We start from the raw sequence: 57,039 nt of genomic DNA, 5'->3' as shown, positions 1-57,039 counted from the left end.
CTCGTGCAGCGAAGGCTTGAGCAGGGCGTGCTCCTGGGCTATACCCGTGTCCAGAATGCACACCGCAGGAGCCTGCGGGTCGGCTGGTTTGATGCGCTGGGCGAGGTCTTCGACGAGGTCCACGCGGAAAGCGCGGTCGACGGCGTAGAGGCCCTCGGCGAAGGTCGGCCTGCGGATCTCGGCGGGGCAGGCGTTCGTGGCCAGCAGGAGCGTCAGCTCGTCTCCGGTCGTTGCGACGTGGGCGACCAGGCGTTCTCCCACGTGGATCGCCCGGTCGCTGACCTGCCATTGCCGCTCACCGGCCAGGGCACGCAGGGTGAGGACCGGATCTGTCGGCGAGATCCGCGGATCGAACCACAACTCCCACCACCGTTCCTCATCCAGCGGCGGCAGTTCCTGCCGCTCCTGCCAGAGGTTCTCCAACAGCGCGCGGTGGATCTTCTCCATGTTGGCCACCAGCGTGGCCTGCTGGGGATTGCCGCCGTCGGTGTCTTCGGTGAAGGCGGTGATCCGCTGCGCGAAGGAGGAGACCTTGTCGAAGGGGATCCATACCAGTGCGTCCTGCTGGCGATCGTCTGTCTGCGGATGGCCGCTCATGAGGGTCAGCCCTGCGCTGTCCAGACGCTCCAGCATCAGTGGATGGTCACGAGCTGCCTCGATACGCACCGCGAAACCGTCAGGGTGGAGGGTTTCGGGCATCTCCTGGGCGAGCTGGACGGACTCACGTTCGGCCGTTTCCAGTCCGTCCACCAGCGCGGCGGCGTGGCTATGCCGGTCTTCCCGTTGAACCAGATCCGGTCCGCTTCCGCCGGGCGGCTCGGGGCGCGGCGTCAAGGTGGCGGCATGCCAGGGCACCACCAGGTGCGGAGTAGGTCTGGCCGAGGCGGAGGGCTCAGGCATGGCGAGAAGAGTGCCGTTCGGTCAGCGCTTCCAGCAGCAGCTGCTCGTCCACCACGTCCTGGCCGGCGAGGATGGCCCGCTTGGCTGCTGCTTCCGCCGCTTTGACCAATTCGGCATGGCTCAGGCCGGATGCACTGTCTGTCACGGCGTCCCACCGTACTGTGCTCGTGTCCATCCCGGCTAGCCTTCGGCGCATGACCTGCATGGCCTGATCAGGGGTGGGCGGGCCGTAGGTGGCGATCATGTCGAAGCGGCGGAACAGGGCCCTGTCCAACAACTGATGGTGGTTGGTGCCAGCCACCACGAGGCTTTCGGACGGCGCCTCGTCCAGGAACAGGAGGAATGAGTTCAGGATCCTTCGGGCTTCGCCGACGTCATTGCCCGCCCGCTCGGCGCCCAGGGCGTCGAACTCGTCGAACAGGTACACCGCTCTCGTCTCGGCCACCGCGTCGAAGACCAGACGCAGCTTCGCCGCGGTCTCGCCCATGAAGCGGCTGATCAGACCGTCCAGGCGGATGGTGAACAACGGCAGCTTCAGCTCTCCTGCCAGTGCTGCGGCGGTCATGCTCTTCCCGGTGCCCGGAGGACCTGACAGCAAGATCCGGTGCACCGGAGTGAAGCCGAAACGCTCCAGCCGGGCGCGCTGGCGCTGCTCGTGCAGCACCCGATCCAGGGACGAACGCAGTCCTGCGTCCAGAGTCATGTCATCCAGCTGGATATCGGGGTAGCCCGCCGTCAGCAGATTGGACAGCTCACCTCGGGGCTGCACCACCGGAGTCGCAGCACGCCGGCCGCCGTCTCCGCCCTGCTTCTGCCGCGCGGCCTCGACCAGCTCCCGCAACTCCACAGCGAACTTCCCCTGCCCCTGACGGGCCGACTTCGCCGCGACTTGCAAGGCGACGCTGTAGAAGAGATCGTCATCGGCCTCGGCGTGCGCTCGCACGAGAGCTTTCAGGTGTTCGGCGTTCGCTGCCATACGCCTGCCACCCTTCCGCGATACCCGATGCCTGTGAGAGATCTACCCAGGAGCCGGAGGGCACCTGCGCCTGCATCGTACGGCCCCAAGAGGCTGGCTGGCGTCGAGACGGGACGTGCTGAAGGCGTTGCTTGGCAACGCGTTGGGGTTTTCTCGATACCCCGGGCAGCGGCCCACTCACCAAGCAGGGCAGCGTCTTGCCGCCCTGGTGACCGTGGATGGGCAGCATCCGGAACGGCCTGGCAACAAGGCCCGCGCTCCGCCGCTGCCGCCCGCGCTGGCAGCTACTCCGCCTGCGAAGCTGCCCTACCACTTGCCGTATTTGGCGCTGTCCACTTGGTCGCGGTGGCCGGGTCGCTGGTGTCCCTCCCGTCCCCGGGGGCTCCGCCCCCGAGATCGCGCCAGGGGCTGCCCCTGGGCCCGGCTTCGGCCTGGACGGCCTCGTCCTCAAGCGCTGGACGGGCTCGGATTGCCTCGGCTGGGCGAAGAGTGCGAGGGCGGACTGGGCGCCGAGGCGGACCGTGAGGCGCTGCCTCGGCGCTGTGGTGGTGGGACGTGTTCACGCCGGGCGGTGGCCGTGATTGGCGTGGCCCTTCTTCGTGCGCCATTTGCGCTTGCGTGTCCTCTTCGACATGTTTCCGTACTAGTCGAGGACGGACCGTTCGTCGAGAGGGCAGGCGCGGTGATCGGGGCCAGGGGCGCTCCCGTGCAAAGCCAGTACGCCCTATCTACAAGTCGGCGCGTAGTTGTGCGACGACTGCAGCGAGCTCCGGTTCAGTGGCGAGATCAAGCGGCAGCACGTCGCCGGCCTGTCCTCGTCGATGCAGCATCGCACCGGGTGCGAGGAGGAGTTCGGCGACAGGATCCACCTGGTTCCACTTGAGGGTGGCCAGCCGCTGTCGTTGGAACCGGCCGACGTAGATCGCGGCGAGGTAGTCCTCCGGTTTGTGGGTATCGGGATCCTGTCGGACGACCAGGATGGTCACTTCCTTGACGCTGGGCGCCGCTGCGAGGGTCTCCTTGGCGGTTGCCAGGGTGGTGGAGGCCAGCGCGCGTACATAGAAGTTGTTCCGCTCGGCTTTCGTGCGCTTGTGCAGGGTCGGCTTACCGGTTGGGGTGGTCGCCTGCTTGCGCTCCGGCACCGCGGTTGGTGGTGGGAAACTGACGACCACCGTTGCCGCCGAGCCGGTGCTGTCGATGGGTGCCGCTGGGGAGATGTTGTCCTCAAAGGCGGCTTCCAAGGCCGCGATGACGGTGGCCGGGTCGCCGCTGGCCAGTTGGGCCCATTCAGCCTCGGCGGCGGCTTCGGCCGCCGCGTGCTCCCCGGCTCGACGTGCCGTCTCCTCTTGGAGCGCTGCGGGGAACCGCTCGTCGGCCTGCTTACGCGCAGTGGCTCGGTCCCGCGGCCTCCACCGCGGCATGTGCTCGAGTGCCTGCCTGCGCAGCTGGCGGCGCAGGGCTTTCGGATCGACTGGCGTTGGTGCCGGCAGTACTGGGGCAGTAGCCGGGGTGAATTCCTCCAGGTGCGCGGAGAGCAGTGCCTGCTCCACCCGCCCGACCGCTTCGTATGCGGCGGCCTTCTCCGCGGCCCGTGCCTGGCGCTCCAGCGCGGTCAGTGATGTGCGGGGTGCGTGGCTACGTGCGCGTCCCCCGAGGCTGGTGCCATAGGTGATGGGGCCAGCGCCGGTGGAAAAGCCTGCGCCGACGTGCGGCCGGGCGGCCCGCGGCCCCATGCTGGTGCGGATTCCGCGGGAGGAAGCGCTCACCCGAAGTCCCGGCGCGATCTTGATGGAAAGGCTCATGGTTCAGCCTTCCTGGGGTCTAGTTGCTCTCGCAGCCGATCCCGTCACCGTCGCGGTCGAGACGGTGAGGATCGCCGGGGCCGACCGGGACAGGTCCATCAAGGTCGGAGCAGTCCAGATCGGGCGGAGGCGCTGGGAGATAGGAGTCCTGCGGGGCGCTCGGCTCCGGAGTGGCAGGGGGCGCCGGAGGCTCTGTCTCCTTACCGCAGGCGGCCCAGAGTCCCGCCCCAGTGTCCTTGGCGTCGCTGCCGGCCTGGGAGATCGTCTGCCAGTACTTGTCGTTGGGCTGGTAGAGAACGGCCTCGGCGTGCCCGGTGCTCACCAGGGAGCGGTTCACGAACGCCTCTTGGTCGTTCCAGATGTACAGCAGGTAGCGGTCGTACGGGTCTTTGAGGTCCTTGTCGCGTTCGACGCGCACGTTGGACCCGACGGGCAGCAGTTCCGCAATACGGGCGGTCGCTTCGTCGCTGTAGCAGGCCCCTACCTCAGGAGCATCGATTTCCAGGAGGCGGACTGTGGAGATCTGGCCCCTGGGGAGGATTGCGCCGTCGCCGCGGACTTCGATGGTGTCACCGTCGACGATGCGCTCGACCACATTGCCCGAGACGCTCGGACTCTCGGCGGCTGGAGGAGTGTTGCCTGGGGGCCCTGTCTCGGTCTCTTCCCTTTCTTCCGCTCCTCCCCCCTGAGGGGCTGGTTCGTTCGGCGGAGAGGTCTCCTCGGAGGCCCTGCTGGCCGGAGGCGTCTTGGCGTCTCCACCGCCTCCGCCGCCTCCACCGGAGGACCCGATTGCTGCGGCAATGATGATGAGGATGAGCGTCGCGCCAATCCCCATGAGGATCTTGGTGAGGCGACGCGACCTCTTCGGAGGAGAGGAGGTGGCCTCGCCCCACTGAGGCGCGTTCGGGTCCTGCGGCATGGCAGTGTCCTAATTGATCCTCGCAAGTATTGCTAAAGATAGATTTTAATAAACCAGGACACAAGGTGCATTTGTGCTAGGAGTGACCGACCAGGCGAAGTTGTCCACCTCACCTGGAAGCCGTCGACGGTCCGCGCCCGTTTCTCTTCGCGGGTCGGTATGCGAATGGCGTTGGGGGTACGGCCTGTCCTTGATTCAATCGTCGGCGTTTCCGGGGGCCCGGCATCCAGGGATGGCGGTCAGGAAGAGGCGAGGCCGATGAGACTGGTGGCGGTGACCAGGAGAGTGGCGGAGGTCCAGCTGGTGTGGGTGATCCGAAGCAGAAGGCGGGCGGGCGGAGCAGGGTGCCAATGCTGCCCGCCTGGTTGAGTAGCCCGTAGCCGCGGTGCAGGGCCCGCGGATTGCGGGCGATGGTGGGCATGCTCAGCCTCTCGCACCGCCCGGACGGGTACCACCAGGCGCGGCGGTCCCACCGGCTGGACCGTTGGCGCGGCTGTCCTCAGTCTGCCGGGGGTGCGCCTGCGGCGCGGGCCGCGCGGAGGAGAGCCGCGCCGGCCAGGAAGCTGGCCAGGGCCGCGGTCGGCAGTCCGAACGGACCGTGGTTGGCGGGACCGGCGTGGGCCATCCCGAGCAGGCCGAGCGCGCATGCGACGTAGCCGACGGTGGTCGCGGTGGCGCGCAGCCTGAGCCGACTGAGCGTCGTCGGCGTCCACCAACTGCGCGAGGTGACCTCGCCGCGCCGCACACCGCGCCTCTCGATCCGGCCGAAGACTGCGACCAGCGCGCCGAGCACGACCAGGAGCACGGCCAGCCACGGTAGCTTCCACAGCAGCCACGCTGCCGTGTCCCCGGGGGGCTGGGGCAGCGGGAACAGACCGGACGCGTAGACGGCCACGGCGACGAGTACGAATGCGCTCATGTGCCACAGCAGCACGGTGAGGATCACCGAGTTCACAGCGATCACGGCCCTCCACGGCCGGAGCTGCCGCATCCGCCGGTTCCCCGCGTCCCGCAGCAGCAGCACCAGCCCGAGCTGAGCCGTGGCCAACGCCAGCAGCGCGAGTGTCGGCGGCGAGAGGTTGCCGAGCGGCGCGCCGGGAACGTCGACCATGCTGACCGGGTAGGGGCCGGTCACCGTGAGCAGTACCGCCACGGCGGCACCGCCCATCAGCAGCGGCACGGCCACTTCGGGCCGGACCGGTAGCGTCCCGTCCTGCCAGGCGAAGCCGATCTGGTGCACCGCCAGCCAGGCGAACAGGTAGTTGTCCAGCTGCAGTGTCGGTGCGTCGAAGGCCAGCCGCGCCACGTCCCCCGCGGCGACCAGCCCCACCAGCAGCAGCGGCACGGCCAGCCCCGCCCGCCGGTGCAGGTGGTGCATCAGCGGCGTCAGGAAGACCACCACGAGGTAGACGAGCAGGAACCACAGCGGGATCGAGGCCAGCCACACCGCCCGGCCCGCCTGAGCGGGATCGACGCCCGCCAGCCGGGCGATCAGCGCGGCGGCGGCGAGCGTCACCAGCAGCGCGGTCGTCGGCCGTACGAGCCGCGCACTGCGATCGAGCAGCCAGTCCTGGACGCCGCTGCGGCCATGGGTGCGTGAGGTCAGCGAGGCGGCGTTGGCGAACCCGCCCACCATGAAGAACACCGGCATCACCTGCATCAGCCAGGTGATCGGACGGCCCCACGGCAGCACTTCCAGGGCGCTGAAGCCGTCAGGCCGTCCGCCCCGACGGTGACCACGACGACCATCCAGTGACCGAGCACCACGAGGACGATGGCGAGCGCCCGCAACAGGTCGACATAGCGTTCCCGCCGTGGCGGTGTGCGCTCCGCGAGCTCGCGCAGGCCGGGCATGGGGCCATCATAGGAACGGGTGACCGACGAAGATCGCAACCACAACCGCAACCACCCGCCGGGCGGCGCGCGTGCCGCACACCCTGTGCCGCTGGCGCTGCGGTTCGTCGTCGGGTGGGAGCCTGATGCTGCTGTACTGCCTGCCGGTACTACGTCGAGCAGGATGCCAGGCACCCTGCTGCCGGCTTTTGCCCGGCGGCGGCGTCGGTCAAAGGCGACGGCCGCAGCAGGACACAGAAGGGAGGACGAGTGCTGGACATCAACGTACTGACCTGGGCCGTCACCATCGGCCTGATCCTCGCCCTGCTTGCCGTCGACCTGATCCTGGCTGCCGCGCGCCCGCACCGGGTCGGTTTCTGCGAGGCCACCGTGTGGTCGGTGTTCTACATCCTCGTCGCGGTCGGCTTCGGCCTCTGGTTCGCCGCGCGATACGGCGGCGAGTCCGGCACCGAGTACTTCGCCGGCTACATCGTCGAGAAGAGCCTGTCGGTCGACAACCTGTTCGTCTTCGTCATCATCATGACCACCTTCGCCGTGCCGGCGGAACACCAGCACAAAGTGCTCACCTTCGGCATCGTGCTCGCACTGGTCATGCGCGCGATCTTCATCGCGCTCGGCGCCACCCTGCTGGCGCTGTTCTCGTTCATGTTCTTGCTGTTCGGCCTGCTGCTGATCTACACGGCCGTGCAGTTGTACCGGCACCGCGACGAGGACCCCGACGTCGAGGACAACGTCATGGTCAAAGCCGCCCGTCGGCTCCTGCCCGTCACCGGCGACTACGTCGGCGGCAGACTCACCACCCGCGTCGACGGGCGCCGGATGGTCACGCCGCTGTTCATCGTCCTGCTCGCCATCGGCAGCATCGACCTGCTTTTCGCGCTTGATTCCATCCCCGCGGTGTTCGGGGTCACCCAGGAGCCCTTCATCGTCTTCACCGCCAACGCCTTCGCCCTGCTCGGCCTGCGCGCCCTGTTCTTCCTCGTCAAGGGGCTGCTGGACCGGCTGGTGTATCTGTCCGCCGGGCTCGCGCTGATCCTCGCGTTCATCGGCGTCAAGCTGATCCTGCACTGGGCGCATGTCGACGTGCACGAGGCAGTCCCCGAGATTCCCACCCCGATCAGCCTCGCCGTGATCGCCCTCGTGCTCGCGGTCGTCACCGTGGCAAGCCTGATCAGAACCAGACGCGACCCGACCGCCAAAGCCCACCCCGGCTCACTGCGCGCACATCCCCCCAAGTCCGCCGACTCCGACCAGGCACCCGGCGGCCGCTGAACCGCGCTGGTCGGAGATGCAGCGCCTCTGGGCTTGAAACCACCAAGCAACCTCTGCCGCGCCAGTGTCCGGCTTCACCCCGGTGCGGCCGGACTTCGAATGGCACAGGCACACACCAGTCGTGCTCCGCGAAGCGGACGACATCAGCCAGGAGGGGACCCGGCTGGTGTCGGAGGAGGTGACGATGCCGACCAGCCGGCTTCACTCCAGCACGAGGGGCCCATGGATGGAGCTGGCTTCCAGCATGGGAACGGGCCGCGCCAGCGGCCGTCGGTACGGGGGCCGACAGGTGCCCGACCGGCGCCATCACGCGGGCGACGGCGGTGGACGCACGCTCCGCCCTCCGGGACCGCATCGGCGTCGTCCTTCTCCAAGTTCGAGAGACCGAGCACATCGCGCGCTTCCTGGAGAGGGCCGACAGTTCGCCCAATAGCCGGCACGTCACGGGTCCCCGAGGCTGTTTCCGCAAGGCGTGCAGGAGTGACCCCCTTCTGGCGCAACAGAAGCTGCCGCAGGCGGCGTGTGGTCCTAACGTGAGTTGTGGCTGGCGTCCCAGACAGTCCGGCCAAGGCCCGGCTGGCAGGATTCCGCGACCTCTCTGCATCGGCCGTGCCCCAGCCTCTGGCCTCTCCCTATCGGGATCGGCTTGCCAGCGACCGAAGCCACAGAGCCAGGGAGAGGACGGCGAGCACAACAAGCAGGCCGCCGGTGGCGATGTCGTTGACGCGTGCGGCGTCGGCCTTTGCCGTATCGCCGGCGGGAACGACGAGTCGGGTGCTGAGCGGCGCGAGTTGTCCGTACGGGACGTCTGTCGGGCACTGGAGGAGCAGGGGGCCGACGCGGAGGCCACGGGCGCGGTGCACGATGTCCTGGTCGACATGAGCCCCGCCGAGGGACCCGGCGGGCCGGGTGGTCTTCGCCACCGGTGGCGAGGTGGTGCTCAGTCATCGTCTTGCCCGGCCGCCGCAGCGACACATCGCGTCTTGGGCTCCGCTGCCCCGACTGACCCCGCTGTTGGAGCTGTCCGACCAGGACCCCGTCTGCCTCGTGGCGTACATCGACCGGACCGGCGCGGACTTCGAACTGCGCGGGGCGACCGGGCCGCGGGACGCCGGGCGGCTGGAAGGCCGGCAGCCGCCGGTGCACCGCACGGCCTCGGCGGACTGGTCTGAGCGGCACTTCCAGCTGAAGGTGGAGAACACCTGGGAGCACAACGCCGGCGAGATCGCCGAAGCGCTGAGCGCGGCGTACGACGAGTGCGGCGCCGAGCTGGTGGTGCTGGTCGGCGATACCCGCGAACGGCCTGCGGTGCACGAGAGGCTCCCCGACGCCGTCCGCGAGGTGACGGTGGAGACCGAGCACGGAGGCCGCGCCGCCGGCTCGCCCTAGACTGCTCGGGAAGGAGGCCGTCGAGCAGGCCCGGCACCAGCACACCCGCCGTCGCGTCGAGGAAGCGCTGTACCGCTTCCGCGCCGGACGCGTGGGCACCGACCGGCCGACGGACGCGGTCGAGGGCGTCCCGGCCGTGGTGGAGGCGGCACACGAGCACCGCATCGACACGCTGCTGGTCCGGCCCGACGGATCCGACCTGAGCCGTGAGACATGGGTGTGCAAGCAGCCCGACCAGGTCGCGGTGCGCCGGACCGACGCGCAGACCCTGGGCGAGAGCGATCCCGTCCCCGTACGCGCGGACGACGCGCTGCTGCGTTCGGCCGCCGTCACGGCCGCCGACGTCCTGGTCATCCCTGCTGCGGATCCTCTGGACACCTCGGATGGTTCCGACGGTTCCGAGGCGTCGGGGGAAGACGCCGACACCCCGGTCGGCGGTCTCGGCGCCCTGCTGCGCTGGACGTACGAGCCCACCGCGGGGGTGACGACAGCAGACGGACGGTGACGGTAACCGACGGCCCCCTCGGAAAACGGAGGCGTTGGAAAATGGAGCGAGGCAGCAGCCCGGTCAGCCCGCGCAAGGACGACGAGATGAAGCACGAGCTGGAGGGCCTCCTGCGGTCCGGTCAAAGACCACCCACGTGGAGGAGGGCAACGACCCCGAGCCGCCTGCCGACGACGACCTGCGCGTCGACCCGAGCGGACCTGTGCCGCCGCCGGGCGAGGAGCGCGACCGGGCTCGGGCGGAGACGGAAGCGGACTCCCTGCGACGGGAGTTGGCACGCCACCTGGACCGCACAGCCTTCCCGGCCGACCGGCGGACCGTACTGGACGTCCTGGCGGCACATCATGCGCCCGGCCCCGTGCTGGAGGCGGCGGAGCCTGCCGGACAGCGGCTCCTACGCGAACGTGACCGAGATCGTCGACGCGCTCGGCGACGCACTCGGCACGGGGCAGCAGACAGGCTGAGACACCGGGTGTCTACCGGGTGTCTCACGCCCCGAGTTTCGACACCATGGTGTTCAAAGTGGCGGCCAGGGCGTCGAGTTCCCGTTCCGATCGGGTGCCCGTCGTCGCCTGGCGGGTGAGTTCCTCGCCGGAGATGACCTCAAGGGCACCGGCGTAACGGTCGGACCCGAGGTCGCTGGCGGGCACCACCTGGGCCCGGCCCTCCAGAACGACGAGGGTCGGCCCGTCGCCACGGGCTTCGAGCAACTCCCGCACATGCTCCTGCGTGACCGGCCCGGGCCCTTCGTCACCCTGTGCGGCCTGCGCGGACTTCTCGACACCGGCAAGAGGGTCGCCCTGCGTCGTTCCCGTTCCGCTCTGCGACGGGTAGCCCTCGGCGGCACTCGCCGTGCCCGGCAGGACCCGCTGCCGTGCCTGGCTCTCCCCACCGGAATGAGCCCCCGGCTCCTCGTCACTCCGCGCCCGGGCGTACCTGTCCGGCTCTTCCGCAGAAGGCGTCTGCTCGCTCATCGGTTCATCTCCTCACATGCGTCGGAAGGCAGTGACAACGTCACCTCGCCACCTCGTCCATGTGCGCCTGCGGCCCTCTGGAAGACCCGTGCGCAAGGCTCCACGAGTACCCGGACCCCACGGCCCCATCCGTCGGCGGGTTCGGGCCGGCTTCCCTCGGAAGCCGGGATACGGGGTAGGAGACAAGAGGTGCATGCGCCGGCTGAGCACCGGACGGCAGGCCGTGCACCGTACGAGTCGGGACTTCCCTCGCGGCAGGTGCGTCCAAGGAGGTTGGAGTGCGTCTTCACCACAGCCATCCCACTGACCCCGGGTACCGCCGCCTGCGCCACGGACGCGGCTTCCGTTACCTCGACGCCCACGGCGAGCCGCTGCGCGATCCCGACGAGCTGGCCCGTATCCGGGAGCTGGTGTACCGCCGGCCTGGCGGGACGTGTGGATCTGCACCCGGCGCAACGGGCATCTGCAGGCCGTCGGTACCGACGCCGCCGGACGCCGCCAGTACCTGTACCACCCGCAGTTCCGTGTCGAGCAGGAGCAGGCCAAGCACGAGCACGGCTGGATGTCGCCGAGTCCCTGCCCGCGGTACGGGAGGCCGTCGAGGGGCATCTGCACGACCGCGGACTGACCCGGCAGAGGGTTTTCGCCACCGCAGTGCGCCTGCTGGACCTCGGCTTCTTCCGCATCGGCAGCGATCGCTACACCGAAGTGAACAACAGCTACGGCCTCACCACGCTGCTGCGAGAGCACTCCCGCTGCCAGGCCGGCGCGATCCTGTTCGCCTACACCGGCAAGCACGGCAAGGAGATCATCCAGACCATCGCGGACCCCGCCGCCTGCCGCAGCCTCACCGCGCTGCTGCGGCGCCGGGGCGGCGGTGAACGGCTCCTGGCCTACTGGGAGCGGCGCGCCTGGCACGACGTGAGCGGTCATGATGTCAACGCGTACCTCAAGGAACTGACCGGTCTCGACATCACCGCCAAGGACTTCCGAACCTGGCACGCCACCGTCCTGGCCGCCGTTGCACTGGCCGTCTCACAGCCCGTCGCACGCAGCGAGACCGCCCGGCGCCGTGCCATCGCCCGGGCGGTGCGCGAGGTGTCCGGCTATCTCGGCAACACACCGGCCGTCTGCCGGGCCTCCTACATCAACCCGCGGGTGATCGAGTTGTACGAGGAGGGCGTGACGGTCGCATCAGCGCTGCCCCATCTCGGCGACGAGGGCGCGTACGGCATCCCCGCGACCCAGGGACCCGGCGAACGGGCTGTGCTGCGCATGCTCCGGAACGGACACGCGCCCAAGGGGGCGTAGAGCTACGCGGCCGTTTCATCCTCGGGGGCGCGGCGCGATACGGTGCGCTGCCCCGGGGCCCCTGCGTTCATCGAGAGCCCCCGGCGCGGCCGGTCGGCACCCGAACGCCGACCGTCAGCCCGCCGCCCGTCCTGCGCCGTGGATCGGCGCGGGAACACGGGCGGATTTGATGACGAACCCGCTGCGTACACGGCTCGGCATGCGGTTCAGGGGGATCCGCAGGTCCTGTTCGGGCACGTCGTACTCCGGCCGTGCCAGCCGTGGCCCGAGGGCCCCCAGCAGAGCGATCGTGATGTCCTCACCGGAGCAGCGGTGGCCGGCGGTGCGGTCACCGCCGCCCTGCGGGACGAGTTCGTCGCGGTGGGGCGGCCGATCGAGGAAGCGGTCCGGGTGGAAGGCGTACGGCTCGTCCCACAGGCCGGGGTCGTGGTTCTGCCCGTACAGGTCGAGCAGGATCAGCGCGCCGGACGGGATCGGCCCTCCCCGCCACTCCAGGTCGGTGACGGCTCGGCCGCCGAGGAAGGGGGCGAAGAGGTAGAAGCGCCGCAGTTCGTGGGCGAACGCCACGGCGTACGCGGGATCGTCCTCGCGCAGCCGCTCCCGGACGTCGGGCCTGGCGCGCAGGGCATGACCGGCGTAGGCGACGAACCAGCACACCGCCGCAGTCGGACGGATGACATTGAGGAGCTCCACCGCGGCGGTGTGCGGGTCGAGGAACCCGCCGTTGGCGTCCCGGTGGCGGACCACCACGTCCAGCACCGACCCGGCCGGTGCGGTAACCGTCCCGTTCCGCACGTCCTCGACCAGGCGCCCCAGCCACGCCTTACACCGGGCCCGCGCGCGGCGAGCCCGCCAGTGGCGCGGTCCCGGCGTGGCGAAGCCGTCGACCATGGCGGCCAGGTCCCGGGCGATGGACCCCGCGTCATCCAGGGGCACCCCGGCCCACTGGCAGACACCTCGGGTGAGCACCCGGCTCGCCTCGTCGAACAGCACGACCGACGGATGGCCGGGCCACGACTCCACGGCCTCGTCCCACGCCGCGGCGACGCGTTCCACCAGGCCGGCGACCGCCTCAGGGCCGGTGAGCAGCGACAGGAACATCCCCGAACAGTGTGCTCAGCACCGGCCCGGGAAGCGCCGTCCCACGCTCCACATGCCGCTCGTCGTAGAAGAACCGCACCGCTTCGGGGCCGTGCAGGGCGACGGCGTGCTGCCCCATCAGCCGGGCCCGCACGAGACGGCCGGCGGTACGGCGCCGACGGTCCGGCAGCCACGCGTACCCCTTGGCGAGGACGGCGAGTGAGCTGTCGATGATCGGGGCACGAGGATTCCGATTCATGGATCCCTGGGTCCCCGCCACCGCCCACCGGAAACGCTGGCCCGCTCACGCTCACTCGAACCGGGAGTGCCCTGTCACACCGGGAGAAACCGAGCGACCGCCGGACGGCCGAGTCCGTGCCACCCGTAAGTTCAGGGCTGGTCAGAGCTGGTCAGTACGTTCGGTGGCGGACCCGCTGAGCGACGTCGCGCAGTTTGACGTTGTGGTGCTGGGAGAGCCGGCGCAGCACGTCGAAGGCGTCGCTCTCGCTGAGCCGGTGGCGTTCCATGAGGATGCCCATGGCCTCGCCGATGGCGTGCCGGCTCTCCATGGCGTGCTGCAGCTGGTCGATGGTGCGGGCGTCGGCGAGGGCCACCGCCGGCCTCCTCGACCATCTCCCCGCACGCGGACACCGTCACGGCTCGGCCCTTGCGCACCGCCAGGATCCCGGCCGCGTCGCAGCCGTCCACCAGCTTCACCGCCGACGCCGCGATCTCGTCCAGCGTCGCCTGGACCGAGTCCTGCGCCAGCAGATCCCGGGCGAGCACCGCCATCGCCTCGGCAAACCCACGCCACTCCATCGCCCACCACCCGCCCAGATCATCAGTGCGGTCACACTACCTCCAGCCGCCCTGCTCCGACTGCCGAGCGTCTCGACCGAGCGCCGCCGAAAACGCACCCTCCTCGACCGTCGGCAGAGGCCGAGATCGACGCGTCGCCACGGAGGCGTCCAGTCGCGGGCGGGGATCGCGTCGCACCGGGCACGTGAGGGGCCTGTCGCATGAGACGGTGCGCTGCCGCGTCAGGGGCGACCGCTGCGCTCCATGAAGGACGGTCGTAGCTGCACCGCGCCCTCATCCCTGTCGCCCCCGCTGCTCGTTCTCCCCGTCTGCCGGTGCCGGTGCCGGAACGGCATCGCGGCCGAGATGGCTGGGGATGGCCTGGTCGATGCAAGGTGATCTCCAGCATGTGCCGGACCGGTGGGCTGGGGGCGATCAGGAGAAAGTGGCCACCGGCGCTTCGGGCGGCTCGGCTGGCGATGAGGAGCCGTGTCAGGCCGGTGGAGTCGAGGAAGGACACTCCGGACAGTCGAGCAGGATGGTGGGGGCCTCGGCATGCAGGACCGGCCGGAGTGCCTCGGTGAGGCGGTCGGCGGTGTGGTGGTCGAGCGCGCCGGTCATGGTCAGCAGGGAGCTGCCGTCGTGCAGCGGACGGGGTGTACCTCCAGCAGGTCCGGGGTCTCATGCCCGACGTGGTGGTGGCCGGGCATCGCCTCTCCTCTCGGCAACCTCTTGGTCAAGGGCCGCGCCGCTGTCCACGGCGCTGTGCCAGGGCATCAGGTCGTCCTGGCCGGTGTCGCGCCATTCGGCCAGCAGAACAGTGGCGTCGTCTTCGAGTCGTCCGTCGTGGTGGTCCAGGACCGCGTGTGTGAGGCGGCACAGTGTCTCGTGGACGGTGAGGCGGTCGGCGTGATGGCGCACGACGAAGTCGACGAAGCGGTCGAGGCCGAACAGCTCACCTTTCCTGTTGCGGGCTTCGACGACCCCGTCGGTGTAAAGCAGCAGCCGGTCACCGGGCTGGAGCTGCTCGTGGCAGACGGTCACCGGCAGGCCCAGGGCGACACCCATGGGGCCGGCGGGAGGGCACTGCAACTCACTCGACCACCGCCCGTCGCGGATGAGTACCGGCAGGTGGTGGCCACGGTTGATCCACTCCAGTCGGCCGGTGGTCAGATCGAGGTCGGCCGGGATGCCGGTGACGTAGCGGCTGGTGCCGAACTGATCGATGAGGGCTTCCTCCACCGCCTGGCTGGTCTCCACCAGGCCGGCGCCCTGGCGGCGGGCGTTGCGGCAGGTGGCGACCGCCATGTTGGCGGTCAGCCCGGTGGTGGCGTCGTGTCCCATGGCGTCGAATATGGACAGGTGCAGGGAGTCGCTGGCGACGGCGTAGTCGAAGGCGTCCCCGCCGACCTCGTACGCCGGCTCCGACGCGGCGCCGACGGTGGAGGTACGGCCGGCGAAGGCCGGGCGGAGTAAGGTGCCACTGCATCTCCGCGGCCACGCTCATCGGCGCCGTACGGATCAGGCGGGCGTAGGAGTCACTGTGGGAGCGTTTGCTCAGCAGCAGCGCCACCATCGACGCCAGGGCACGCAGCGCTTGGGGGACCGTCTCGTCGTCGGCCGGCGGTGTCCGCGCGTAGCACGCCGAGGCGTTCGACACCGTCGGTGATCGGTACCCACCACCGGCGCAGGTTCCGCCTGCCCGTCCGGTCCGGTTCCGTGACCATGTCCACGCGCTGGAAGGCTAGGCCGGCCACGGTGCCGTGCACCGTGAACCGCAGGCCGCCTTCTCCGGAGTCGGGCCCCCTTCCGGTCACCTGGCGCAGGATCTTCCCCTGCAGGTCCACCCCGAAGAAGGCCACCTCGTGAAGGCCCACCGCGTCATGGTGTGCAGCCACCATCTCGGGCAGGTCCTCCGATGCCGGTTCGGCGCCGCCACAGCCCCCTCCGAGCACACCCGAGCCCCACGCACACAGCTTCGCCTCGTCCGTGGCGGGCCGCCTACCGGCTACCCTTGAACAGCCGGTCCAGTGAGCCGAAGCCCGCCGGTGTCAGGTCAGATCTCGTGATGTGGTGCCCAGCCCGACGGACACCGGCCTCTGCAGGCCCATTGGCCGGGAGGACGGCACCCGGACAGCTCGCCGCAGCACGCGCCCTGCGGTGACGACGAAGGAGCAGGACGCGGCTGCAGCTGACGTCAGTGCCCGACGTGCCAAGGCCGCCACACACCCCGAGTTGCAGCACGGCGGAGGTGCCCCCCTGCCCCTGTCGGCGGATCTACGAGGTGCGGGATCCGTCGGGTGTCCACGAGCGGCGCCCCGCGAGGAGGTTCGGTCACTCCGAGCGCGGCGGCCGGGACGTCGCTGCCCGGCCATGACGGCCGCGACGGACAGACAGTGGGCCGGCAGCCCAGGCTGGCAGGCATCACACGTCGCCCAAGGTCGTGCGACAGACGACACGCTCCGCTCGAACACCGGGCTGTGCCGGGCTGCGCCGGCTTCCAGGAGGACCTCCCTTTGCGGCATGTCGTGCGGCTCTACTTGCGGGGTGGCCGGTTCAGGAGGGCTGCGGTGATCTCGGCGAGTGTCTGTCCGGTGCGACAAGCCTCCGCGCGCATATGGGCGAGCGCGTCGGTGATGCTGATGCCGAGGCGTGCGGCGACGACCCCGATGGCCTGGTGGGTCGAGGACCAGTGGGACCGGATAACGTCCGCTGGTTCCCAGGCCGGGGTGCGCTGCTGGTCAGCAGTTCGGTGTGCGTCGAGAGCAGGGCTTCGACCACGGCGTCGGCGACCTGCTGGGCCTCGCGTACGGCCGGGGTGTCCAGGCCGCCTTTGTCGCGTCGGAGCAGGTTTATGGAGCCGAGCGTCTCCGCATCGAGCCGCGGAGGAAAGGCGTAGAGAGCTCTTACTTCCGGGAGTTGCTCGGTCGTGCTCGCGCTGAAGAAGGGCCAACGGGGGAGGTCTTCGTGCAGGTCCTCCACCAGACCGGTGTACCGCTTGCCGCGGCGGCGATGCAGGGGCCTTCCACGACAGTGAACTGGATCTGCTCCAGGCGCAGAGCCGTTGCGTCCGAGGCGCACAGCAGTTGCCGCGAGGGCGTGTCCGTCAGCAGCGACAACGTCACCCCGTCCACCGCCACGGCCTCACGCACCGCCTGGCACGGCCCGGGGCACTTCGGATGAGGGGCTGCAGCGGGCGACGCGCATGACCGTTTGCGCCGGCTGGGATCGCTGTGCCCTCACCGCAGTCCTCCCCGACATCGCCTGCTGGTGACTGTCTCGGAGTGCCCGGATGAGGGAGGTGGAAACCGCCCAGAACGGACGTGACACGACCGCGGTCCCAGCGCTTGGGGTGAGACCGGATCGGGGCGGGCCGACGGGCTGACGGCTCACCGAAGCAAGCCGAGTCGCTGCCCGCGTCCCCAGCACGGCACGCTTTCCGCGAGTGGGCGGACGCGTCAGGCGGGTCAACGCCGATGGGCAGGACGCGGGCCTGGGCTGTGCGCCTGCCGCAGGATCACATGCACCTGCTCACCGACGTACAGCAGCCTGCTGACACAGCATTCACCGTGGCCAGAGGACGGGACTGCAGCGCGACCGACTGTCATTCCTTGCTGTCGCTGTCCGTCGGCTCGTGGAATTCGGGCGCGAGCGGGCCGTGGTCATCGGCTTCGTCTTCGGTGAAGGCGGCGGCGCTCGTATCGTCGTCGATGGCCTGGCGGACGGGCGCCTCCTCCTCGATGGCGTCGGCGGTTCCTTCCGGCATCGCATCGCCTTCTGCCTCGGTGTGCTGCGGCCAGCCGGCGTCAGACCGAGTGCGGTGGTCGCCGTGATCTGCCCGCATGCCGGACGCGGGGGCGGGCTTGCGATCATCAGGGTCGGTCATGAAGTCCTCCTGTGTCGATGGGGGCTCGGCGTCCTGCGCGGCGGATCGTCTGCGGGCGGCGACGGACGTTCATCACAGCAGTGTGCGCGTCGGCTCAACGCCGCTTGCGTGGGAGTACGACGGCCGCAGCGGCGGCGGACATGAGGACGCCGGCCAGCGCGATCAGTAGCTTCTTCGCCCTGCTCGCGGAACTGCCGAGGCCGAGCGCGTCACGTATCCGGTCGTAGAGACTCAGTGGTACGCCCAGGACCGCGTTGCCGGGCGGACGCCGGGGGACGACCGGGTGGGGATGCGTGGGTGCGCTCTTGCGCACCGTCTCCCACGCCGTGCCGAGCCGTCGCAGCTGAGCGATGTCCATCGCATCCTGCAGCCGGGGCAGGAGAAGGTCCTCCTCGTCCCTGATGTCCTGCCGTATCAGTGCGAAGGCTCGCCGCACCTTCTCCTCGCGCTCCGGATCGCCCGGAGCGAGGCGCTCGATGTCGGCGACGAGATCGTTGATCTGCTGATGTTCCTGCTCGACGCGGGCGGTCAGCTCTTCCCCGTCCGGAACCGAGCGCCGCACAGCCGGCCACAGCACGGTTTCCTCGGCGAAGGCGTGGCTGAAGACGAGCTGGACGGTCTCCTTCAACACCCGTTCGCGCTCTTCACCGTCCCCCAGGCTCTGGTGCTGACTCATCAGCCGGTCCATCTCGGCATGGTCGCGACGCTGCCGCGCCAGAACGCTTCCTTGACCGCCCAACTGCTCGACAGTCTGTTCTGCGATGGTCCGGGGCATGAACGGCTCCTTTCCTGCGAACCAGTGGTTTTCCTGCGCACCGGCGCCAAGGTCAGCCTGGCGGCGGCCATCGACCTGATCATCAGCGAGTGCGGCACGCCATGACCCCACCACGGTGGATCGTGAGAGGAGGCCCTGGGTCCCGAGGGGCCACCGATCCGTCATCGGACCCGGCTCCCGCTCACTGCTGGCCTTCGGGCAGGTAGTAGGTCTGCCTCAAGAAGGCGGCCATGTCGGCGAGTGCTTGCACGTAGCCGGCCTTGTAGCGCGCATCGGTGTCAGTGCGTTGGCTTTCGGCCGTGGCCCATCGGTCCAGGTACTGAGCGATATGCAGGTGGTTGCGGTACAGGGCGCCGTCCTGACCGTTGAGTGCGGCTCGAGCGCGGGCCTGGTCCCAGTCTTCGAGGGTACTGGTGTCGAAGCTCAGCAGTTCCTCATCAGGCGGCTGCACGGTGTCCTCCTCGATCAGCTCTCCGGTTCCCGTACGGGCACCAGGCTGTCCTTTCAGTGCACATACCCATGGGCCTCCGGCACTCCCGGTCGGGTTGGAGTAAGTCCGGGAAGTGGCTGAAACACTTATGCGGGCGGTGTCGCCTTCTTCTTCCTGGCGCTGCATGCCGTGAGAGAGAAGGCGTGGCAGACGCTATGGCACCCGCCCCGCCCCCGGCGCATGGCTGTGAGCCAACCAGTACAGGGAGGCCATCGAGCGATGCAGTACGGCCGTCGGGCCACGTACGTTCGCCGTAGCTGGTTACGGTGATCAGGAAGCCGGGGGAATGTGTTCCCCCGGCCATCCCGTTGTGAGGTCAGCGGTCGGAAGGCGTGTGTGGCTCAGGCGACGCCCGCAGGGCCCAGCGGTGGTGGCATGGCAGCCGCCAGGGTCTTCGGGCGGCGGGACAGCGTCTGTGTTACGAGCTGCCCTTGCCGGTGATTGCCTCGATGAGCTCTTCCTTGCGCATGTCATGAACGCCGCTGAGACCCTTCTCGCGGGCCATCTCGCGCAGGTCGTCCACGTTCATCTCGCGGAGTTGCTCCTCGGAGGCGTCGGTTTTCTCCGACGCCTCCGTTGCGCCGCTCATGGACGCTGCGGCGGGGGTCGTCGCGCTGGGTGGTGAGGTGGGGTAGCCCTCTCCCGCCTCGCTCGAGTTCATCTGCTCGACCAGCTTGCCGAGCAGTCGTTCCGTCTCGCGACAGGCCCTCGCGGACAACTCGAAGTAGGTCGTGTCCTTGAACTCTTCGCCGGCGTCCGCGCTGGCGCGCAGGACCGTGCGTGTCGCCTCGATGACGGCCATCGTCGTGGGCGCGTCGTAGCCCGTCTGCCGGGCCAGGATCCGGGCGGCGACCGTGCACAGGTCGGCGCAGTCGTTGTCGAGCCGCACGCACTTGATGGACATCACGATCTTTTCCGGATCCTGCTCGGCGGCGGCCGCATCGGCGCAGGTAAGACAGACACCGGCGCACTCATACAGCTTGTCGACTGCCTCGCCCAGGAGCCTGGGCGGCATTCCCGTCTCGGCGGGGTAGGCGTCGAGCAGCTTCTCCACCAACGACATGGCGTCCTCCGTGCATATCGGATGAGGTCCGGATGTGTCCGGCCTGGGCGATCTCCTCCCGGAAACCACGCTCCCACCCGGATTCGACCCCCGCCACCGGAGCCGAACCGCCTCACCACAGCTCCCGACGGCGCATATTGCCAGGCTGTCTTGTCGCGGCGTGGACGGCGTCGGAGCAGGTGACCATCGCCGCTGCGGAACTCCCTCTTTGGGCGCGGGCGATGCGCACCGCCAGGCGCGCTCGCCGCTCATGACCGGCCGACCCGACTCCCGCGTGCCCGCCCGGCCTGCTCGAACGCCCCGGCACACAGCCCTGCTAGTCAACTGGACAATGTGCTACGGCCACGCCCTCTCCGCCCCGGCCACCGCACCGATGTGAGGCCCCTTTCGCTCAAGGACGTCTACGGCCAGTGAATCCGGCCGCCGAGCAGGCAAACGCCACAGAGGCCCCAGGGTGTACCCAGTTGAAGTCAGGCGCAGCATGCTCGCTGCCCGAGGAGGTCAGAAGGGCTGGCGGTATCGACGAACGCTTACTCGTCCGGCATCGGTGGTAGCGATGTTCCGACCGCCCGTGCTGCTTTCGGCAAGGACCAGCGGCGGTCTGTCGAGTCGTACCTCGGCCGCCTCCGCGCCCGAGAGCCCCGTCCGCTGCCCTGTGGCCCCAGGCCCCGCGCGGATGCCGGGGCCTGGGCGGCCTGTGTCGTGCGCGTTCAGTGGCGGACTAGCGGGCGAGGAGGCACAGCATTGTGCTTACTCCGCCAGTGCAGGCTAGGACGGCGCAGGCGCAGGCCCTGGGGCGCTTGAGCAGGTCGCGTCGGAGGACGGCGTAACGGCCCTGGTGCTCCTGCCGGAGCTGGGCGGCCCGCTCGGTCGTGCTCAGCAGCATCCGGCGGGTGAGGTCGATGCGCTGGTCGACGTACTCCGCGAGGTGGACCGGTACTTCGCTGGGCCGGGAAGCGGGCCCGTTCGACGGTCCCAGAGAAGATCAACAAGATCGACACGTACTTCGCGTTCCTTGAGCAGCGGTACGCCGACGAGATCGTTCCTGGCCTGGGGCCGGCACCCGGCAAACGGTCTCACAGGCGGGCGGGCGAACATCTGGTGTTGATGCCACGTCCCATCGATGCGGGCGGGTGAACCGCCGTGTGCTCACCGCTCCCTCCCGCTCCTTCTGAAGAGTCGCCGCGCATGCGCGCCATACGCGGCGCGCCTGCGGGACCAGGGTCGATGGGACCCTTCAAGGTGTCATACCAGGGGCTCCCGCGGTGGTTCACGGATCCGCCTCGAGAGGGAACCCCGATGCGGGACGCGTACTACGAGGAACCGGACTCGATCGGCGACGGTCTGGTGGAGATGGCCCGGCTGGTCGGGTCGGCGAGCGGGCGCGCCACGACCGCCATCCTCGACTATGACCTGAAGCTGGCCGAGCACGTCATCGAGGCCGACCTCGAACGCCGAGTGCCTGGCGCGGGAGCTAAAAGGAGCTGGGCAACAATCCGAGTTCGCTCGTGCGGGCGGTCGAGGTACTGCATGGTGCTCGACAGCTCTGGCCGCCGACGAGTGTGCCCCATTCGGCGGTGGCGTCTGAAGGGGCGCGGTCAGGCGGTCATCGGCAGCTGCGGCTCCGCGAGACCTGACGAGGCTGCCAACGCCGATGGGGAACCATCGCCGTTCGCTTCCGACCTACCCGTTCGTTCATCCCGACCGGGAGCTGTTCGCGGGTGGCCGAGCAGGTCACAGCTTTCTCGGTTCCGCGTTCCTGGCCGGGTCCGTGATCTCGATGCCCGCCGGAATGAAGCCGGTCTGCCCCTTGCCGGCCAGTTCCTTCAGGTGCTGCCGGTAGCGCTCCGGCGAGACGACCTTGACGTTGAAGAGCATGCGGGCGTGGTCGACGCCGCAGAGTTCGGCGCACTTGCCGCGGAAGGTGCCCTCCCGGCTCGGGGTCACTTCGAAGGCGTTGACGTTGTGGCCGGGGAAGACGTCCTGCTTCATCAGGAACGGCAGTACCCAGAAGGAGTGGATGACGTCACGCGAGGACAGGATGAAGCGGACCTTCTCGCCCTTGGGCAACCACAGCGTCGGGCCGGGGTTGCCGTTCTGCGGGTTGCGGGTGGCCGGGGTGCCGACGTCGAAGACGCCCTCGGCGCCTTTGGGGAAGACCCTGCTGTACCTGTCGGGAACGATTGCCAGGTCCGGGTCTGCTTTCGCGTCGCCCGTGTCGGTTCTGCCGTCCACGTTCTCGACATAGTTGAAGCCCCAGCTCCACTGGAAGCCGACCACGCTGATGGTGTGGGCGGGCTTTTCGGAGAGTTCGAGGAGCTCTGACTCGTCTCGGGCCGTGAAGTAGAACAGCACTGAGACGATGAGCAGCGGGACCATGGTGTACAGCGCCTCAATGGGCATGTTGTACCGGGTCTGCGGGGGAATCTCGACCTTGGTCCTGGTGCGCCGGTGGAAGATGACCGCCCAGAGGATCAGCCCCCACACCAGCGAGCCCACGGCGAGCGCGGCCGCCCACGATCCCTGCCACAGGGATAGGATCCGTGGCGCCTCTTCCGTGACCGGGGTGGGCATCCCGAGGCGGGGAAAGTCCTGCCAGGTGTATTCGCAACCGGAAGCGGTCGCCAGGACCAGGCCCGCAGTCAGCGCCTGCAGCAGCCTGCGCCGCATCGGACGCCGCGGCGAGCGGTCACAGCCGTTGGGACTCACGTAGCGCCTTTCCGAGAGTCTCGCCCGCCGGTCGGAGGTCGGCTGCGGCCATCTCACTGGTCCCTCGCCGGCCCTGACGCGGACGGAGGTTGGATCTTTATGCGGACAAAACACTACGGGGAGCTTGCGCCGGGAGGATGCTCAACGCGCCGCCGACGTCCCGGCGCGCGCCGAAGTCCGCTTTTCCGTCCGGCCGCTCCGACTCCGGGAACGCCCGTGTGCATCAGCCGGGCGGGCCCCGCGCCGCAGCCGCCACGGGCGTACGGACGTCTGCGAGCGGCCGGGCAGGTCCGCAGGACCCCTCGCCGTCTTCTGGAGAAGCTGCGCAGGGTTGCGGCACGTAGTGCTGGACTGCTGGACCAGTGCGCAGCTGCTTTCGCGTCCTTCGGTAGCCCGGCATCCGCAGCACCGTGCGCGAGTGGCTGTGTCCTCGCCGTTCACCGCTGACTTCGCAGCGCCCGCTGGTTGACGGTGACATTTCATGCCCGCACCGGGCGGGCATCGGCAGAGATAGCGAAACGGAGTCCCGGGTACTCGCCGCGCACAGGCGCTCACCGGGACGCGCCCCGAGCGAGAAGGCCACCACCATGATCACGCGCACTCACGCGACGAGAAGTGCCCGTACCCCTGTCCAGCAGGTGGCACTGCTGGTGGGAGCGGTGTTCCTGTTGGTGGGAATCCTGGGCTTCATACCGGGCCTCACCACGGACTACGACACGATGAAGTTCGCCTCGCACGATTCCGGGGCCGAACTTTTCGGGATCTTCCAGATCTCCATCCTGCACAACCTCGTCCACCTCGCCTTCGGCGTGGCAGGGCTTGCGATGGCCCGCACCGCCTCGGCGGCCCGCACCTACCTGCTGGCCGGCGGTGCCGTCTACCTCGTGCTGTGGCTGTACGGCCTGTTCGTCGGCCACGACAGCGGCGCCAACTTCGTGCCGCTGAACACGGCCGACGACTGGCTGCACTTCGTCCTCGGCATCGGCATGATCGCGCTGGGCGCGCTGCTCACCCGTCGTCGTACTCCCGTGTCCTCGAGGATGTGACCGCCCATGACTTCCGGAAAGACACTGTGGGCGGCCGCCGCGGGGCTCACCGCCGGGACCGTGGTCGTCATGCGACGCGCGAAGGCGCGTCCGGCAGACCCGGCCGCTGCGGACCGCTGGCTGACGGTGACGATCAACCGAGCACCGGGCGACATCCAGCCCGACAAGCTGCCGTCACCCCTGCAGGTGTACGGCGACCGGATCGAGACGCGGATCCGCCCCGCACCCGGTGACCGGGGCACGGAACTGGCGGTACGGCTCAAGGAAGCACAGCCGGATGCCTCACGCTCCGTGCCCGCACGGCTCGCGGGTCAGGATCCGCGCCAGCACCTGCGCCGGGCCCTGCGTGAGGCGAAGGCGCTGCTGGAGGCGGGCGAGGTCCTGCAACCTGACACGCCGCCCACCACGCACGAGACTCCCGGCGGGAAGCTCGTCGGGTTGCTGTCCAGGCGCGCGGGCGGGGAGGGAGTGCTGTGAAGGCGCTGTGCTGGGAAGGCGTCAACAAGCTCGCTGTCGAGGAGGTGCCCGATCCTGTCCTGCGCAACGAGCAGGACGTGATCGTACGGCTGATCGCGGGCACCACCTGCGGCTCGGATCTGCATCTCATCGGCGGCTACATCCCCTTCATGCGGGCCGGGGACGTCATCGGGCACGAGTTCCTCGGGGAGGTCGTCGAGGTCGGCGCGGGGGTACGCAAGCACAAGGTGGGCGACCGGGTGGTGGTCTGCTCGTTCGTCGGCTGCGGCCGCTGCTGGTACTGCGCCCATGATCTGTGGTCGCTGTGCGACAACACGAATACCAACCCGGGGATCGGGCAGGCCCTGTTCGGCGCCGACACCGGCGGCATCTTCGGCTACTCGCACGCCATGGGCGGGCTGCGGGGCAGTCACGCCGAGTACGTGCGCGTGCCCTTCGCGGACTACGGCGCCTTCCCCGTCCCGGAGGGCATCGACGACACCAGCGCCCTGTTCGTGTCCGACTCGGTGCCGACGGGCTGGATGGGCGCCGACCTGGCGGGCGTGAAGCCGGGTGACGTGGTCGCCGTGTGGGGCTGCGGGGCCGTCGGCCAGATGGCGGCGCGCGCCGCGATGCTGCTGGGTGCGGAGCGGGTGATCTCCATCGACCGGATTCCCGAGCGGCTGGAGATGACCGAGCGGCACATCGGCAGTGAGGTCATCGACTACACGGCCACCGACGTCGGCGCGGAACTGCGCGAACGCACCGGCGGCCGGGGCCCGGACGTGTGCATCGAGGCGGTCGGCATGGAGGCGCACAGCGACAGCCCGCTGCACCTGTACGACCAGGCCAAGCAGCAGTTGCGGCTCCAGACGGACCGTCCCACCGCCGTCCGGCAGGCCATCCACGCCTGCCGCAAGGCCGGCACGGTCTTCATCCTTGGCGTCTTCGCCGGCGCCGTCGACAAGTTCCCCCTGGGCGCGGTGATCAACAAAGGGCTGACCGTGCGCGGCGCCCAGATGCACGGCCAGCGCTATATCCCGATGCTGCTGGAGCGCATGGCGGCCGGCGAGCTGAGCACGTCCCATCTGGCGACCCACACCCTCTCCCTGGATGAGGCGCCGCGGGCGTACGACATGTTCAAGGAGAAGACGGACGGCTGCGTCCGCGCGGTCATCCGACCGGGCGGCTGAACCGTGGTGCACGGACGTTCGCCGCTCCGTTTGCCGTCCGGGCAGGTGGGGACCCGGCCGACCATGAGCGCAACGCCTCACCGCCGCCGGATGCGGCAGAGCCGGGTTCTGTGGCTGCTGGACCGCCTGGAGCGGGAGCCCCGGGCCGATCCGGTGATCGACGCGCTCCGCGAGGGGGTGCGGTCCCTGCCGTTGGGGCGCGGCCGGGATGTGCTGCACGGCAGGTGGCTGGGGCACCCGGTGCATCCGCTGATGGTGCAGGTGCCGATCGGGAGCTGGCTGTCCGCGGCCGTACTGGATCTGCGGCCCGGCCGCTCCCGCGAGGCGGGGCTGCTGGTCGGCGTCGGGCTGGCCGCCGCCGCGCCCGCGGCGCTGGCGGGCGCTGTCGACTGGGCGGAGCTGCACCGCCAGCAGCAGCGCGTCGGACTGGTGCACGCTCTGACCAACACGGCAGCCGTGGGCCTGTACGCCGCCTCGCTCGCCTGCCGCGTCAAGGGACGCGAGGCAGCGGGCCGGGCGTGCGGCTTTCTGGGCCTGACGGCGGTCGGGCTCGGCGGCATGCTGGGCGGCCACTTGGCCTACCGCCAGGCGTCCGGCGCCAACCACGCCGAAGAGGTTCCGCACGTCTTCACGGAGGGCTGGCACCGGATCGGGACGGTGGACGAGTTCCCGGCCGGTCAGCCGGTGCGGCGCAGCGTGGACGACGTGCCGGTCCTGGTGGTGCGCGAACTCGGCGGGACGATCCACGCCCTGGCCGAGCGGTGCAGCCACCTCGCGGGACCGCTGTCTGAGGGCACCGTCGCCGACGGATGTGTCCGGTGCCCCTGGCACGGCAGCGTCTTCCGGCTCTCGGACGGCTGGAACGTCCGCGGCCCCGCCACCGCGCCCCAGCCTGCCTTCGATACCCGGATCGTTGACGGCCGCGTCGAGGTGCGCTTGCGCGGGCAGGACCGAGGCGACCACCCGGGGAACGGTCGGAGAGCGGACCGGCAACGGAGCGCGGCAGAAACGGGTACGGCCCATGGACACAGCAGCTGACGGCCGCCTCGCACGACGCGTGCACAGCCTGCTCACGCGCGCCGAACGTGACTATTCGGCAGGGCACGAGCGGCCGTTGGGCGGCTATCTGGCGGCCATGGCGGGATTCGGGGCGTACACGGCGGCCTGGGCCACGGCGGTACGGCTGCGCGGGCGCCCGCTGCCCGAGCGGCCCGAGCCGTGGGACGTGGTGTTGACCTCGGTGGCCACGTTCCGGCTCAGCCGTCTGCTGAGCAAGGCATCGGTGACCAGTCCGCTGCGGGCCCCCTTCACGAGGTACGTCGGTCCGCAGGGTCCGGCCGAACTGCACGAGGAGGCGCAGCCCGAGGACGGCAAGGACACCCTGGGCGAGCTGGTGACCTGCCCGTTCTGCATGAGCGTGTGGGTGGCCTCGACCCTCACCGCCGGCCAGTTGCTCTGGCCGCGCGCGACGCGCACCGCCATGGGCGCGCTCACCGCCCTCGCCGGAGCGGACGCGCTGCAACTGGCGTACGGCGCGTTGCTGGGCAAGACCACTGGCGAGTGAGTGCTCTGCGGAAACCCGGGCAGGACGCCCGGGCCGCCGCTCTGCCCGGCGGCCGTCGCCGAGCCCTTGGTGAGCCCGTCGGAGTGTGTGCCTCAGTCGCCCCGCGCCCTCTCAAGAACGCCGTGCGCTTGGATGTCGAGCCCAGGAGCTAGCCGGGTCCGGGTGGGCGTGCGGAAGGTCGGGATGCCGATCCGGCCCGGTTGCGGCGAGCCGCGCGGACGGCGAGCGCCACTCCGATAAGCAGGAGGATCAGGCCGGCGATGTTCCACGCCCAGTCGTACGGAGTGACATCCACGCCGTAGCGGATCTGGTGCAGGCGCAGCAGCTTGTGGTTCACGATCCCGTCGAACAGCTGGAAGGACCCCAGGCCCAGGAAGAAGCCCGCCCACGCGTGGGCCCGGGCCAGGGCCTGGCGGCGGCGCAGATCGGCGTAGAGGAAGAACCCGGCGACCAGAGCCAGCACCTCGGCGCTGTGCAGCAGTCCGTCGGAAAGCAGGCCCACGCTGGTGGTGGAACGGTCGTAGAAATGGTGCCAGCCCAGGATCTGGTGGAAGATGATCGCGTCGACCGCGGCCGTCACCGCCGCTCCGATCAGCGCGCACGCAGCCAGCGACTTTCGGGGCTCGCGGTGCGGGCCCGACGTGGTGTCCGGCCGGAACGATTCACTCATGGGCACCCGCCTTCCTGCCGTGCGGGGCGCCGTCTGCTGCCCGCAGTGCGGCGACCCGGTGGAACCCGGCCTGACAGGGTGGGTGAAGCCGGTGGTGCTACCCACGAGGACATGCTCAAGCGCACACGGGGGCAGGGACTGGTCGCCGGTACCGCGGGAGGCGTCGTGATGACCCTCGGCGAGAAAATCGAACAGGCCGTCACCGGCCCCGACTCCCACGTGCCCGCCCGGGTCCTTCAGCGCCTGACCGGCCTGCCCGAACGCCCCGGCACACAGCCGCTCCCGGTCAACTGGGCCATGCATTACGGCCAGGCCGCCCTGCTCGGCGTGCTGCGCTCGGTCATGGCCCAGGCTGGACTGCGCGGACCGCTCGCCTCCGCCAAGTTCGCCGTCGTCCGCCTCACCAACGACCAGATCCTGGAGAACGCGACCGGCGTCGGCGCCCCACCGCCCACCTGGCCCCGCAAAGAACGCGTAGTGGACGTCCTGCACAAGGCCGTCTACGCCTTCACCACCGGCGCCGTCGCCGACACCCTCCCGCCCGCGGCGGCCCCGGCCCCGGGCAACGCCACGCCGCCGTCCGCCCCGGCCGGCGGGCCATACCGAACTGGTGACCATGTGCCGCGCTGGTGGTGCCGTTGCCGCCGCACCTGGTGATGTTGTGGAGGGACCACGTCGCCACGTTTGGCACGGCTGACGATGGCAGGCTGTTGTTCACCCGAGCAGGGCCGGATTTCATGTACACCACCTACAACCGGGTCTTGGTCGTCTGTCCGCCTCGATCTTGCGGGGCTTGGCCTGTTCGGCGACCGGGATCCGCAGCGTCAGTACACCCGCCTCGTATGCGGCCGATCCGCTCGGTGTCCAGCGACTCGCCCAGGAACAGCTGCCTGCTGAACGAACCGGTGGGCCGTTCTGTGATCACCCGTTCAACCTCGTCGCCGTACGCCGGCTTGCGTTCGGCCTGGATCGTCAGCACGTCGTGCTCGACGTTCAGGTCGATGGATTCAGCCGTCACACCGGGCAGGTCGACCTGGACGACGAAGGTGTCGCGCTCACGCACGCGTCCATGGGCATCGCCACTGGCCGGGCGGCGGTACCCCGCAGGCGCTCGGTGAGGCGGTCAAGCTCCTGGAAGGGATCGGTCCGCATAGCGCAGCTACGACCTCCTCCCACTCCGGATCTGTCCACTTCGTCTACGTCCTGGACTCAACTTTCTGAGCCGTTTGGGAGTGCTGGCGCAGCAGGGCTGCGAAGCCGTAGGGGTCAGCGACTGTCAGTGCCAGCCGGGCGTACGGGCTGCGCCAATGCTGCAGGTCGATCACCAGGGCTGGTTTGTCCGCGACCAGCGCCACGAAGTCCCGGCCTGTGGCGTGCATCAGCTCTCCCGTACACCACCGCGCCGGGCGGAATCGGTAGTGCAGGCCAGGTGTGCCGCACAGGGCCCGCCACCAGGAGGGTTCGACATGTACGTCCGTCACCGGGTCCAGCGGCACGCGCAGTGTCCGCCGCCGGGCGGCCAGGGCCAGACGCCAAGGCAGGCGGACCACGATGTGATTCCCGTCGATCCATGTCCGCACTATCACGGCAACCACCCCCAAGAACTTGAGCGTCGCATTATCAAGAATATTAGGCTGGAGTTGTCATACTCCTTGCCTCGGTGTATATGGGGTGGCAAACACCGCGCACGGTGCTCTCAGCGTCGCTGCTGGGCCATAGCCGGCGATCTCGCGCTGTCTGCTACGCGCCTTGGCTCTCGGGTGAACCAGGGAGGAGTCGGACATGGGTGCTCTGGGGTGGTTGCTGCTGCCGCTGCTGGTCGGCATCGGCAGCAGCGTCTGGGCCTGCCGTGCCGGACGGCACGCCGCGAACATGCCAGGAGTCCCCGCCTGGCGCGGGGGATCTCCACACGGTCTGTGAATGCAACGTGCCGGCCCGCGCCGACGCAGTGGCCTGACCCGACCCTGACACAGCGCACACGAGGAAGGACAAGCTGCGTTGATATCCGCCGTCGTCGTTCCCTCGATACTGCTTGCCGCAGTTCTCGTATCCAGCCTGTACGAGGACTGGAAGATCTACTCACGGCAGACGCGGTTGCCCCTGCCCCCGCCGAAGCGCGCGCTGCGGGCCAGACTGAACGCTGTGGCCGCAGCATGTCGGCGGCGCCGTGCGGGCGGGGCCGGCGAGCGCCGCGGCGCATCAGGCCACGGGAGTCGGGACCTGACAACAACCGGCCCCTCATCGGCAGCCGGACCGAACGTGTGCACCGAGCCGGCCGCGCGGTGGCGCGCAGGGGAATGCGCCGGTGCCGCAAACCGCCCGTCTCCACTCAGGGCGTGCGGGACATCTGGCCGGCTCCGGCCGAGCAGGCGCTCTCCGATACTGGAAGACACGGGTGACCTGCTGCGGGTTGGAGGGGAGCCCCGACGGCCCCGTCGCTTTCCCATAGCCGGTCCGCGCGACATGAATGAACGGGCGCCTTCGGGAGGAAGTAGGTGATCCAGATGACGTGGCCTGTTCGCCATGAGGGAGCTGCCCGGCGGGACCTGTTCCACGAGGTGCAGGACTTCTACCAGAGGCTGGGGCAGTTGTGGCAGTCCGCTGTCCCTGGAGGGGGTGGCCTGGTCCCCGACGAGCCGTGGGAGCCCCCGGCCGATGTGGAGGAACCGGCGACGCCTACGTCCTTGAACTGGACCTGCCTGGCCTGCGCAAGGATCAGGTCGTGGTCGAGGTTCTCGACACTGAGCTGACGGTGCGCGGTGAGGTCAAGGACAAGGAGCGCGGCGGCATCCTGCGTCGGCAGAAGCGCAGGGTCGGGCAGTTCGCTTTCCGCATGGGGCTGCCGGATGACGCCGACACCGAGAAGATCAGCGCGTCTCTGGCTTACGGCGTGCTGACGGTGCACGTGCCCCGGGCCCACCAGGCCAAGCGACATCGGATTCCGATCACAGGGTGAGGCGTCCGTCCCGGTACCAGGGGCCTTGGCTGGCTCTCCCACGCAGGTTGGTACTCGGTCCTGTCCTCGACGCGCCGTTCACCCGGCTGAGCCCAGCGCCGCACGGAGCAGAGCAGGAGGTATCCGACATGAGGGCGACATTCTGGATGGGACGCCTTGCGGGGATCCGCATCGGGGTGCACTGGAGCGTTCTGGTCATCTTCGTGCTGATCGCCGTCGGGGTGGCCGCCGGGCGGCTGCCCGATGCCCACCCGGGCCGTCCGGCCTGGCTGTACATGCTGGTGGGTCTGATCACCGCGGTGGTGTTCATGTTCTCGCTGCTGGCCCATGAGGTGAGCCATGCGGTCGTGGCACGGCGTAACGGCGTGGGCGGCGACGAGATCACCCTGTGGCTGCTCGGTGGAGCGGCCCGGCTGAAGGACGAGGCGCCCAGCCCGGCAGCCGAGCTGCGCATCGCCGGTGTCGGGCCTCTCGCCAGTCTCGTTCTGGGGGTGGTGTTCGCCCTGCTGGCCGCCCTGGTCGGGCAGGTGGACGGGCCGGGGCTGCTCGTGGAGGCCATGGCCTGGCTGGCGGGGATCAACGTGCTGCTGGCGGTCTTCAACGTGCTGCCCGCCGCGCCGCTGGACGGTGGGCGGCTGCTGCGGGCGGTGGTGTGGTGGCGTACCGGCAACCGCCTGCGCGCCACCGCGGTCGCCACCGGCGCGGGCCGTCTGCTGGGCTGGCTGCTCATCGCCGTCGGGCTGTACCTGGTCCTCGCCGGTGCCGCCGTCGACGGCGTCTGGCTGCTGCTCATCGGCTGGTTCATGGTCGCCATGGCGTCCGCCGAGGAGGGTCAGGCCAAGCTGCGTGAGTTGCTCGGCGCCGTGCCCGTGCGTCAGGCGATGACGGCGGACCCGGTGACCGTGCCGGCCGGCACGACCGTCCGGGAGTTCCTGAGTGATCCGCCCTGGCTCTACCGGCACTCGGCCTTCCCGGTCACCGATCCCGCAGGCCGGGCCGTGGGCGTGGTGAGCGTCAATCAGGCCGGACAGGTCCCCGTGGCCGAGCGCGACTCCACGACGGTCGCGGCCGTGATGGTGCCGATCGAGGACATCCCGACGGCCGCCCCCGACGATCCGCTGTTCCAGCTCTTGCCCGGCATCGAGGCCAGCCCCGTCCGCCGGGCCCTCGTGGTGGCGGAGGGCCGGCTCGCCGGAATCGTCACCCATTCCGACATCAGCCGCGTCACCACCTGGCTCGCCTCCGCCTCGCCGAGCGGCCCTGACCGTCCGCAGGCAGCGCGCTGAGCCGCCGGGGCGGCGCGGCAACGGCCGGGCATCACGACAGTTGCCGCGCTGCCCGACCGTCGCTACACCGAACTGCGCCAGGTCTGGGAGGACTTGCCGCGGGTCCCCGTCGGCGCCTGAGACGGCGGGAAGAGTCGAACCATGGCCTTGTTCATGCTCCAACTCGCCAGTGGCGAGGACGCCGTCATCGAGGCGGACGCCGCCGGGTGCACGGCTGCGGGAGAGATCGTGCTGGAACGCACCGACCAGTACGGTCCGGCGGTCCGGCTGAAGACGTACCCGGTCGAGACAGTGACCGCGGTCTTCAGGCAGACCCCGCTCGACGGCGGCGGTTACGGCTGGCTTCCCCAGCCGACGACCGGCACCTGGTGGTGCTACTGACGCCTTGTACGGCCGATGGGAGGACCCTGATGGGGATCTTTCTGCTGGAAATGACCGACGGCAGCGAGATGATCCTCACTGCGGGCCGCGCCACCCGCACGGAGACCGGTGACGTGGCCTTCGAGTACGTCGACGCCCGCGGAAACTGGTCGCGCTCATGCAGCGTTCACAGTGCCCAGGTGAAGACCGCCTACGCACGGCGCGTCGGCGAGGACGGCGTGGCCCGCTGGGTACCTCAGCTGTCCGCGGGCCGCTGGTGGGCGTACTGAACACTGTCCGCCGGCATTGGCCTCCCGGCCTCCTCGTGAGGTTCGAAGTGGAGACCGGCGGGGAACGGACGTCGTGCCGGTCTGTTGCTGAGACTTGGTCATGCTGTGGGACTCAAAGCGATAGGCGTTCGACTGGCGGGCCCCGTGCTTCGCCGGTCCCTCCAGTACGCGGTATATGCCCTCGTCGTCACCGCAGAAGTCGCAGCGCGGCCGGAATCCGCCGCCCGAACACCGACGGCCTCGCCACCGAGCCCGGACACCTCGCGACAGGCAGATGCGACGGATGGTCCTCGGTCCCGTGCCCTCACGGTGGTGCACGCCAACTGCCGCAGCCACGTCCCGGGCCGCATCGACATTGCCGTACCCGGAGACGGAAACGATCCCTGTGACCGAGCGACGAAACAGCGTGGACGGCAAACCCGCCACACAGCTCCCCCCGCAAGTGCGGGCCGTGCCCGAAGGAAGGCTGCTGCAGTACTGGAAGGAACGCGAACGCCAGCACCGATGTGTACGCCGGGTTGCGCATCAAGAAGTTTCCCGAGGACCTGCGGATACTCGAACACCTGCTGTGGCTCTCCCGCACTCAGGTGGTCATAGAGCTGGGGACGCACCTGGGCGGTTCCACCCTGTGGTTCCGCGACCGCCTGCGCACCCTGGCCGCATACGGCCGCGTGCCTGAGGACATCCGCGTCGTCACCGTCGACCTGGATCAAGCCCGGGCACAGGCGCTCCTGCAGGACGCAGACCCGTATTTCGCCAAAGACATCATCCTCGTCGAAGGAGACATCACCGGCCCCGGCATCACCGCAGCCGTCTCCCAGCGCATTCCTGCCGGCGCCCGGTGCCTGATCGTCGAGGACACCGCCCATACGTACACCACCACCTATGCCGCCCTGCAGCACTTCTCCTCATTCGTTGCCACCGACGGGTACTTCGTCGTCGAAGACGGCATCGTCGACATTCCTCAGCTGTCCCCGCCCGGCCTGTCCGGTGGGGTCGTGCCGGCCATCCGCGACTGGCTCACCACAGACCCGGGACGGCATTTCCAGGTACGTCGAGACCTTGAGCTGTACGGCATCACCTGCCACCCCCACGGCTGGCTCCAGCGCATCCACCCCTGACCCGCGCCGTCAACACGGTGAGGGGCATGTCCCCGACTCGGCGCAAACGGCGCGGCGGGGCGGCTTGGAGCTCTGGGCGCGGATGGCTCGTACCCTGAGCTCACCGGAGCGCCTGCTGAGGTAATCCCCTGCCCATCCCGTGGGATCGGGGGCCAGCGCGGCGCCGGGCACGCCGGTCACAGCAGGGGGAGCGGCAGCGAGCGGTGGACGCATGCGGCCGCATGCGGCGCACCAGCGCCGCACGGCGGCCAGGCCGCGGGGCGGGCGGGTGCAGTCCAGTGCGTGGGCTTCTGCGTCGGCGACGAGCTGCTGCCGGTCGGAGTCTGCGACGTACAGGCCGGGAGAGGATGCGGTGGTCAACGCGGTCTCTCTGGAGAGCGGGCGGCCGGATACCGCCGTTGACGGCGGAACGGGAGCGAGGGCAGGCAACTGCCTTACCGAGCTCCAGGGAACGCGCCGGAGACGCGGGCGCGAGGTCATCTCACATCACCACTTCGGACTCGGCGTAACGGCCGGCCGGAACGGTCTTGAGCGTCTCGACTGCCTCGGCCAGCGGCACCATGGCGATGCGGGTGCCGCGCAGCGCGGTCATCATCCCTAACTCTGCGCGGTGCACGGCCTCCACGGCGTGCCAGCCGAACCGCGTCGCCAGGACCCGGTCGTACGCTGTGGGCGTTCCGCCGCGCTGGACGTGTCCGAGGATCACCGGCCGGGCCTCCTTGCCGAGGCGCTCCTCCAGCTCGATGGCGAGCTGGCGGGCGATCCCGGCGAATCGTTGGTGACCGTAGATGTCCTTGCCGCCCTCGTCGAAGTCCATGGTGCCGGGCTTCGGCTTGGCCCCCTCGGCGGCCACGACGATCGCGAAGCGCTTGCCCGCCTCGAAGCGCTCGCCGACCTTCCGGGTCAGCTCCTCGATGTCGAAGGGCCGTTCGGGGACGACGATGGCGTGCGCGCCGGCCGCCATGCCGGAGTGCAGCGCGATCCAGCCGGTGTGGCGGCCCATGACCTCCACGATCAGCACGCGCTGGTGGGACTCGGCGGTCGTCTTCAGCCGGTCGAGAGCCTCGGTCGCCACGCCCACGGCGGTGTCGAAGCCGAAGGTGACGTCCGTGACCGCGATGTCGTTGTCGATGGTCTTCGGCACGCCGACGATCGGCAGGCCGCTGTCCGACAGCAGCCGGGCCGCCTTCAGCGTGCCCTCGCCGCCGATCGGGATGATGGCGTCGAGCCCGAGCTCCTCAACGTGCCCCTTGGCCCGCTCCACACCGTCCCGCAGATGCTCCGGACGGGCTCGGGAGGAGCCGAGGATGGTGCCGCCGCGGGCGAGGATGCCGCCCACCGCGTCGAGGTCGAGCTTGAGGTAGTCGCATTCCAGAAGGCCCTGCCAGCCATCCCGGAACCCGATGACCTCGTCGCCGTGGTCGGCGACGGCGCGGTGCACGACGGACCGGATGACGGCGTTCAGGCCGGGGCAGTCGCCGCCGGACGTGAGGACACCCATGCGCATGGCGTTTGCGGACTCCTGATGCAGAGGCAGGCGGCAGACGACGCGGTCGGCCCTGCCCGTTGGCGGTCGTGGGGCGGCACCGGCCCTCGGGGGAAAGAGGGCGGCGCCGCTTGACGACGACGGCGGCCTGTCGGGGCCTCCCTCGTAGCAACGATTGCCAATCTACCCTAACGTCAGGGTAGCTTTGTAGTCCGCAAGGACGCCGGGCAGACGACGCGAGGCGGTGGGGCCGTGACCGGAAGGCTGATGCAGATCGGCGAGGTATCCGAACGGACGGGACTGTCCCTGCGCACGATCCGCCACTACGAGAACGTCGGCGTCGTCGCCCCGAGCGAGCGCAGCGCAGGCGGCTTCCGCCTCTACACCGAAGCCGAGGTGCGCCGGCTGACGCTGGTGCGCCGCATGCGGCCGCTGGGCTTTTGCCTGGAGGACGTAAGGGCCCTGCTGGAGCTACTGGAGAAGCTGCCCGAGGGCGGCGGACCCCTGCCGGAGAACGACGGGCGAGCACACGAGGAACTGGTGGCACAGTTGCGCAAGTACTGGGTCGAAGCGGATGCGCGGTGTGAGGACCTGCGCCGACAGCTGGGGCAGGCGGAGGAATTCGCCCATTCCCTGCACGGGCATCTGGCCCGGGTCGTGGATGCTGCCGCGACGGCCGATGCCGGGGCGGAGGCCGTGCGATGAGCGCGAGCGGAGAGTGGGCTGCTTCGGAGGCGGCCCGGCGGCGGACGTTCGCCGTGATCAGTCATCCGGACGCGGGCAAGTCCACGCTGACCGAGGCGCTGGCGCTGCACGCGCAGGCGATCACGGAGGCGGGTGCGGTGCATGGCAAGTCCGGGCGGAGGGGGGTTTCGTCGGACTGGATGGAGATGGAGAAGGCCCGTGGCATCTCCGTCACGTCCGCGGTGCTGCAGTTCGCCCATCGGGGTTGTGTCCTGAACCTGCTGGACACCCCCGGCCACGCGGACTTCTCCGAGGACACCTACCGGGTGCTGGCGGCGGTGGACTGTGCGGTGATGCTCATTGACGCGGCCAAGGGTCTGGAGGAGCAGACGCGTAAGCTCTTCGACGTCTGCCGGCATCGCGCTATCCCGGTGATCACGTTCGTGAACAAGTGGGACCGGCCCGGCCGTGAGGCGCTGGAGCTGCTGGACGAGATCGAGCGCGAGTTCCGCCTCAAGCCCACGCCGGTGACCTGGCCGGTCGGCGATGCCGGATACCTGCGGGGGCTGATCGACGTACGGCGGCCGGAGCGGATGCTGCGCTACACCCGCGCTCCCGGCGGCGCCCACGAGGCGATCGAGGAGACGGTGCCGGCCGGGCAGGCAGCTCACGACGAGCCGGAGGACTGGGGCCGGGCCGTCGAAGAACTCGACCTGCTGCACCTCGACGGCGCCGTGCACGACCAGGAGGCGTTCCTGGCGGGCCGGAGCACGCCGGTGTTCTTCGGTGCGGCGGTCTCGAACATCGGTGTACGGCTGCTGCTGGACGCCGTCGTGGACCTCGCGCCGCCGCCCGGGCCGCGCGAGCTCGAGGGTGGCGGCCGTCGGGCGGTCGAGGCCCCGTTCTCCGGGTTGGTGTTCAAGGTGCAGGCCAACATGGATCCAGCGCACCGCGACCGGATCGCCTTCATGCGGGTGTGTTCGGGGATCTTCGAGCGCGGGATGACGGCCATCCGGGCCGCGACGGGCAAGCCGTTCGCCACCAAGTACGCGCACAGCGTTTTCGGCCAGGACCGCTCCATGGTCGACATCGCCTACCCGGGCGACGTGGTCGGCCTGGTCAACGCCACCGCATTGCGCGTCGGTGACACCCTCTACGCCGAGCAGGCGGCCGTCTTCCCGCCGATGCCGACCTTCGCGCCGGAGCACTTCGCTGTGGCCCGCCCGGTCGACCTTGGCCGGTCCAAGCAGTTCCGGCGCGGCATTTCACAGCTGGACGAGGAGGGCGTGGTCCAGGTCCTCGTCTCCGACCTGCGGGGCGACCAGGCGCCGGTGCTGGCCGCGGTCGGGCCCATGCAGTTCGATGTCGTCGCTGCCCGCATGGCCGGAGAGTTCTCCTCCCCGGTGAAGCTGGAGCCGCTGCCCTACCACCTGGCCCGCGCGACCGACGCGGCCGGCGCGGAAGCGCTCAACCGCTCCCGGATCGTCAAGGGCGAGGCCCTCACCAGAGTCCGGGACAAGACCCAGCTCGCCCTGTTCCCCGACCGCTGGCAGGCGAACTCTTTCGAGCGGGAGTTCCCCGACGCCCGGCTCGCCCACCTCATCGCCGCCCACGACTGACGACGCACGGCGCACGCGAAGCCACCGAAGGCCGCGCCGCAGCCCTGCCGCTCTTGCGTCCGCGGCGTGCGGCCGCCGGAAGCTGCGGGCTGAGCTCGGCACCGACGATCAGTGTGGACCGTCAAGTGGACGCAACAGGTCGACAACGTGCGGCGCACGCAAAAGGGCGTCGTGCGTGGACACGCCCCGGGCCGAGCAGGAGGCGGTGCATGGGGCGGCGCTGGCTGCCGTCGCCGCACTGAGGGAGGGCTGCGGTAGAGGGGACGCCCCGGGCCGTCGACGGACGGCCGGAATCGGGACCCAGAACTTACCCTCACGTCACGGCAGGGACGGTGGCGTCCCGGGAGCCGGCGTCGAAGCGACCGGCTCGCCGACTGGTGTGGCGGGCACTTGGGTTACGACGGCGACCGCGCGCAGCGGGCCCTGACGGCGCTCTGTCGCGTCATCGACTTCTGGGACGACCGTGGCCGGCTGGCCTCCGACCCGGCCGCAGACTCCGCTTTTGAAGCGGCTGACGGCTCGCTGGTCCTCGGCGGTCATCAACTGGACGGGCGAGATGCCGCCACCCGCGTCATCAGCCTCGCGGCAGAAGGCCAGGCACTCGCGCAGTCGCTCGGCGCCGGCTCGGAGAGTCCCGCTGCGCCCCCACTCTCGAACGTGCGCATCACTCTCACGCTCAGGTCCGAGGCTTGGGGGTCGCGAGCAAGGTTCACCTGCGGTTCACAAGCCGAAACTCATACTCTCTCCTCGCGTAAGGGTAGAGTCCTCGATGAGGGCGTCCGGGCTGTAAAGGCGCAGTCGGGCGGTACCTCCAGAGCGCGGGCCCGTCCGTCCGGGCCCCGTCAGCACCCCAGACTTCCGGGCGAAGATGCCCGACCGGCAGCCGTAGTGGCTGCTGTCGCATCCGGCAGGGCCGCGTCGAGGCCGGGCCGCCGGGGACTCCTCCTTTGTGTGGAGTCGAGTACGACGCGCGTGCGTCCAGACAGTGGACGTGTGCGCCCGAACAGAAACGGTTGCATGTCGTCACCGCTGTCCCAGACTTCCAAGCTTCGCGCCCGCTTTTCGAAGAACACGGTCAAGCCCGACTGGCTCGCCTCCCCGAAGGTCTTCCGCACCGAGGTGCTCGCCGGTCTGGTCGTTGCCCTGGCGCTGATCCCCGAGGCCATTTCCTTCTCGATCATCGCGGGCGTCGACCCGGCCGTGGGTCTCTTCGCGTCGTTCACGATGGCCGTGGTCATCTCCGTCGTCGGCGGCCGCAAGGCGATGATCTCCGCCGCGACAGGCGCCATGGCCCTGGTCATCGCGCCGCTCAACCATGAGTACGGCCTCGGTTATCTCATCGCCGCCGTCATCCTCGGCGGCCTCATCCAGATCGTCCTCGGCGCACTCGGCGTGGCCAAGCTCATGCGCTTCGTGCCCCGGTCGGTGATGGTCGGTTTCGTCAACGCACTCGCCATCTTGATCTTCATGGCACAGGTGCCGGAGATGCGCGACGTCCCGTGGGCTGTCTACCCGCTCACCATCGGCGGCCTGGCGCTCATGGTGTTCTTCCCGAAGATCACCAAGGCGGTCCCGGCGCCGCTGGTCTCCATCGTCATCCTGACCGTCATCACGATCGCGGCCGGTATCGCGGTGCCGACGGTGGGCGACAAGGGCGACCTGCCCTCCTCCCTGCCGGTGCCGGGCATGCCGGACGTTCCGTTCACGCTGGACACCCTCACCACCATCGCCCCGTACGCCTTCGCGTTCGCGCTGGTCGGTCTGATGGAGTCGCTGATGACGGCCAAGCTGGTCGACGACATCACCGACACGCACTCCAACAAGACCCGTGAGTCCGTCGGCCAGGGCGTCGCCAACGTCATCACCGGCTTCTTCGGCGGGATGGGCGGCTGCGCGATGATCGGCCAGACAATGATCAACGTGAAGACGTCCGGGGCCCGCACCCGGCTGTCGACCTTCCTCTCCGGTGTCTTCCTGTTGCTGCTCGTGGTGGTGTTCGGACTCGTCGTCTCCGACATCCCGATGGCGGCCCTGGTCGCCGTCATGCTCCTGGTGGCCTTCGCGACTTTCGACTGGCACTCCGTCCAGCCGAAGACCCTCAAGCGGATGCCGGTCGGGGAGACCACCGTCATGGCCGTCACCGTCGCCGCCGTGGTCGCCACCCACAACCTCGCCATCGGCGTCGTGCTCGGCTGCCTCGTGGCCATGGTGGTCTTCGCCAAGCGTGTCGCCCACCTCGCCGAGGTCTCCGGGGTCGTCGACCCCGACGGCACGCAGGTCGTCTACGCGGTCACCGGCGAGCTGTTCTTCGCCTCCTCCAACGACCTCGTCTACCAGTTCGACTACAAGGACGACCCGGACGACGTCGTCATCGACCTGACCGACGCCCACATCTGGGACGCCTCGTCCGTGGCGGCCCTGGACGCCATCGAGACCAAGTACGCCCAGCGGGGCAAGAAGGTCACCATCGTGGGCCTGAACAAGCCCAGCGCCGAGATGCACGACAAGCTGGCCGGCCAGCTCACCGTCAGTCACTGAGACCGGCCGCCCCCTCCCGCGGACCACGCAGTGCAGGAGGGGGCGGTCCTCTGCGCGCGGGCCGGACCCGGGACACATGCCCTGACCAGTTCCGGGCCCGGCCCGCGTGTATCCACCTGGCGCCGGGACCGCCTGTCCAGGCCCCGCGACACAGATCGCTCACGCGATCGCGGAGCGCTGCGGCGCCCGCGGCTCTCGCCCGGACGAGCGCTCGGCCGGTCCTCCGTACGTGGCGCACACCTGAACTCATTCGCTCGACTCGTTGCCTTCGGCGTTTCCAGGAACGCCTCGCTCGGGGCATCGTTGACCATCCAGGAGGTTCGGATCATGACTGACGCAGCCACGCGGCTGGCGGAACTGGTGAGGCAGGCGGTGGGAAGGCCGTTGCCGCTGCGGTTGCGCGCCTGGGACGGCAGCGAGGCCGGTCCGGCCGAGGGCCCCGTCGTCGTCGTCCGCGACCGCCGTGCCCTGCACCGCCTGGCCTGGAAGCCCGGCGAACTCGGCTGGGCCCGCGCCTGGGTGGCCGGCGAAGTCGACATCGACGGTGACCTCTACAAGGCGCTGGAGCGGATGTCCGGCCTGGTCTGGGACCGAGGAGAGAGTGGACCGAAGCGGCACGCCGTCCTCAGCGCGCTCGCCGCACTGCGCGACCCGAAGAATGTACGGCTGGCGGCCGAGGCCCTCGCGCTGGCCGGACCTGCCCTGCCCCGGCGCCGCCACGCGAGGAGGCCGACTCCCGCCGTGGCCCGCTGCACAGCCTGCGCCGCGACCGCGACGCCATCAGCCACCACTACGACGTCGGCAACGACTTCTACTCCCTGGTCCTGGGCTCTTCCCTGGTCTACTCATGTGCCTACTGGGAGAGCGCGGAGGCGACCCTGGAAGACGCCCAGCGCGCCAAGCTCGACCTGATCTGCCGCAAACTCGGCCTGCGGCCCGGCCAGCGGCTCCTCGACGTGGGCTGCGGCTGGGGCTCGATGGTGCTGCACGCCGTCGAGCACTTCGGGGTCGAAGCGGTCGGAGTCACCATCTCCGAGGAACAGGCCTGCCTCGCCCGCAAACGCCTCGTCGACGCGGGGTACACGGACCGGGCCGAGATCCGCGTCCAGGACTACCGCGAGATCGAGGACGGCCCCTACGACGCGATCTCCTCCATCGGGATGGCCGAGCACGTCGGAGCCCCGCAGTTCCGCCTCTACGCCGAGACGCTGCATCAACTTCTCAAGCCCGGCGGGCGACTCCTCAACCACCAGATCTCCCGCCGCCCGCTGAAGGACGAAAGTACCTACGAGATCGACGAGTTCATCGACCGCTACGTCTTCCCCGACGGCGAACTCGCGCCCGTCGGCACCACCACGACGCTCCTCGAAGACGCCGGATTCGAGGTACGCGACGTGGAAGCCCTGCGCGAGCACTACGCCCTCACCCTGCGCGCCTGGGTGGCCAACCTGGAGCAGCACTGGCAACAGGCCGTACACCTCACCACGGTCGGACGCGCCCGGGTCTGGCGCCTGTACATGGCCGCATCCGCCCTCGCTTTCGAGCGCAACGGCATCGGCGTCAACCAGATCCTCGCTGTACGCACCACCACGGCCGGGGACGCGAAGATGCCCCGCACCCGCGGCCACTGGCTGTACGACACCGCGACGGACTGACCACGGCCGGGCACCGGCTTGGGCGCACATTGGTACGCCGGTTTGTGCCCACGGCTGCGTGAGGTGCACTTCCCCCACGGCCCCCAATCAGCGCGCAGCGTGCCAACCGTCCGGCGGACGTGAGCCGCCTTCATAGCCAGGGGGCCGTCTGCATGTGCTGGGCGGCGCAGACGAAGGCAGCCCCGGGCCATGCATACATGGAGGACCGACCCGGGACTGCCACGTCGAGGGACCTGTCCAGTGGGCCCCTCGACAGCACCCAACTCTACCTGTACGTAAAGCCGTGATCTCGTTTACCCGCTATGGGGGCCACTGCTTGTCAAGCCGACTCTTACGTGAGGTGGGAGATGGACGATCGGGGTTCTGCCGTTCGTTCCGCTTCGGGCAACAGAGGCGGAGTCGCGGGGTCATCGTTCCGAGACGGCCACTGGCCGCGGCCCGCGAGATCGATCGCATGCCGGTCTCGCGGGTCCGCATGTCCGACGCGGACGTGGCCGCGTTCCCGGCGTCGGCTTCATGGTCCGCCACGAGCGCAGGGGGTCCATCTTGCCTCCCTGCCTGCCCGCAGGTTCCACGCTGGGCTTCCTTCGTGACAGCGAGTACATCGGCAGACCCCTGTGGAGCGGCGGACGTGACTACCTGACGCCTCAGGCGGAGGCGCCACCGTGTCGCCGGTCCACCACGCCGGCTGACCTGACGAACTCTCCATTACCGAGAGAATGTGTGGGCTCGTATCAAGGGGGCTTACTCGGCACTTTGGACTACAGGGGCCTCCGTTGCCGACCTCTTGTGTCATTCAACTCTCCCTTGGCGTGAGAGTGTGCCACTCGTCGACGGTACTGTCGGCCTGCTTCCAAAGACCGTTCCCGGGGCGCGGCCAGGGTTGCGCTGGCTGCTGCTCGGGAACGGCGCCAGAGCTGCCGAGTTGGGCTTCGGTCGGTACCGTTGCACGGCTGTTTCCCGCCGCGACGGCCGGCTGATGCCCTCGTCGCATTCTCTTCCTGGATCTGCCGCAGAGTGCGAGCGCCCACGCTGTGCACGTCATCGATCGAGGGCGGGCGTCAGCCGCAGACGGCTCCCGCCGCGAGGCACGTGGGCCGCGCCCCTCCTGGCGTGGCGCGCCGAAACCGAGTCTTCATGCGCCCGATCGGGTGTCCGCCTGCAGGCGGACACGGAGCGTGGCAGCGAAGTCCTGGGCCATCTCCAGGCGGGCCCGCAGGGTCTCGCAGCGGGCATCGGTCACTTTGCGGTAGGAGTCCAGCCGCTCCCGCAGGCGCTGAAGTTCCTCACCGACGGGCGGGTCGTCGGTGGCGGCGAGGCGGTCGGTGATGTCCAGCAGGTCGCGCATCTCCTCCAGGGAGAAGTCCAGTGGCTTCATCCGGCGGATCACCATCAGGCGCTCGACGTCGGCGTCCGTATACAGCCGGAAGCCGCCCTTGCTGCGGGCCGAGGGGATCACCAGGCCCACTTCCTCGTAGTGGCGGATGGTGCGCAGAGACAAACCGGTCCGCTCGGCCACCTCGCCGATCTGCATCTGCCGCTCGCTCATTGCCGAGCCTCTCCCTTTGTCATCCGCCCAGGTTTCAGAACTGTGAAGTGGCCCAGTCTACGTGAGATCAATCACAGGATCTGGGGCGGGGTTCACCTGTGTTTCGCAAGTCCCCGCTCGCACCCTCCCGTCGCGTCAGGGTAGAGTGTCGGCGTGTTCACCCCACCGTCCAATCAGCGGTAGAGGTGATCCTGCCGTAGCGCGGGCCCTGATCGGGCCCCGGACGGCCCTGAAGACTTCTGGGCAATGATGCCCTACCGGCAACCAGGAGGTTGCCGTTCTGTCCAGCACTCGGCCCCGCCTCGGCGTGGCGGCCGACTGCGGGAGATTCCCGCACTTTTGCGGAGTCAGTACGACGCTGTGCGTCCGGCGGCATGGATGCACACCTGAACAGAAACGGTTGCATGTCCTCACCGCTGTCCCAAGCCCCCAGGCTGCGCCTGTCCAAGCCTGACTGGCTCGCGTCCCCGAAGGTTCTGCGCACCGAGGTGCTGGCCGGTCTGGTCGTCGCCCTGGCTCTGATTCCCGAGGCGATCTCCTTCTCGATCATCGTCGGGGTCGACCCGGCGGTCGGCCTGTTCGCCTCGTTCACCATGGCGGTCGTCATCTCGGTCGTCGGCGGCCGCAAGGCGATGATCTCCGCGGCGACCGGGGCGATGGCTCTCGTCATCGCCCCGCTCTACCGCGAATACGGCCTCGGCTATCTGATCGGGGCCGTCATCCTCGGCGGCGTCTTCCAGGTGGTCCTCGGCGCGCTCGGCGTGGCCAAGCTGATGCGGTTCGTGCCGCGCAGTGTGATGGTCGGCTTCGTCAACGCCCTGGCCATCCTCATCTTCATGGCGCAGGTGCCGGAGATGCACGACGTGCCCTGGGCGGTCTACCCGCTGATCGCCGCCGGCCTGGCGCTGATGGTGTTCTTCCCGAAGGTCACCAAGGTGGTCCCGGCCCCGCTGGTCTCCATCATCGTCCTGACCGTGATCACCGTGACCGCGGGGATCGCCGTCCCCACCGTCGGCGACAAGGGCGCGCTGCCCTCCTCGCTGCCGGTGCCGGGCCTGCCGGACGTGCCCTTCACCATGGACACGCTGACCACCATCGCCCCGTACGCCTTCGCCTTCGCACTCGTGGGTCTGATGGAGTCGCTGATGACGGCCAAGTTGGTCGACGGCATCACCGACACCCACTCCAACAAAACCCGTGAGTCCATCGGCCAGGGCATCGCCAACATCGTCACCGGCTTCTTCGGCGGCATGGGCGGCTGCGCCATGATCGGCCAGACCATGATCAACGTACGGGTCTCCGGGGCCCGCACCCGCCTGTCCACGTTCCTGGCCGGGTCCTTCCTGATGGTGCTGTGCATCGCCTTCGGCCCGGTCGTCTCCGACATCCCCATGGCCGCCCTCGTCGCCGTCATGATCATGGTGTCGGTGGCCACCTTCGACTGGCACTCCATCGCCCCGAAGACGCTCAAGCGGATGCCGCTCGGCGAGCTGACCGTCATGGCCGTCACCGTCGTCTGCGTGGTCGCCACTCACAACCTCGCCATCGGTGTCGTGGTGGGCTGCATCACCGCGATGGTGATCTTCGCCAAGCGCGTCGCGCACCTGGTCAACGTCTCCGGCGTCGTCGACCCCGACGGCACGCAGGTCGTCTACGCGGTCACCGGCGAGCTGTTCTTCGCCTCCTCCAACGACCTCGTCTACCAGTTCGACTACAAGGACGACCCGGACGACGTCGTCATCGACCTGACCGACGCCCACATCTGGGACGCCTCGTCCGTGGCGGCCCTGGACGCCATCGAGACCAAGTACGCCCAGCGGGGCAAGAAGGTCACCATCGTGGGCCTGAACAAGCCCAGCGCCGACATGCACGGACGTCTCGCCGGGCAGCTCACCGGCAGCCACTGACCGGACCGGCCGCCCTCCCCGACCACGGACGCGGGGGGGGGTCTTTCCGCGTGCGGGCCGGGCCCGGGATACTGCCCTGACGCCCGGGGCCCGGCCCCCGCCACCTCAATGCCGCTCCTTGGGGACGAGGAAGCGGCCGGGAGGAGTAACCCTGAGCCGCACCGCCAAGCCCTTCCGCACCCCCTCGGGCCTCAGGGCGCCCGTCGGCTCCGCCTCCGGCGGGCGTTTCGATGGCTGGCGCATCGTCGCCTACAGCGCTCTCGCGATGGCGATGACCGCGCCTGGCCAGACCACGGGCGTCTCGGTCTTCATCGACCCTCTGATCGCCGATCTCGGCGTCACTCGCACCCAAATCTCCACCGCCTACCTGACCGGCACGCTCATCGGCGCCTGCGCCATGCCCCTGGTCGGGCGGATGATCGACCGCTACGGACCGCGCCGGGTGATCGCCTGCGTCGGGGCCGTCTTCGGCGCGATCCTCATCGGCTTGTCCTTCGTCACCGGGCTCGTCGGGCTCACGGCCGGGTTCGTCGGCATCCGCATGGCCGGGCAGGGCGCCCTGTCCCTGGTGGCCACGACCACAGTGGCGTACTGGTTCGACAAGCGCCGCGGTCTGGCCCTCGGCATCACCGGCGCCGTCGGCACCGCCGGGATCTCCCTCGCCCCCATGCTGATCGAGCGCCTGGTCTCCGTATACGGCTGGCGCCAGGCATGGGCGATCGAGGGCGTCGCTGTCTGGGCGGTGGTCCTCCCGCTGGCCCTGTTCGGCATCCGCAACCGGCCCTCCGACGTCGGTCAGCACGTCGATGGCATCGTCCCGGACACGGACACCGACCCCAACGCCCCGCTCACCGGCTGGCCGCTGCGCAAGGCCCTGCGCACCAGCATCTTCTGGGCGGTCGCCGCCTGTCTGGCCGCCAGCAGCATGCTCACCACCGGCCTGAACTTCCACCAAGTCGCCCTGCTCGGTGAACGCGGCCTGAGTCCGGCCGAGGCCGCCGCCAACTTCCTGCCCCAGACCGCCGCCGCCCTCCTCGCCACCCTCGCCGTCGGTGCCCTCATCGACCGCCTCCCGCCCAAGGCCGTGCTCACCGCCGCGATGGCCATTCTCGCCTGCGGCATCCTGTCCGCCCGTCTCGTGTCGCCCGGCTGGACGGCCATCGGGTACGGCATTCTGCTCGGCACCTCGGGCGGCCTGCTGCGCGTCGTCGAATCAGCCACGCTGCCCCGCTACTTCGGCACCGCCCACCTCGGCGCCATCCGAGGCACAGCCCACACCGTCACTATCGCCGCCAGCGCCTTCGGCCCCCTCGCCGTATCCCTCGGCCACGACCTGACCGGCCACTACGGCCCCGCGCTCGTCGCTCTCACTACTGTGCCGGTGCTGGCGGCCCTCGCCGTGCTCGTCGCCCGTAAACCTGTGGCCGACGGCTGACCCTCCCCCCCAGCTTCGGCCGGGGGAGGCCCATCTCGCTGCGCTCGCCGGGGACCGGCCTCCGCCACAACCGGTCGTCCAGGCCGTCAGGCCCGGTGCGGCAGGGGCGGCGACGAAGTCCCGGGGGCATCGGTGCCCTGCTGCGCCGTCCCGACGCGCCGGCATGGAGGCAACCCATCCGCCTACGCGCTGCGCGGCGGTGGACTGCTTCCCGATACGCGGAGGCGCGGCACCCAAAGGAACATTACCCTCACGAGAGGGTATGGATTGCTGCGGTCTGTCCGTACGCTTGCCTCGCCCGTCGGCGTCGGCGTCGGATCGGGAAGCGGTGACGCCGTCCGCCTGGGCGACGCGATGTCCCGTGTCCGCATGCTTCGCGCCGTAGGGGTGGACGGCTCGCGTCACTGGGGGATGGGCGCGGCGATGCCTGATCGGCGTGCCCATGACCGCTTCCCGGTCATGACGGTGCTCAGCCTCGGCGTCACTGCGGCGAAGGTTGTTGACCTCGGTGGTGGTCACCATCGGTGCCCATCCGGGTTGGACGTCTACTCTACTGTCACGTCACAGTAGATTCGATGCGAACGCCTGAACCGGAGATTGCCTTGACGGACCTGCAGACGCGAGACGAAGAACAAGAGCGGCAGTACCTGGCCGAGACGGTGCGTCTGCTGGGGCGCGAGCTAGGGCGGCTCAGCGACTCCATCGACCGGACCGCCAGGGCCATCCAGGAGCAGAAGGAGTTCATGTGGGAGAACTGGCGTGACATGGACTTCGCCGAGAAGGCCGCCATGCGCACCGAGGTCAACACCTCCGTCGGCGTGGGCGACAGCGCCGTGACGGTGCGCCGGCATATCGAGCGCTTGCTGGAAACGCCCTATTTCGGGCGCGTGGACTTCCGCAGGGCGGACGACGGGGAAGGGAAGGGCCACTACATCGGCGTCCATGACTTCTCGGACCCCGAGACCCAAAAAATCCTGATCCACGACTGGCGGGCCCCGGTCTCCAGCCTCTACTACGACTTCGAGTTGGGTGAGGCGCATTTCGAGGCGCCGACTGGGACCGTCCACGGCACGATCACGGGCAAGCGCCAGTACAAGATTGCGGGCGATCGCCTTGAGTACATGTTCGACAGCGCGCTGACCATCGGCGACGAGGTTTTGCAGCGGGAGCTGAGCCAGTCCGCCGACGACAGGATGAAGAACATCGTCGCGACGATTCAGCGCGAGCAGAACGAGGTGATCCGCAACGAGACGGCGAAGGTACTGATCCTGCAGGGCGTGGCGGGCTCTGGGAAGACGTCGATCGCCCTGCACCGGGTGGCGTTCCTGCTCTACCGCTTCAAGGACTCCCTGTCGTCCGACAACGTCATGATCCTTTCCCCCAACAAGGTCTTCGGCGACTACATCGCAGGCGTCCTTCCCGAGCTGGGTGAGGAGCAGATCGCGGAGACCGGCTTCGAGGAGATCGCCGAGCGGTTCCTCGCCAAGGTGACGGAGTTCGAAACCTTCAGCGAGCAGGTGGTCAAGCTGCTCGACGGGGCGGACGAGGCGGCGGCCGAGCGGATGCGTTTCAAGGCGACGCCGGAGTTCGTCACCCTGCTCGACGCGTGGCTGGCCGAGCGCGGTGACGCGGACTTCGCCCCCCGGCAGATCGAGCAGAGGAACAAGCGGTTGTCGGAGGGCTGGGTCGCGGACGCCTTCGCGGCCTCGCGGGGTCTGCCCGTCTTCACCCGGCTGGACCTGCTCGCCGAGAGCGCCTCGAACACCCTGCGCCAGGAGGTGCTGGACAAGGGCGGCAAGTGGTCGGCGGCGGACAGCCACGGTATCCGCAGGCAGGTGCGCGCCATGTTCCCGCACAAGGACGCGTTCGCCCTGTACAAGGCGTTCTACCAGGACCCTGAGCGCAAGGGCCTGTTCAAGCCGCTGGGCCGGAAGAAGATCGAGTACGCGGATGTCTTCCCGCTGGTCTACACCATGATCAGGACGTCCCGGCAGGAGGGCTACGGCCGCATCCGGCATCTCCTGGTGGACGAGATGCAGGACTACACGCCCGTGCAGTACTCGGTGCTGCGTGAGCTGTTCTCCTGCAAGATGACGATCCTCGGGGACGCCAACCAGTCGGTGAACCCGTTCAGTTCCTCGTCGCTGCCGGTGATCCGCGGTATCTTCCCCGAGGCGGACTGTCTGGAGCTGTGCAGGAGCTACCGCTCCACGGCCGAGATCACGGATTTCGCCCAGCATATCTCGCGCAACGACAAGCTCGTCCCGATCGAGCGGCACGGGCTGCCGCCCCAGGTCGTCGCCGCTGCGGACCGCGAGGCGCAGGAGGCGCAGATTTTGGCCCTGATCGAGCGGCACCGGCAGAGCGAGTACCGCTCCCTCGGCATCGTCTGTAAGACCGTCGCGCAGGCGCGGGAGCTGTACCGGACCCTGTCGGCGGCGGGCGTCGAGCTGGCCTTCCTCGACTACGACAGCACGGAGTTCAGCGCCGGTACCGTGATCACCTCGGCGCACATCGCCAAGGGGCTGGAGTTCGACACCGTGATCGTCCCCGGCGTGGACGACACGAACTACGCCAGCGAGATGGACAAGGGCATGCTCTACATCGCCTGTACCAGGGCCATGCACGAGCTTCATCTGACCCACGTCGGGCCGCTCTCGCGCTTCTTGGCGTTCACCAAGGACCGCAGAGGCCGTCTCGGTGTTGTCGACCCGGAGACGGCGGAAATCCTCCCGATCATGCGACCGCCGCACGAGTGGGCTGAGCCCGGCAAGGAGTGACCCCGCCAAGCAGGAGACCCGGCGCCTGCTGTTCCGCACGGCCCTAGATTGTTCGAGGAGCGTGGGTTCGACAGCGTCTCTGTCGCCGAGGTCGCGGCGGCCGCCAACGTGTCCAAGAAGACGGTGTTCAACTACTTCGCTGAACGAGAGTGCAAGGAAGACCTCGTCCTGGGCGCGGGCAAGCACCACATCGTCGAACCCGCCGCGGTGGTGCGGGAACGCAAGCCCGGCCAGACCCCGCACGGCGCCATGCGCGAGTACCTGCTGACCGCCCTGGCCGAGCGGCAGCCCATGACCGGCCTGAGTGACCTCCCGCACGTCCTGCGCATCCAGCGGCTGCTGAGCAGCACGCCCGCCCTGGTCGCCAGGAATCTGCAGTACCGCGAGGAGAGCCGGAGGCTGCTGGCCGAGGCGCTGGTGGAGGAGGGGCCTCGGAGGTCTCCGCCTTGTTGATCGCCACTCAGCTGCTCGCCGTCCAGGACATCCTCGCGGCCGACAACGGCCGCCGCGTCGCGGCCGGCGAGACCCCGGACGAGGTCTATCCCGACGCGGTGGCCGCGACCGAGCACGCCTTCCGCATGGTGGAGCGGGGGCTGGGCGACCTGCTGCGCCGGCCGGGCGACTCCACCTCGAGTACGTGAACGGACCGCAGGCGGCCTACAAGGTCATGGAATCTCGTCGGGCGCCTGCGTGAACTGGGCGTTGTACAGCCGTGCGTAAGCCCCGTCGGCCGCGACGAGCTGGTCGTGCGCGCCCTGTTCGACGATGCGCCCGGCGTCCATCACCAGGATGGTGTCAGCGTCGCGGATGGTGGACAGGCGGTGGGCGATGACGAAGCTGGTGCGGTCGGCGCGAAGGGAGGCCATGGCCTCTGGACGAGGAGTTCGGTGCGGGTGTCGACCGAGCTGGTGGCCTCGTCGAGGATGAGGAGGGCGGGTCTGGTGAGGAAAGCCCGGGCGATGGTGATGAGTTGTCTCTCGCCCGCGCTGAGTTCTGCTCCTTCGTCGTCGATGACGGTGTCGTAGCCGTCGGGCAGGGTCCGGATGAATCGGTCGGCGTGCGCCTCCTGGGCGGCCTGGACGATCTGGGCCCGGTCGGCGCTGCTGTCGCCGTAGGCGATGTTCTCGGCGATGGTCCCGGAGAACAGCCAGGTGTCCTGGAGCACCATCCCGATGCGGCCGCGCAGCTCACCGCGCGGCATACGGGAGATGTCCGTGCCGTCGAGGGTGATCCGCCCGGCCGTGGGCTCGTAGAACCGCATCAGCAACTGGACGAGGGTGGTCTTGCCGGCGCCGGTGGGCCCCACGACGGCGACGGTCTCACCCGGCTCCACCGTGAGGGAGAGCTTTTCGATGAGCGGCTTGTGCGGCTCGTAGCGAAAGGACACCTGCTCGAAGGTCACGCGGCCTCTGACCTGCGCGGGCCGTAGGGGCGACAGCGTGTCGGGGCGTTCCTCTTCGCTGTCGAGGAGGTCGAAGACCCGCTCGGCGGAGGCCACGCCGGACTGGAGGAGGTTGGCATACGCGGCGATCTGCGTGAGGGGGCTGTTGAGCTGGAGCGTGTAGCTGATGAATGCCTGGACGTCGCCGATGGTCATCGTTCCGGAGGCAACTCGCAGCCCGCCGAGGACAGCGATAAGGACGTAATTCAGGTGGCCGATGAAGGCCAGGGCGGGTTCGATGACGCCGGAGAGGAACTGCGCGGTGAGGCCGGCCCGGTAGACGTTCTCGTTGTGGTCGGCGAAGGTGCTGATCGCCTCGTGCTGCCGACCGTGGGCCTTGACCAGAGCGTGGCCGCTGTACATCTCCTCGGCGTGCGCGCTCAGCGTGCCGGTGGCGGCCCATTGGTGCACGAAGTGCGGCTGTGCGCGCTGCGCGATCCGCTTCGCGACCAGCCCGGCCGCCGGTACGGACACCAGGGCCACGAGGGTGAGGAACGGCGAGATCACCAGCATCATCGTCAGGGTGCCGAGGACCGGGAGAATGGCCGCCACCAGTCCGCCGAGGGACTGCTGAAGGGTCTGGGAGATGTTGTCGATGTCGTTGGTGATACGCGAGAGGACCTCGCCACGGGGCTGCCGGTCGAAATGGGCCAGCGGCAGTCGGGTCAGCTTGGCGGCGGACCGCTCCCGCAGGCGGTACGCCACGCGCTGGGATATCCGCACCGACAACTGCCCCCGGACAAAAGCGAAGAAGACGGAGCCGACGACGAGTCCGGCGGCGACCAGCAGACAACGCCCGACCCGTGCCAAGTCGACGCCACCCGCGCTCGCGCCGTCGACGATGAGGTCGGTGACCTGGCCGAGCAGCAGCGGAAGGACCATGGTCAGGGCGATCGTGGCGACGCCCGCGAGGACGGTGGCGATCACCAGGGCCCGGTCGGCTCGCATCTCCCGCAGCAGCCGCAGGCCGGTAGCCCGCAAGCGCAGCGCCTTGTCGGCGCTCTCGTCACTCACGCGGCCTCCTCCTCGGTGAGCTGGGACAGAGCGATCTCCCGGTAGCTGGCGTTGCCCGCCAGCAACTCGCTGTGGACGCCAGTGCCGACGATGTGGCCCTCGTCCAGCACGACGATGCGGTGCGCGTCGCGGATGGCGGCCACACGCTGCGCGACGAGGACGACGGCGGCGCCGGCCAGGGCGTCCTTGAGCGCCGCGCGCAGGGCGGTCTCGGTGCCGTGGTCAAGGGCGGAGAAGCAGTCGTCGAAGAGGTAGATCTCCGGCCGGGCGACCAGCGTCCGGGCGATGCACAACCGCTGCCGCTGGCCCCCGGAGACGTTGTGCCCGCCCTGACCGATCGGCGCACCCAGCCGCTCGGGCAGCGCTTCGACGAAGTCGCGCGCCTGGGCGATCTCCAGAGCGCGCCAGAGCTCCTCGTCGGTGGCCTGCGGGTTGCCGTAGTGGAGGTTGGAAGCGATGGTGCCGGAGAAGAGGTAGGGCTTCTGCGGCACATGGCCGACTGTGGCCGCGAGGACGGCCGGGTCCAAGTCGCGGACATCGACGCCGTTGACCTGGACGGAGCCCCGGTCGGGGTCGAACAGGCGCGGCACCAGGCTCAGGAGGGTTGACCTGCCCGCGCCGGTGGAACCGATGACGGCGGTCGTCTCGCCGGGACGGGCGATCAGATCGACACCGCGCAGCACAGATTCCTCGGCACCCGGGTAGCGGACCTCCACAGCCCATATCTCCAACAGCCCCCGGCCGCTTCGGAGCGGGACGGGCGTGGCAGGAGCGCGGACACCGGTCTCGGTGTCGAGCACCTCCGTGATGCGCCGGGCGCAGACAACGGCGCGCGGCGCCGCGAGGAAGCCAGCCGCAGCGATCAGCACGGCCTGCAGGATCTGCAACGGGTAGTGCAGGAAGGCGAGGAGCGAACCGACCGGCATGGCCCCGTCGTCGACCCGGTGCCCGGCGAACCACAGCACGAGAACAGCGGCCCCGTCCATGACCAGCATGACCGCCGGCTTCATCAGGGCCATCAGTCGTCCCAGCCGCAGCGAAGCTGCGGTGAGCTGCGCGTTGGCGTCGGCGAACCGGGCCCGCTCGTGGTCTTCCCGGACGTAGGCCCGGATGACGCGGATTCCCGAGAGCTGTTCCCGCACGATGCTGTTGACGCGGTCGATGCGTCCCTGAAGGACCCGGGAGACAGGCCCCGCCCGCCCGATGATCAGAGTCAGGACGCCGGCGAGTACGGGCAGGACGGCCAGCAACACCAGTGACATGAGGACGTCCTGACCGAGCGCCAGAACCAGACCGCCGATCCCCATGACCGGGGCGACCACCACCATGGTGAGCGCCATCAGCACCAGCATCTGGACCTGCTGGACGTCATTGGTGGTACGGGTGAGGAGCGACGACGGCCCGAACCGCCCTACCTCACGCACGGACAGGCCCTGGACCTTGCGGAACACCACGGCGCGCAGGTCACGGCCCACCCCCGCGGCGATACGCGCACTGAAGTACACCGCCAGGGCGGAGCACACGACCTGCACCACGGTGACCGCGAGCATCACGGCCCCGGTGCGCAGGACGTAGCCGCTGTCCCCTCGGCCACACCGTTGTCGATGACGTCGGCGTTCAGCGTCGGCAGCCAGAGTGTCGCGAGCGTCTGTGCCAGCTGCAGCGCCATCACCACCTTGCCTGCGTAGGGACGCGACGCGCGCGTAAGAGCCGGCAGAGCAAGGCAACCCCCAGGAATCCCTCGACGCGCGGACATAGCGCTACCAAGGCGACTATGCCACACGAGGCAAAGTAAACCCAGTGGCAAATTACCTTGGGGTGCGGACGGCTACACTCGGCCGCATGGTGCCGGACTCCTCCTCCCCTCCCTTTGCGCAACTCCCGCTCCGGGAGCGGAAGAAGCTGCGCACCCGTCGCGCGCTGGCGGAGACGGCGCTGGCACTCTTCACTGAGCGGGGCTTCGACGCGGTGTCACTCAACGAGATCGTCGACACCGTCGAAATCTCCAAGCGGACGTTCTTCCGCCACTACGCCTCGAAGGAAGACGTGGCGATCGCCGCCGAGGCGGAGCTGTGGGACGCCTACATCGAAGCCCTCACCCGCACCGAACTCGACGGCTCCGTGCTCACCGCCCTCCACACGACGCTGATCTCCACGATCCACGGCATGCGCGGCGACTGGGAGAAACGCTTCCTGCGCACCCGCAGGCTTATCGCCGGCTCCGCCGCCCTGCGCAAGCACAGCACCATGCTGTCCTTCCAGGCCCAGGAACGCCTGGTCGAGGAACTGGAGAAGCAACTCGGCACGGACAGCCGCTGGGACGTACGGCTGCGGCTGCTGGGCGAAGTCACCCTCGGCGTCTACCGGTGCGGCGCCAAGAACTGGTCCGCCGGCCGCGGCGAAGACGGCGACACCGGCTACGGCCGCCGCGCCACCCTCGCCCGCCGCGTACAAGAGGCATTCGCCGAGGTCCCCGCCGCCCTGGACCTGACCATCTCCCGATGACGGCCACCACGCCGAGCGGTGCGCCTGCGGCCAGCGCTGGACGATCGGTATTCGGAAGCTGTCCCGCGCGGATCAGTCGGGTCGGCGACGTGTTCTCCGGCGGACGCGGCGGCTTCGGTCCGGCTTCAACCTGACCGGTCATCCAGCACTCTCGTGCCCGGCCGCTGCACGGCGCTCCGCCGCCAGGAGCCTGGGCACTGAGAGGGCGGCGAGCCAGTTCCACACGGAGGCGGAGATGCTGGCGCGCTGTATGCGGCTTTTCCTGGACATACCGGAGCGATTGCCCAACACGGGTAGCCCCTCGCGAGAGGATGATGGACAGGTATACGAGGAGCTGGTGACGCGGCTGCGGAAGTGCTGGGTGCAAGTCGATGAGCGGTGCGAGGATCTTGCGCCGGGAACTGGGAGCAGCCGAGGAGTCCGCCCGTTACCTGCACGCGCATTTGGCCCGGTTGCTGGATGCGCCGGTACAGCATCGAAGGCGCTCCGGTGAACGCAGCTGCCCCCGCCGGCGCTTCCATCCACATCCGGAGCCGGAGTGGCGGCACCAGAGCCGAAACGGCAACGACCCACCAGACCGCTTACGTTTCCGTGTGGCGTCAGCCACATTCAGGCAGGTCAGAAGCGGTTCTCGGCGCGAAGGCCACGTTTCTCTCCAGATCCGTGCCAGGGTCCGAACTTTGTCGTCAGTATGGCTGCCGAGCACCTCGCGAAGTGGCTTTGACCTTCGGAAATCCGTCAACCGCGAGTGCTGGCCAGGTTGTTCGCGACGCTACGGGGCTGAAAAAGAGCAACGGTCAAAAGACCGTGTGCGTTTCGGCGTGTACGCAAAAACTCCCGACCTGTATTTCTGCAGGCCAGAAGCTTTTCCCGGAGTGCCCCCGGCAGGATTCGAACCTGCGCACACGGCTCCGGAGGCCGTTGCTCTATCCCCTGAGCTACGGGGGCGTGTCGCGGCGCTTGCGTTGCTCGCGGCGACGGGTAGAACACTACCAGCTCCTTCGGGGTGGTCATGAACTGGTTTCTCGCACGTCGGGACGTTCCCGGCTGCGGCCCTGGCCTCGTGGTCGGCTTCGTCCGGGCTTCGCCATCCGCGTCCGTGTGTCTCCGCCGTCCCGACCGGGAATGGCTCCGCCGTCTCCTCCGTGCCGCCTCAGTCATCCGCGTCCTCCTGGCTCTGCCGTCCCGTCCGTCGGCCGCGCATGCACCCGTCGCTCCGTCGTTCACGCCACCTTCTGCAGTTCCGTGGTTCCCGCGTGCCTCCCCGGCCCCGCGCGCCTCCCCCCGATCCCCCCCCCGGTCCCGCCGGCCTCCCCGTCCCGCGCTTCTCCCTCCCGCCCAAGTCACCCGCAAGCCCTCATCGCCGCCTCGGCCACCCCAGCCCCCGTCCTTCCGTCGGCCCTCCTCACGCCCCAGCCCTCCCGCCACCCCCCGCAACCCACCCCCCGCCGCGTCAGCATGAATGCCCGCATCCCCCGCACGGGGTGGAAGTGGGGAAAACCCGGACGCGCTGGCCGGTGTCGACCTACTCTCGAGTTGTGCCAGGCGCTTCGGGCCGGGTCCTCGTTGTGGACGACAACAAGGTCATCCGGCAGCTGATCAGGGTCAATCTCGAGCTCGAAGGGCTCGAGGTCGTGACCGCGGCCGATGGTGCCGAGTGTCTTGAAGTCGTCCATCAGGTGCGGCCCGACGTCGTCACCCTGGACGTCGTCATGCCCCGGCTCGACGGCATCCGGACCGCCGCGCGGCTGCGTGCCGATCCGCTTACCCGTGACCTTCCCCTCGCCATCGTCAGCGCGTGCACGCAGTTCGACGTCGATGCCGGCCTCGACGTCGGCGTCGACGCCTTCCTCGCCAAGCCCTTCGAGCCCGCCGAACTCGTCCGCGTCGTCCGGCAGCTGGTCGAGCGGAAGGGGCAGCGGGGGCACGGTGAGGGTGGCCCGGCCGGTGCCGACAGTTCCGGTGGTTCCTCCGGGTGCGGGAGCGTCCTCGGGGCCGGGGAGGCCGAGCCCGCCGGCAGCTGACGTCGCGCGAGCCCGCCAGCAGTAGCTTGACGCCTCCCGATGCGTCGGCAGCCGACCCCTCCCGATGTCGTCGGCAGCTGACGCCCCCCGATGCCCCCGCCGTCGCCGTCGAGCGAGCCACCGTCACGGCGACACCCGCGCACATCGCCCGCCCGCGCCAAGAAGCCGACCCCCTGCGCGCGCCCGTCCCGTCCACATCCCGGGACCCGCCCAAACTGGTTGGCCTACCCACCCCCCTCCTCCCCTACGCTTGTCCCGTGACCCCCGTCGAGCTCTCCCGCACCGTGCTGCACGCCGTGCGCCGTGCTGTCGACGGGGGAGAGCTGAGCGTGACCCTTCCTGAGCGTGTCGTGGTCGGGCCGCCCGGGCCCGGTGGGTGTGGTGACTACGCCACCAACGTCGCCCTCCAGCTCGCCCGGCCCGCCGGGCAGCCGCCCCTGCGCGTCGCGGGCATCCTCAAGGCCCACCTCCTGGACCTCGGCCCCGGTCACGCCATCGAGGATGTGGTGGTCACCCCTCCCGGGTTCCTCAACATCCGGCTCCGTGACAGTGCCCCCGCCGCCCTCGTCGCGGAGATCCTGCGGTGTGGCCCCCGGTACGGGCACGTCACCGATGCCGATGCCGATGCCGACGCCGGCACCCGTCGTGCCGTCTCCCTCCACGCCCCCGGCGAAGTCCGCGCCCTCGTCGTCATGGACGTCGTCGCCCGGCTGCTGCGGGCCCGGGGCGCCGACGTGCGCACCAGCTGCCACGCGCC

The 57,039-nt window shown here is 69.4% G+C and carries 47 protein-coding genes, 1 tRNA gene and 9 pseudogenes (2 of these 57 cut by a window edge); 31 read left to right on the top strand and 26 right to left on the bottom strand.

The window, feature by feature from the left end; genetic code table 11:
- From AB0M97_RS05745 to AB0M97_RS05720, 6 genes are all read right to left on the bottom strand, one after another.
- Positions 1–900: the 5' portion of a S8 family peptidase gene (locus AB0M97_RS05745; RefSeq protein WP_365959460.1), read on the bottom strand. 1,548 nt of this gene lie to the left of the window's left edge; only the first 900 of its 2,448 coding nucleotides appear in the window; its start codon is at positions 898–900; its stop codon lies beyond the left edge, outside the window.
- Positions 893–1,876: an AAA family ATPase gene (locus AB0M97_RS05740; protein WP_365959459.1), complete on the bottom strand. Its 984-nt coding sequence runs from the start codon at positions 1,874–1,876 to the stop codon at positions 893–895. Before AB0M97_RS05740 ends, AB0M97_RS05745 begins: the two co-directional genes overlap by 8 nt.
- Before the next feature lie 728 nt (positions 1,877–2,604).
- A complete protein-coding gene (locus tag AB0M97_RS05735) occupies positions 2,605–3,678 on the bottom strand; it encodes a DUF4236 domain-containing protein (RefSeq protein ID WP_365959457.1) in 1,074 nt (357 codons plus the stop codon).
- Positions 3,679–3,697: 19 nt separating this feature from the next.
- Entirely contained in the window at positions 3,698–4,597 is a 900-nt protein-coding gene (locus AB0M97_RS05730; protein ID WP_365959456.1) for a thermonuclease family protein, read from the bottom strand.
- A 499-nt stretch (positions 4,598–5,096) separates the two neighbouring features.
- Positions 5,097–6,257 carry an acyltransferase family protein gene (locus AB0M97_RS05725; RefSeq protein WP_365959455.1) on the bottom strand — a complete coding sequence of 387 codons (1,161 nt, stop codon included), beginning with the start codon at positions 6,255–6,257 and terminating at the stop codon, positions 5,097–5,099.
- Complete coding sequence (locus AB0M97_RS05720; RefSeq protein WP_365959454.1) at positions 6,257–6,451, bottom strand: hypothetical protein; 195 nt, start codon at positions 6,449–6,451, stop codon at positions 6,257–6,259. The genes AB0M97_RS05725 and AB0M97_RS05720 overlap by 1 nt, the downstream gene beginning before the upstream one ends.
- Positions 6,452–6,700: 249 nt before the next feature.
- On the opposite strand from AB0M97_RS05720, the gene AB0M97_RS05715 reads away from it, so the two are divergent.
- Positions 6,701–7,723 (top strand): TerC family protein, encoded by a 1,023-nt coding sequence (locus tag AB0M97_RS05715; protein ID WP_365959453.1) that lies wholly within the window; start codon positions 6,701–6,703, stop codon positions 7,721–7,723.
- A 632-nt stretch (positions 7,724–8,355) separates the two neighbouring features.
- Here AB0M97_RS05715 and AB0M97_RS05710 read toward each other — a convergent pair.
- Positions 8,356–8,646 (bottom strand): hypothetical protein, encoded by a 291-nt coding sequence (locus tag AB0M97_RS05710; protein ID WP_365959452.1) that lies wholly within the window; start codon positions 8,644–8,646, stop codon positions 8,356–8,358.
- A 91-nt stretch (positions 8,647–8,737) separates the two neighbouring features.
- Here AB0M97_RS05710 and AB0M97_RS05705 point away from each other — a divergent pair, with 91 nt between their 5' ends.
- Together AB0M97_RS05705 and AB0M97_RS05700 are read left to right on the top strand one after the other, a co-directional pair.
- Positions 8,738–9,112: a Vms1/Ankzf1 family peptidyl-tRNA hydrolase gene (locus AB0M97_RS05705; RefSeq protein ID WP_365959451.1), complete on the top strand. Its 375-nt coding sequence runs from the start codon at positions 8,738–8,740 to the stop codon at positions 9,110–9,112.
- 91 nt (positions 9,113–9,203) lie between these two features.
- The gene (locus tag AB0M97_RS05700) at positions 9,204–9,617 is read left to right on the top strand and encodes a hypothetical protein (protein ID WP_365959450.1); all 414 of its coding nucleotides are present in this window, start codon (positions 9,204–9,206) and stop codon (positions 9,615–9,617) included.
- A gap of 488 nt (positions 9,618–10,105) precedes the next feature.
- Here the strand turns inward: AB0M97_RS05700 and AB0M97_RS05695 are convergent, their stop codons facing one another.
- Positions 10,106–10,591 carry a hypothetical protein gene (locus AB0M97_RS05695; protein WP_365959449.1) on the bottom strand — a complete coding sequence of 162 codons (486 nt, stop codon included), beginning with the start codon at positions 10,589–10,591 and terminating at the stop codon, positions 10,106–10,108.
- A 278-nt stretch (positions 10,592–10,869) separates the two neighbouring features.
- Between AB0M97_RS05695 and AB0M97_RS05690 the strand changes: the two are divergent.
- Positions 10,870–11,902, top strand: a pseudogene (locus AB0M97_RS05690) (DNA topoisomerase IB).
- Positions 11,903–12,016: 114 nt separating this feature from the next.
- Here the strand turns inward: AB0M97_RS05690 and AB0M97_RS05685 are convergent.
- The 7 genes and pseudogenes from AB0M97_RS05685 to AB0M97_RS05655 form a co-directional block, all read right to left on the bottom strand.
- A pseudogene (locus AB0M97_RS05685) lies at positions 12,017–13,241 on the bottom strand (cytochrome P450).
- A 151-nt stretch (positions 13,242–13,392) separates the two neighbouring features.
- Positions 13,393–13,801 (bottom strand): annotated as a pseudogene (locus AB0M97_RS05680) (ANTAR domain-containing protein).
- A 31-nt stretch (positions 13,802–13,832) separates the two neighbouring features.
- On the bottom strand, positions 13,833–14,465 hold the full coding sequence (locus tag AB0M97_RS05675; protein WP_365959448.1) for an STAS domain-containing protein: 633 nt from the start codon (positions 14,463–14,465) through the stop codon (positions 13,833–13,835).
- Positions 14,462–15,124, bottom strand: coding sequence for a PP2C family protein-serine/threonine phosphatase (locus AB0M97_RS05670; protein ID WP_365959447.1), 663 nt, complete (start codon positions 15,122–15,124; stop codon positions 14,462–14,464). Before AB0M97_RS05670 ends, AB0M97_RS05675 begins: the two co-directional genes overlap by 4 nt.
- Before the next feature lie 194 nt (positions 15,125–15,318).
- Positions 15,319–15,657: a hypothetical protein gene (locus AB0M97_RS05665; RefSeq protein ID WP_365959446.1), complete on the bottom strand. Its 339-nt coding sequence runs from the start codon at positions 15,655–15,657 to the stop codon at positions 15,319–15,321.
- Positions 15,658–17,384: 1,727 nt separating this feature from the next.
- Entirely contained in the window at positions 17,385–17,666 is a 282-nt protein-coding gene (locus tag AB0M97_RS05660; RefSeq protein WP_365959445.1) for a hypothetical protein, read from the bottom strand.
- A gap of 94 nt (positions 17,667–17,760) precedes the next feature.
- On the bottom strand, positions 17,761–18,354 hold the full coding sequence (locus AB0M97_RS05655) for a hemerythrin domain-containing protein (protein ID WP_365959444.1): 594 nt from the start codon (positions 18,352–18,354) through the stop codon (positions 17,761–17,763).
- Between the two features lie 6 nt (positions 18,355–18,360).
- Here AB0M97_RS05655 and AB0M97_RS05650 point away from each other — a divergent pair, with 6 nt between their 5' ends.
- On the top strand, positions 18,361–18,546 hold the full coding sequence (locus AB0M97_RS05650; RefSeq protein WP_365959443.1) for a hypothetical protein: 186 nt from the start codon (positions 18,361–18,363) through the stop codon (positions 18,544–18,546).
- A 76-nt stretch (positions 18,547–18,622) separates the two neighbouring features.
- Here AB0M97_RS05650 and AB0M97_RS05645 read toward each other — a convergent pair whose 3' ends face one another.
- Positions 18,623–19,057, bottom strand: coding sequence for a hypothetical protein (locus AB0M97_RS05645; protein WP_365959442.1), 435 nt, complete (start codon positions 19,055–19,057; stop codon positions 18,623–18,625).
- A gap of 292 nt (positions 19,058–19,349) precedes the next feature.
- Entirely contained in the window at positions 19,350–19,994 is a 645-nt protein-coding gene (locus AB0M97_RS05640) for a Rho termination factor N-terminal domain-containing protein (RefSeq protein WP_365959441.1), read from the bottom strand.
- Positions 19,995–20,916: 922 nt separating this feature from the next.
- Here AB0M97_RS05640 and AB0M97_RS05635 point away from each other — a divergent pair.
- Together AB0M97_RS05635 and AB0M97_RS05630 are read left to right on the top strand one after the other, a co-directional pair.
- Positions 20,917–21,038 (top strand): annotated as a pseudogene (locus AB0M97_RS05635) (site-specific integrase); the annotation flags it as partial.
- Between the two features lie 255 nt (positions 21,039–21,293).
- Positions 21,294–21,437, top strand: a pseudogene (locus AB0M97_RS05630) (phosphate transport system regulatory protein PhoU); the annotation flags it as partial.
- 291 nt (positions 21,438–21,728) lie between these two features.
- Here the strand turns inward: AB0M97_RS05630 and AB0M97_RS05625 are convergent.
- Positions 21,729–22,703, bottom strand: a complete 975-nt coding sequence (locus tag AB0M97_RS05625; RefSeq protein WP_365959440.1) for a cytochrome c oxidase subunit II — start codon at positions 22,701–22,703, stop codon at positions 21,729–21,731.
- A 587-nt stretch (positions 22,704–23,290) separates the two neighbouring features.
- Here AB0M97_RS05625 and AB0M97_RS05620 point away from each other — a divergent pair.
- The 5 genes from AB0M97_RS05620 to AB0M97_RS05600 all read left to right on the top strand — a co-directional run bounded on the left by AB0M97_RS05620 (position 23,291) and on the right by AB0M97_RS05600 (position 26,962).
- Positions 23,291–23,749 (top strand): DUF4383 domain-containing protein, encoded by a 459-nt coding sequence (locus AB0M97_RS05620; protein ID WP_365959439.1) that lies wholly within the window; start codon positions 23,291–23,293, stop codon positions 23,747–23,749.
- 6 nt (positions 23,750–23,755) lie between these two features.
- Entirely contained in the window at positions 23,756–24,226 is a 471-nt protein-coding gene (locus tag AB0M97_RS05615) for a hypothetical protein (protein WP_365959438.1), read from the top strand.
- Complete coding sequence (locus AB0M97_RS05610; protein ID WP_365959437.1) at positions 24,223–25,398, top strand: zinc-dependent alcohol dehydrogenase; 1,176 nt, start codon at positions 24,223–24,225, stop codon at positions 25,396–25,398. The genes AB0M97_RS05615 and AB0M97_RS05610 overlap by 4 nt, the downstream gene beginning before the upstream one ends.
- A 90-nt stretch (positions 25,399–25,488) precedes the next feature.
- On the top strand, positions 25,489–26,436 hold the full coding sequence (locus tag AB0M97_RS05605) for a Rieske (2Fe-2S) protein (protein WP_365959656.1): 948 nt from the start codon (positions 25,489–25,491) through the stop codon (positions 26,434–26,436).
- Positions 26,420–26,962 (top strand): DUF1360 domain-containing protein, encoded by a 543-nt coding sequence (locus tag AB0M97_RS05600; RefSeq protein ID WP_365959436.1) that lies wholly within the window; start codon positions 26,420–26,422, stop codon positions 26,960–26,962. Before AB0M97_RS05605 ends, AB0M97_RS05600 begins: the two co-directional genes overlap by 17 nt.
- A 148-nt stretch (positions 26,963–27,110) precedes the next feature.
- Here AB0M97_RS05600 and AB0M97_RS05595 read toward each other — a convergent pair whose 3' ends face one another.
- Positions 27,111–27,632: a DUF2243 domain-containing protein gene (locus tag AB0M97_RS05595; protein WP_365959435.1), complete on the bottom strand. Its 522-nt coding sequence runs from the start codon at positions 27,630–27,632 to the stop codon at positions 27,111–27,113.
- Positions 27,633–27,743: 111 nt separating this feature from the next.
- Here AB0M97_RS05595 and AB0M97_RS05590 point away from each other — a divergent pair, with 111 nt between their 5' ends.
- Positions 27,744–28,289, top strand: a complete 546-nt coding sequence (locus AB0M97_RS05590; RefSeq protein ID WP_365959434.1) for a hypothetical protein — start codon at positions 27,744–27,746, stop codon at positions 28,287–28,289.
- A gap of 78 nt (positions 28,290–28,367) precedes the next feature.
- Here AB0M97_RS05590 and AB0M97_RS05585 read toward each other — a convergent pair.
- Positions 28,368–28,784: pseudogene (locus AB0M97_RS05585) on the bottom strand (Hsp20/alpha crystallin family protein).
- 44 nt (positions 28,785–28,828) lie between these two features.
- Positions 28,829–29,218: a hypothetical protein gene (locus AB0M97_RS05580; protein ID WP_365959433.1), complete on the bottom strand. Its 390-nt coding sequence runs from the start codon at positions 29,216–29,218 to the stop codon at positions 28,829–28,831.
- A gap of 196 nt (positions 29,219–29,414) precedes the next feature.
- Here AB0M97_RS05580 and AB0M97_RS05575 point away from each other — a divergent pair, with 196 nt between their 5' ends.
- The 6 genes from AB0M97_RS05575 (at position 29,415) to AB0M97_RS05550 (ending at position 33,645) form a co-directional block, all read left to right on the top strand.
- Positions 29,415–29,552 carry a hypothetical protein gene (locus tag AB0M97_RS05575; RefSeq protein WP_365959432.1) on the top strand — a complete coding sequence of 46 codons (138 nt, stop codon included), beginning with the start codon at positions 29,415–29,417 and terminating at the stop codon, positions 29,550–29,552.
- Positions 29,553–30,354: 802 nt separating this feature from the next.
- Complete coding sequence (locus tag AB0M97_RS05570; protein WP_365959431.1) at positions 30,355–30,588, top strand: Hsp20/alpha crystallin family protein; 234 nt, start codon at positions 30,355–30,357, stop codon at positions 30,586–30,588.
- Positions 30,589–30,716: 128 nt separating this feature from the next.
- On the top strand, positions 30,717–31,874 hold the full coding sequence (locus AB0M97_RS05565; RefSeq protein WP_365959430.1) for a site-2 protease family protein: 1,158 nt from the start codon (positions 30,717–30,719) through the stop codon (positions 31,872–31,874).
- Positions 31,875–32,015: 141 nt separating this feature from the next.
- Positions 32,016–32,255 (top strand): hypothetical protein, encoded by a 240-nt coding sequence (locus AB0M97_RS05560; protein WP_365959429.1) that lies wholly within the window; start codon positions 32,016–32,018, stop codon positions 32,253–32,255.
- A gap of 29 nt (positions 32,256–32,284) precedes the next feature.
- Positions 32,285–32,524, top strand: coding sequence for a hypothetical protein (locus tag AB0M97_RS05555; RefSeq protein WP_365959428.1), 240 nt, complete (start codon positions 32,285–32,287; stop codon positions 32,522–32,524).
- Between the two features lie 518 nt (positions 32,525–33,042).
- On the top strand, positions 33,043–33,645 hold the full coding sequence (locus AB0M97_RS05550; RefSeq protein ID WP_365959427.1) for a CmcI family methyltransferase: 603 nt from the start codon (positions 33,043–33,045) through the stop codon (positions 33,643–33,645).
- Positions 33,646–34,126: 481 nt separating this feature from the next.
- On the opposite strand, the gene AB0M97_RS05545 is transcribed toward AB0M97_RS05550, so the two are convergent.
- A complete protein-coding gene (locus tag AB0M97_RS05545; protein ID WP_365959426.1) occupies positions 34,127–35,152 on the bottom strand; it encodes a 6-phosphofructokinase in 1,026 nt (341 codons plus the stop codon).
- Positions 35,153–35,383: 231 nt separating this feature from the next.
- Here AB0M97_RS05545 and AB0M97_RS05540 point away from each other — a divergent pair, with 231 nt between their 5' ends.
- The 4 genes and pseudogenes from AB0M97_RS05540 (at position 35,384) to AB0M97_RS05525 (ending at position 41,627) form a co-directional block, all read left to right on the top strand.
- Positions 35,384–35,836: a MerR family transcriptional regulator gene (locus tag AB0M97_RS05540; RefSeq protein WP_365959425.1), complete on the top strand. Its 453-nt coding sequence runs from the start codon at positions 35,384–35,386 to the stop codon at positions 35,834–35,836.
- On the top strand, positions 35,833–37,434 hold the full coding sequence (locus AB0M97_RS05535) for a peptide chain release factor 3 (protein WP_365959424.1): 1,602 nt from the start codon (positions 35,833–35,835) through the stop codon (positions 37,432–37,434). Before AB0M97_RS05540 ends, AB0M97_RS05535 begins: the two co-directional genes overlap by 4 nt.
- Before the next feature lie 1,017 nt (positions 37,435–38,451).
- Positions 38,452–39,972, top strand: a complete 1,521-nt coding sequence (locus AB0M97_RS05530) for a SulP family inorganic anion transporter (protein WP_365959423.1) — start codon at positions 38,452–38,454, stop codon at positions 39,970–39,972.
- Between the two features lie 327 nt (positions 39,973–40,299).
- Positions 40,300–41,627: pseudogene (locus tag AB0M97_RS05525) on the top strand (class I SAM-dependent methyltransferase).
- Between the two features lie 1,135 nt (positions 41,628–42,762).
- On the opposite strand, the gene AB0M97_RS05520 reads toward AB0M97_RS05525, so the two are convergent.
- On the bottom strand, positions 42,763–43,176 hold the full coding sequence (locus AB0M97_RS05520) for a MerR family transcriptional regulator (RefSeq protein ID WP_365959422.1): 414 nt from the start codon (positions 43,174–43,176) through the stop codon (positions 42,763–42,765).
- Positions 43,177–43,580: 404 nt separating this feature from the next.
- Between AB0M97_RS05520 and AB0M97_RS05515 the strand changes: the two genes are divergently transcribed.
- The 5 genes from AB0M97_RS05515 to AB0M97_RS05495 all read left to right on the top strand — a co-directional run bounded on the left by AB0M97_RS05515 (position 43,581) and on the right by AB0M97_RS05495 (position 49,939).
- Entirely contained in the window at positions 43,581–45,083 is a 1,503-nt protein-coding gene (locus tag AB0M97_RS05515; protein ID WP_365959421.1) for a SulP family inorganic anion transporter, read from the top strand.
- Positions 45,084–45,201: 118 nt separating this feature from the next.
- Positions 45,202–46,518, top strand: a complete 1,317-nt coding sequence (locus AB0M97_RS05510) for an MFS transporter (protein ID WP_365959420.1) — start codon at positions 45,202–45,204, stop codon at positions 46,516–46,518.
- 575 nt (positions 46,519–47,093) lie between these two features.
- Entirely contained in the window at positions 47,094–49,298 is a 2,205-nt protein-coding gene (locus AB0M97_RS05505) for a UvrD-helicase domain-containing protein (protein WP_365959419.1), read from the top strand.
- A gap of 48 nt (positions 49,299–49,346) precedes the next feature.
- Positions 49,347–49,751, top strand: coding sequence for a TetR family transcriptional regulator (locus tag AB0M97_RS05500; RefSeq protein WP_365959418.1), 405 nt, complete (start codon positions 49,347–49,349; stop codon positions 49,749–49,751).
- Positions 49,745–49,939, top strand: a complete 195-nt coding sequence (locus tag AB0M97_RS05495; protein ID WP_365959417.1) for a hypothetical protein — start codon at positions 49,745–49,747, stop codon at positions 49,937–49,939. Before AB0M97_RS05500 ends, AB0M97_RS05495 begins: the two co-directional genes overlap by 7 nt.
- 24 nt (positions 49,940–49,963) lie before the next feature.
- On the opposite strand, the pseudogene AB0M97_RS05490 reads toward AB0M97_RS05495, so the two are convergent.
- Positions 49,964–51,696 (bottom strand): annotated as a pseudogene (locus tag AB0M97_RS05490) (ABC transporter ATP-binding protein).
- Between the two features lie 53 nt (positions 51,697–51,749).
- A pseudogene (locus AB0M97_RS05485) lies at positions 51,750–53,422 on the bottom strand (ABC transporter ATP-binding protein).
- A gap of 173 nt (positions 53,423–53,595) precedes the next feature.
- Here AB0M97_RS05485 and AB0M97_RS05480 point away from each other — a divergent pair.
- On the top strand, positions 53,596–54,258 hold the full coding sequence (locus AB0M97_RS05480; RefSeq protein ID WP_365959416.1) for a TetR family transcriptional regulator: 663 nt from the start codon (positions 53,596–53,598) through the stop codon (positions 54,256–54,258).
- A gap of 876 nt (positions 54,259–55,134) precedes the next feature.
- On the opposite strand, the gene AB0M97_RS05475 is transcribed toward AB0M97_RS05480, so the two are convergent.
- Positions 55,135–55,206: transfer RNA gene (locus tag AB0M97_RS05475), tRNA-Arg, on the bottom strand.
- A gap of 542 nt (positions 55,207–55,748) precedes the next feature.
- Here AB0M97_RS05475 and AB0M97_RS05470 point away from each other — a divergent pair.
- Positions 55,749–56,282 (top strand): response regulator, encoded by a 534-nt coding sequence (locus AB0M97_RS05470; protein ID WP_365959415.1) that lies wholly within the window; start codon positions 55,749–55,751, stop codon positions 56,280–56,282.
- Positions 56,283–56,539: 257 nt separating this feature from the next.
- Positions 56,540–57,039 carry the start of an ArgS-related anticodon-binding protein NrtL gene (gene nrtL, locus AB0M97_RS05465; RefSeq protein WP_365959414.1) on the top strand. 649 nt of this gene lie beyond the right edge of the window, so 500 of the gene's 1,149 nt are visible here — the first part of the coding sequence; its start codon is at positions 56,540–56,542; its stop codon lies off the right edge, out of view.

The organism is Streptomyces sp. NPDC051207 (assembly GCF_040682395.1).
Lineage (GTDB): Bacteria > Actinomycetota > Actinomycetes > Streptomycetales > Streptomycetaceae > Streptomyces.
The sequence above is the reverse complement of the archived record's forward strand: the minus strand, read 5'-3'. Positions and strand labels throughout refer to the sequence as shown.

What these genes read in the sequence shown, in the direction of transcription:
- AB0M97_RS05740 (WP_365959459.1), bottom strand. Translation starts at nt 1,876, where the DNA reads ATGGCAGCGAACGCCGAACACCTGAAAGCTCTCGTGCGAGCGCACGCC.
- AB0M97_RS05735 (WP_365959457.1), bottom strand. Translation starts at nt 3,678, where the DNA reads ATGAGCCTTTCCATCAAGATCGCGCCGGGACTTCGGGTGAGCGCTTCC.
- AB0M97_RS05730 (WP_365959456.1), bottom strand. Translation starts at nt 4,597, where the DNA reads ATGCCGCAGGACCCGAACGCGCCTCAGTGGGGCGAGGCCACCTCCTCT.
- AB0M97_RS05725 (WP_365959455.1), bottom strand. Translation starts at nt 6,257, where the DNA reads ATGCAGGTGATGCCGGTGTTCTTCATGGTGGGCGGGTTCGCCAACGCC.
- AB0M97_RS05720 (WP_365959454.1), bottom strand. Translation starts at nt 6,451, where the DNA reads ATGCCCGGCCTGCGCGAGCTCGCGGAGCGCACACCGCCACGGCGGGAA.
- AB0M97_RS05695 (WP_365959449.1), bottom strand. Translation starts at nt 10,591, where the DNA reads ATGAGCGAGCAGACGCCTTCTGCGGAAGAGCCGGACAGGTACGCCCGG.
- AB0M97_RS05675 (WP_365959448.1), bottom strand. Translation starts at nt 14,465, where the DNA reads ATGAGACCCCGGACCTGCTGGAGGTACACCCCGTCCGCTGCACGACGG.
- AB0M97_RS05670 (WP_365959447.1), bottom strand. Translation starts at nt 15,124, where the DNA reads ATGGGACACGACGCCACCACCGGGCTGACCGCCAACATGGCGGTCGCC.
- AB0M97_RS05660 (WP_365959445.1), bottom strand. Translation starts at nt 17,666, where the DNA reads ATGACCGACCCTGATGATCGCAAGCCCGCCCCCGCGTCCGGCATGCGG.
- AB0M97_RS05655 (WP_365959444.1), bottom strand. Translation starts at nt 18,354, where the DNA reads ATGGACCGGCTGATGAGTCAGCACCAGAGCCTGGGGGACGGTGAAGAG.
- AB0M97_RS05650 (WP_365959443.1), top strand. Translation starts at nt 18,361, where the DNA reads ATGGTCGCGACGCTGCCGCGCCAGAACGCTTCCTTGACCGCCCAACTG.
- AB0M97_RS05645 (WP_365959442.1), bottom strand. Translation starts at nt 19,057, where the DNA reads ATGCAGCGCCAGGAAGAAGAAGGCGACACCGCCCGCATAAGTGTTTCA.
- AB0M97_RS05640 (WP_365959441.1), bottom strand. Translation starts at nt 19,994, where the DNA reads ATGTCGTTGGTGGAGAAGCTGCTCGACGCCTACCCCGCCGAGACGGGA.
- AB0M97_RS05620 (WP_365959439.1), top strand. Translation starts at nt 23,291, where the DNA reads ATGATCACGCGCACTCACGCGACGAGAAGTGCCCGTACCCCTGTCCAG.
- AB0M97_RS05615 (WP_365959438.1), top strand. Translation starts at nt 23,756, where the DNA reads ATGACTTCCGGAAAGACACTGTGGGCGGCCGCCGCGGGGCTCACCGCC.
- AB0M97_RS05605 (WP_365959656.1), top strand. Translation starts at nt 25,489, where the DNA reads ATGCGGCAGAGCCGGGTTCTGTGGCTGCTGGACCGCCTGGAGCGGGAG.
- AB0M97_RS05600 (WP_365959436.1), top strand. Translation starts at nt 26,420, where the DNA reads ATGGACACAGCAGCTGACGGCCGCCTCGCACGACGCGTGCACAGCCTG.
- AB0M97_RS05595 (WP_365959435.1), bottom strand. Translation starts at nt 27,632, where the DNA reads ATGAGTGAATCGTTCCGGCCGGACACCACGTCGGGCCCGCACCGCGAG.
- AB0M97_RS05590 (WP_365959434.1), top strand. Translation starts at nt 27,744, where the DNA reads ATGCTCAAGCGCACACGGGGGCAGGGACTGGTCGCCGGTACCGCGGGA.
- AB0M97_RS05575 (WP_365959432.1), top strand. Translation starts at nt 29,415, where the DNA reads ATGGGTGCTCTGGGGTGGTTGCTGCTGCCGCTGCTGGTCGGCATCGGC.
- AB0M97_RS05565 (WP_365959430.1), top strand. Translation starts at nt 30,717, where the DNA reads ATGAGGGCGACATTCTGGATGGGACGCCTTGCGGGGATCCGCATCGGG.
- AB0M97_RS05560 (WP_365959429.1), top strand. Translation starts at nt 32,016, where the DNA reads ATGGCCTTGTTCATGCTCCAACTCGCCAGTGGCGAGGACGCCGTCATC.
- AB0M97_RS05555 (WP_365959428.1), top strand. Translation starts at nt 32,285, where the DNA reads ATGGGGATCTTTCTGCTGGAAATGACCGACGGCAGCGAGATGATCCTC.
- AB0M97_RS05545 (WP_365959426.1), bottom strand. Translation starts at nt 35,152, where the DNA reads ATGCGCATGGGTGTCCTCACGTCCGGCGGCGACTGCCCCGGCCTGAAC.
- AB0M97_RS05535 (WP_365959424.1), top strand. Translation starts at nt 35,833, where the DNA reads ATGAGCGCGAGCGGAGAGTGGGCTGCTTCGGAGGCGGCCCGGCGGCGG.
- AB0M97_RS05530 (WP_365959423.1), top strand. Translation starts at nt 38,452, where the DNA reads ATGTCGTCACCGCTGTCCCAGACTTCCAAGCTTCGCGCCCGCTTTTCG.
- AB0M97_RS05520 (WP_365959422.1), bottom strand. Translation starts at nt 43,176, where the DNA reads ATGAGCGAGCGGCAGATGCAGATCGGCGAGGTGGCCGAGCGGACCGGT.
- AB0M97_RS05515 (WP_365959421.1), top strand. Translation starts at nt 43,581, where the DNA reads ATGTCCTCACCGCTGTCCCAAGCCCCCAGGCTGCGCCTGTCCAAGCCT.
- AB0M97_RS05505 (WP_365959419.1), top strand. Translation starts at nt 47,094, where the DNA reads ATGCGAACGCCTGAACCGGAGATTGCCTTGACGGACCTGCAGACGCGA.
- AB0M97_RS05480 (WP_365959416.1), top strand. Translation starts at nt 53,596, where the DNA reads ATGGTGCCGGACTCCTCCTCCCCTCCCTTTGCGCAACTCCCGCTCCGG.